Raw genomic sequence first — 55143 nt, 5'->3', positions numbered from 1 at the left:
GGGACGCGCGCCGACCTGCGCGAGGAGCTCGGCGACCTGCTCTGGCAGGTGCTGTTCCATGCCGAGATCGCCGCGGGCGATGCCGACGATCCCTTCGACATCGACGACGTGGCCCGGGGACTCACCGAGAAGATGGTGCGGCGGCATCCGCACGTGTTCGCGGATGCCGTGGCCACCACACCCGAAGAGGTGCTGGTGCACTGGAACGCGGCCAAGGCCGCCGAGAAGAGCACGCGCACCAGCGTGCTCGACGGGGTCAGCGACCACATGCCCGCTCTCGCGCTCGCGCAGAAGGTGATGGGGAAGGCCGCGCAGGTCGGTGTCTGCGCGCCGACGCATCACCTGGCCGACCCCGCGACCGAAGCGGAGCTCGGCGACGCGCTGCTGACCCTCGTGCATCTGGCGCGCTCGCGCGGCTGGGACGCCGAGCGCGCCCTGCGCGAACGCGTGCGCGACCTGCGGACCGAGGTGCGTGAGGCGGAGGCGGAGGCGGGCCCGCGATGACGGGCTCCGCGCGAGCGTACACGGTCCGGTGCGGCCGGAGCGGGTGATCTCGACCGCCGGCGGGCGACGCGCCGGACGACGGACCGCCCGCGCCGCTCTGGAAGAATGGGGCCGTGGCATCCGTGAACCCGCCGCGCGGCATGCGCGACTTCCTCCCCGCTGACAAGGCCCGTCGCGAGCGCGTGCTCGCCGTCATCCGCGAGCGTTACCGCGCCCACGGCTTCGACGAGATCGAGACCCCCGTCATGGAGGACTACGACCGCCTGCACGCCGGGATCGGCGGCGACAACGAGAAGCTGTCGTTCAGCATCCTCAAGCGGGGGATGGATGCCGAGGGCATCCGCAGCGCCGCCGACGACCCTGCCGCGCTGGCCGACCTGGGCCTGCGCTACGACCTCACCGTGCCCCTCGCCCGGTTCTACGCCACGCACCGCGCACAGCTTCCGACGGTGTTCCGCTCGATCCAGATCGCCCCGGTCTGGCGCGCCGAGCGCCCGCAGAAGGGGCGTTACCGCCAGTTCATGCAGTGCGACATCGACATCATCGGCGACGCCTCGGCGCGTGCCGAGGCCGAACTGATGACCGCGAGCCTCGATGTCCTCGACGCGCTGGGTCTCGAGGGCGGGTCGATCCGCGTCAACGACCGGCGCGCCCTCGACGCGATGCTCGACGTCTTCGGCTTCGCGCCCGATGAGCGCCCGGGTGTGCTCATCACGATCGACAAGCTCGACAAGGTCGGCCCCTCGGGGGTGGTGGAAGAGCTCCGCGGACGCGGGGTGAACGCCTCGGCCGTCGACGCCTTCGCCGCCTACCTGGAGCGGCCCGCGGCCGAGCCGTCGTTCGACGAGCCCGGCATCCGCGCGGCGCTGCCCGACGGCATCCCGGACGAGGTCGTCGCGCACCTCGTCGATCTCGGCGACACGGTGGCCGCCGCGCGCGGGGGAGCCGTTCCCCTGGTCTTCGACCCGTTCCTCGTGCGGGGCATGGGCTACTACACGGGCACGATCTTCGAGCTCGCCCACCCGAGCGTCGACTACTCGCTCGGCGGCGGCGGCCGGTACGACGGCATGATCGGGCGCTTCCTCGGCCAGCAGGTTCCGGCCGTGGGCTTCTCGATCGGGTTCGAGCGCATCGTCGACCTGCTGCCGGCCACCGACGCCGACGGCGAGCGCGCGATCGTCCTCGTCCACGATCGCGACGTGCCGTTTGCGCGACTGCTCGCGCTGAAGACGGCGCTCATCGCCGACGGCGCGCGCGTGCGCGTGGAGCAACGCGCGAAGAACATGAAAGCGCTGCTCGAGCGTTCCGCGGCGGACGGCTACGCCTCGTTCGCGAGCGTGAACGCCGACACGACCCCCGAGACCCTCGAGGTCAAACCGCTCGCCTGACGCCGACGGGAGGGGATGCCGGCCACCGCTGCCGTGCCCCGACCCACGGCGCGCGGGTCGGGGTCACGCCACCGCGCTGATGAGGGCTTCGGCAGGGTTCTCCGCGGCGAGGCGTTCCAGGCGAACCGCGGTCTCGGCATCGCGCGGAGAGAACCACACCACGCGCGAGCCCAGACCGTCGTCGATCCAGAGACTGGACATCTCGAGATGGAGTTCGCCCACGCGGGCGTGGACGAGGTGCTTGTTCGCGTTGCGTTCTCCTCCGACGTCGCCGAGCCGCCACAGTTCGGCGAAGCGCGGGGACTCCTCCTCGAGTTCGGCGACGAAACGCTGCCAGGAGGGTTCCTCGTGGTGGCGGCCGTACGCGGCGCGCAGGCGCGCGGCGATCCTCCGCTGGGCGTGGTCGAGGTCGACGTGCGAACGCTGCCACTCGGAATCGGTGAACAGCAGAACGGCGCAATTGCGTCGCTCGGCGGGCATCTCGTCGAGGTCGTCGAAGAGATACCGGTACGCGCGGTTGTAGGCGCGGATGTCGAAACGCGCGGTCTGGACCGCGGCCGGGTAGGGGAGGAGCTTCTCGAGCAGGTCGAGATGGGTGGCTCCGACGCACAGCCGCGCCTCGCGGTCGGGCACCGGCAGGTCGGCGAGGGCGAACAGGTGGTCTCGTTCGTCATCGCTCAGCCGGAGTGCTCGCGCGATCGCGGCGACGACCTGGGCGGAGGCCGCGATCGGACGCCCCTGCTCGAGCCAGGTGTACCAGGTCAGCCCCACCCCGGCGAGCTGTGCGACCTCTTCGCGGCGCAGGCCAGCGACGCGGCGTCGTATCCCCTCGGGAAGCCCCACGTCGGAGGGGCGGAGGCGCGCTCGTCTGCTGCGGAGGAACCCCGCGAATTCGGCGCGCACATCGTCGGATCGAGTCATGGCATCCCTCCGTCTCCGGCGATCATAGGACGCGCTTCCATCATCGCGACGTCGGAGGGGAGTGGTGCCACTACCAGGATGAGCGCACTCCTGGTACCAGGATGCGACGGCCCGCATGCTGGCACCATGACGACTTCCGCACACCCCGGCACCGGGACCGCTCCGGTGCCCATCCGCCCCGGCGCTTCCGCCGAGGTGCCCACGTGGCGCTACCTCGGATTCCTCCTGGGGCCCGGGGTGGGGACCTTCGCCTTCAACGCGGTGACCGTGATCCTGCCGACTCTCCGTGAGCGGTTCGGGGCGGGGGACGTCGCCCTCGAGCTCGTGATCGCGGGGTACGGCATCCCGTTCGCCGTGCTTCTCATCCTGGGCGGCCGACTGGGCGATCGCTTCGGGCGGCACCGTCTCTACGTCGTCGGGATGGGGCTCTTCCTCATCTCGGCGATCGCCTGCGCCCTCGCACCGTCGATCGAGACGCTCATCGCCGCCCGGATCGTGCAGGGAGTCGGAGCGGCGCTCTGCACACCCCAGGTGCTCGCGACGATCCAGGCGACATCGCAGGGCGCGGCGCGCACCCGCGCGATCGCCGCGTTCGGGGCGAGCGGCGGCATCGGCGCCGCCGTCGGCCAGGTCGCGGGAGGGGCACTGGCCGCCTTGTCTTTCGGGCCGGTCGAGGGATGGCGCGCGGTCTTCGTGGTCGTCGCGCTCGTCGCCGTCGCCGCGATCTCGCTCGCCCCTCTGGCACCGCGCTCCCGCGCGCACGAGGTCGTCGCGATCGACCTGGTGGGCACGGCGGCACTCGGCCTCGGCATCCTGGCTGTCTCGGTGGCGCTGACCTTCGGTCCGGTCTGGAACTGGTCGTGGCCCGTGGCGGTCGCGCTGGTCGTCGCGGCGGTGTCTCTGGGGGCGATGTGGATGCACCAGAACGCGATCGAACGCTCGGGCCGGGTTCCCCTGCTGCCGCCCAGCGTGCTGCGACTGCGGCCCCTGCAGCTGGGCCTGGCCGCCGCGGCGCTCTTCTTCGCCGGGTACTCGGCCCTGCTCTACGTCTTCCCGCGCGCGGTCGAGGCGGGAGGGCTGTCGTCACTCGAGGCCGGGATGGCTCTCTTGCCGTTCGCCGTCGTGTTCGCCGCGATGTCGCTGGCCGTCGCTCGCATCCAGGCCAAGATCGGGGACTCGACCCTCGTGCTCGGCGTCTCGATGCAGATCGTCGCGCTCGTCGCAATGGCGGTGACGCTCGTCTTCGGGTGGGGGCACGACATCGGCCTGTGGCTGCAGCCCGCTCTCGTCGTGCTCGGGGCGGGGCAGGCGCTCATCTTCTCGCCGCTCACCCAGCTCGTGGTGCGCGAGGTGCCCGTCGAGGCTGCCGGCCTGTCGGGCGGGATGTTCAGCACCGCGCAGCAGCTCGCCCTCTCGTTCGGTGTGATCGTCATCGGAGGAATCGTGACGCTCACCGGCGTCGCCGGCCGCACTGAGCTGCTCGCGGGGCTCGCCCTCGACATCGTGCTGGCGGTGGCCGTGCTCGCTCTCGCCGTGGCCCTGCGCGCGCGGAGCCGGTCGGCGGCGCGGTGAGTCGCGGCATCCCGTCTCGATGGTGTTCACGGGATGCCGGGAGCCCGACGTCTCCCCATCGTCACGGCGCGTCCACCGCTCGTTCACCGCGGGCGGGTGTCATCGGAGGATGCGAACGCGTCGACCGGTGACCCTGACCGCGGCGTCGGTCGTCGCGCTCGCCGGCGCCGGGGCCGTGGGGCTGCGGACCCTCATCTCCCGTCAGGCGGCGATCGCCCGGCGCCACATCGGCAAGCCCCTCGGCGAGCAGGCGCTCGACGCCGACCGCGTCTGGCGCCGCAAGAAGCACCCGGGCGAGCCGGTCGAGCTGCTCGTGCTCGGCGACTCGATCGCCGCGGGTCTCGGCGCGGGACACCGTCGAGACACGCTCGGCGCGCGGCTGGCGAAGGGCATCGCCCGTGAGGCCGGGCGCCCGGTGCGGTTGCGGACCGCCGCGGTGGTGGGTTCGGAGACCTCGGCCCTGGCCGGTCAGGTCGCCGCGCTCCCGGAGGGGTACCGGCCGGATGCCGCGGTCATCGTCGTGGGCGGGAACGACGTGACGCACCGCATACCGGCGTCGCGCTCGGCGGAGCAGCTGGAGCAGGTCGTGCGCGAGTTGCGCGGGCGCGGGATACCTGTCGTCGTCGGCACGTGTCCCGACCTCGGGACCCTCCGGGCGATTCCGCAGCCGCTGCGCGCTCTCGCGGCCCGCTCGTCGCGGCAGCTGGCGTCGGCGCAGGCCGCGGCGGTCCACCGTGCCGGAGGGCGGGTTGTGGCCCTCGCGCGGGCGGTCGGCCCGGTGTTCGCGGAGCGACCCGACGAGATGTTCAGCGTGGACCGGTTCCACCCCAGCGCACTCGGGTACCGGCGGACGGCGGATGCGCTGCTCCCGGCGCTGCTCGCGGCTCTCGAACCGGTGCGTCGGCCCGGCGCGCGCGCCGGTGATGTGCCGGACCGCGCGAGCGAGCAGAACTCCTGAATCGCTGATCGGGCGAGCACTTCCCGCGCCGGATTCCTGCGGCTCAGGCGCCACGCGCGCCGAAACCTCAGGAGTTCGGTCCGCCCCCGATCCCCGGCGGACGCATAGCTCGCGGTTCTACCGTTCTTCCACGCCTCCCCTCGATGTCTTCCTCAGCACCTGGCGCGCCGATCCGATCACGCTCGGCGTGCTCTTCGTGGCATCCGCGGTCTACCTCTCGGGCGTTCGACGCGTCCGCCGACGCGCAGAGACCTGGCCCGTACTGCGCACGATCGGCTTCTTCGCGCTCGGGCTGCTGCCCTACGCGGTGATCGAGCTCGGCTTCCTCGGGGTGTACTCATCAGAGCTGCGGTGGGCGTTCTCGACGCGCGTCGCCCTGCTCATCTTCGCGGTCCCCGCCGGTATCGCGGCCGGGCGCCCGCTCGACCTCGTCCCCTCGGGCATCCGCGAACGCTTCCTCGCGTCGAGGATCACGCGCGTCTTCGGCAACGCGATGGTCGCCACCGTCGTCATCGCCGCGGTCTTCTGCCTCTTCCTCACCCCGATCGCCGGCATCCTGCGCGTGAATCCGGTGGTCGAAGCCTCGCTCGGGATCGTCGTGCCCCTCGTCGGGCTCGCGATGGTGCTGCCGATGATGGCGCTCGGCGCGGTCCACACCGGCACCTTCATCGCGATCGAGTTCCTGCTCGCGTTCGTCGAGCTGCTGATCGACTCGGTGCCCGGTCTGCTGATGCGTCTGAACGACAACGTGCTGGATCTGATCCCGGATGCCACGCAGGCGGTGTCATGGTGGCCCTCGCTGCTGCACGACCAGCACCTCGCGGGCGACATGATCTGGTTCATCGCCGAGTTCGCCGACGTGCCGATCCTCGTGATCCTCATGGTCCGGTGGATGCGCAGCGACCGGGTCGAGGCCAAGGGCTTCGACGAGCTCTCGGACGAGGAGTACGACGAGATGACGCGCGCCCACCTGCGCGGAGAGCGTTGACCCGCCGCTCGCACGCCGACAGGCTGGGGGAGTGCGCACCCACGAAGACGTCGACGCGTTCCTGACCGAGACCCTCATCGGGGCCGACCCTGCGGGAGAGGCCGCGCTCGCCGCCCAACACCACGCCGGGCTCCCCGCGATCGAGGTGGCTCCGGTCAACGCGAAATTCCTGCACCTGCTCACGCGGATCGCCGGCGCGCGGCGAGTGCTCGAGGTCGGCACTCTCGGTGGGTACTCGACGATCTGGTTCGCCCGGGCCGTCGGCGAGACGGGACGGGTCGTCACCATCGAGGCGGAGCCGGCGAACGCCGAGATCGCCCGCGCCAACCTCGCGCGTGCGGGAGTCGCGGATCGCGTCGAGGTGCGCGTCGGCCGCGGAGCGGACGTGCTGCCGACCCTCGTCGACGAGGAGCCGTTCGACCTCGTCTTCATCGACGCCGACAAGGAATCGAACGAGACCTACCTCGACTGGGCCGCGCGCCTCGGCCGACCCGGCACGGTCGTGGTGGTCGACAACGTCGTGCGCGGGGGAGAGGTCGCCGACGCCGACACGCCCGACGGCAAGGTGCAGGGCGCTCGCCGCGGCATCCTGATGCTCGGCTCCGACCCCCGTTTCGACGCCACCGCCCTGCAGACCCTCGACCGGAAGGGGTGGGACGGGGTGGCGGTGGCGATCGTGGTGGATCCGACCGCGTCCTGACTCGGCCGCACGCCCGACGGACGGGGTCACTAGACTCGACCACGGACCGACGACGCTCCGCCCCCTCTCCACCCAAGAACCAACGAGGAGTCCTTCGTGGCACTTATCGAGGCTGTCAACGCGCGCGAGATCCTGGATTCGCGCGGTAACCCGACCGTCGAGGTGGAGGTGCTCCTCGACGACGGAATCGTCCAGCGGGCTGCCGTCCCTTCCGGCGCGTCCACCGGCGCGTTCGAGGCCTACGAGCTGCGCGACGGCGACAAGAGCCGCTACAGCGGCAAGGGCGTGCTGAAGGCCGTCGCCGCGGTCGTCGACGAGCTCGGCCCCGCCATCGAGGGCGTCGAGGCCAGCGAGCAGCGCATCATCGACGAGATCCTCATCGAGACCGACGGCACCGAGAACAAGTCGCGCACCGGCGCCAACGCCATCCTCGGCGTCTCGCTCGCCGTGGCCAAGGCCGCCGCGGACAGCGCCGACCTTCCCCTCTTCCGCTACCTCGGCGGACCCAACGCGCACCTGCTGCCCGTTCCGCTGTTCAACGTCATCAACGGTGGCGAGCACGCCGACAACGGCATCGACTTCCAGGAGTTCTTCCTGGCCCCCATCGGCGCCGAGACTTACGGCGAGTCGCTGCGCTGGGGCACCGAGGTCTACCACGTCCTCAAGGGCGAGCTGAAGTCGGCCGGCTACAACACCGGCCTGGGCGACGAGGGCGGCTTCGCCCCCGACCTGCCCAGCAACCGCGAGGGCCTCGACTTCCTCATCCGCGCGATCGAGAAGGCCGGGTTCACCCCCGGCACGGACATCGCCGTCGGCCTCGACGTCGCCGCCACCGAGTTCTACAAGGACGGCGTCTACACCGTCGAGGGCAAGGAGTGGAGCGTCGACACGCTCGTCGACTACTTCGCCGACCTCGTCGCGAACTTCCCGATCGTCACGATCGAGGACGCCCTCGCCGAGGACGACTGGGACGGCTGGAAGAAGCTGACGGATGCCATCGGCTCCAAGGTCCAGCTCGTCGGTGACGACCTGTTCGTCACCAACCCGAAGCGCCTGCAGCAGGGCATCGACCTCGGCGTCGCCAACTCGCTGCTGGTCAAGGTCAACCAGATCGGCACGCTGTCCGAGACGCTCGACGCGATCTCGCTGGCCACCCGCTCGGGCTACACCTCGATGCTGTCGCACCGCTCAGGCGAGACCGAGGACACCACCATCGCCGACCTCGCCGTCGCGGTCAACGCCGGCCAGATCAAGACCGGCGCCCCGGCACGTAGCGAGCGCGTCGCGAAGTACAACCAGCTGCTCCGCATCGAAGAAGACCTCGGCACCGCCGCGGTCTTTGCGGGCCGATCGGCGTTCCCCCGTTTCAAGGGCTGATCGACCGACCATCGAGGAGGGGGAGCCGCACGGTTCCCCCTCCTTCGTCGTTTTCGCTGGACGGATGCCGAGCACCCGGCGCGTCCCCAGGGGCCCCGGGCCGGCGACGTAGACTCACTCGTGGCCCGAATCCCGGGCGGGATGACGACGGAAGGGATGCCGTGGAGCGACCGACACTGCCGCCCCGCCGTCCCGCGGCATCCGAGGCTCCGACGTCGCGTTCCAAGGCGTCGAAGAGCTCGGCGAAGGCGCCCGCGCGTCCCGTGCGACAGCCCGTGCGCCCCTCGGCCGAGGAACGCCGCGTCGACGTGCGCGAGTGGCTCGGGCGGGTGCGCATCTCGGGCTTCGTCGTGATCATGCTGGGCCTGGTCGTGCTCGGGACCTTCGTGCTCGTCCCGACGGTAGGGACGTACATGGATCAGCGTCAGCAGATCCAAGCGTTGCGGAGCGCTGTGCAGCTGAGCCAGTCCGAGGTCGCCGACCTGCAGACCCAGCGCGATCGATGGTCGGACCCCGCGTACATCCGGACGCAGGCGCGCGAGCGGCTCGGGTACACCTTCCCCGGCGAGGTCGTCTACCTCATCGACAACGACCTCCCCGCCTCGGCGACACCGCAGGAGCAGGACGACGTCAGCGGAGACGTGGGGCAGACCCGTACCGACTGGATGGCGCAGCTCGTCCGCTCGGTCACCTCGTCGGGCGCCGCGCAGGTCGCCGTCCCCGACATCACGATCGGCGTCCCGGACCCGACTCCCGCGCCCGACGCCCCGGCCGGCTGAGCGGCCCGACGGAGTGTCGGAGACCCCGGGTACCCTGGAGTCGATGACTACCGCAACGCTTCCCCCCGCCTCCGACGCCGACCTGGCCGTTCTGCAGTCGCAGCTCGGCCGTGTACCGCGCGGCGTCGTGGGGATCGCCGCGCGCTGCGTGTGCGGCAATCCGACCGTGGTGGCGACCTCGCCGCGTCTCGACGACGGCAGCCCGTTCCCCACGTTCTACTACCTCACCCACCCCGCCGCGACGGCGGCGATGTCGGTGCTCGAGGCGGGGCACGTCATGAAGGAGTTCTCCGACGAGCTCGCCGAAGACGAAGAGCTGCAGCAGCAGTACCGCGCGGCCCACGAGGCGTACCTCCGCGACCGCGCAGCGTACGGCGAGCCCGAAGAGATCGCTGGCATCTCGGCCGGAGGCATGCCCACGCGCGTGAAGTGTTTGCACGCCCTGGCGGGGCACGCGCTCGCGGCCGGCCCCGGCGTCAATCCGATCGGCGACCGCGCCCTCGCGCGCGGCACCTGGTCGCCCGAGCGGTGCCAGTGCGAAAGCCCCGGGACCGGCGGATGAAGCGCGTCGTCGCCGTCGTGGCATCCGTTCTTCTCGTGACGGTGCTGAGCGGCGCGACGACCATGCCCGCGGCGGCCGTGCCGGTCCCGGCGTCGGTCAGTCCGCAGGCGCCCGCCAATCCTGTGCCCGAGGATCCGACCGACTCGGTCCGCGCGGGCGAGTACTGGCTCGACCAGTACGGCGTCCGAGAGGCATGGAAGACGACGCGCGGCGCGGGGCAGAAGATCGCCGTCATCGACACCGGGATCGGGCGCGGTCCCGCCGAGTTCAACGGAGCCGTCGCGGGTGGCACCGACGTCTCGGGCGTGGGGGCCGCCGACGGACGCACCCCCGTCGGTGCCGTCGACGCGAACCACGGCAGCTGGGTGGCCTCTCTCGCCGCGGCACGCGGCACCGGTAACGGTCGCGGCATGATCGGCGTGGCGCCCGAAGCCGAGCTGCTGTCCATCTCGGTCGGCTTCGGGGCTGCGAGCACCAAGCCCTTCACCGACCAGATCGCGGACGCCATCCGCTGGGCGGTCGACAACGGTGCGACGGTCATCAACATGTCGTTGACGACCAACACCCTCGACTGGGACACCAGCTGGGACACCGCTTTCGAGTACGCCTTCGACCACGACGTCGTGATCGTGGTCGCCGCGGGCAACAGGGGGAGCGGCACCGACCGCGTGGGCGCCCCCGCCACCATTCCGGGGGTGCTCGCCGTGGGAGGCGTCGACCCGACCGGCGCGGCGAGCAACGACGCGTCGACGCAGGGCATCACCATCGGGCTCTCCGCCCCGAGCGAGCGACTCATCGGCGTCTCGGCCGACGGCACCCTGGTGCAGTGGAACGGAACGAGTGGCGCCGCCCCGATCGTCGCCGGCATCGCCGCTCTCGTCCGCGCCGCGCATCCGGGAATGGATGCCGACAACGTCCTCAACCGCCTGATCCAGACGGCGAAGCCGGCCGCGGGCGCTTCCGCGCGACCCGACAAGCTCTACGGGTACGGTCTGGTGGATGCCGCGGCCGCCGTGTCGGCGCGGGTCGAGACCGTGTCGGAGAACCCGCTGGGCAGCCTCGAGGAATGGATCCGGCTGTACCGCCGGGCGGACGCGCAGCCGTCGCCCGAGCCGACCTCGACCCCGGTCGTCATCCCCCCGCTGCCGCCGATCGAAGCCGCGCCGGCGGCGAGCTCGCCCCTGCTGCCGTCTCGCGATAGCGTTCTTTACGGATCGTTGCCGCTCGGTGCTGCCACACTGGCCGCTATAATGATTGCGCTCGGTGTCACTGCTGCTGCCCGGCGAATCCGACAGGCGCGCGTCTCCCGCGAGCCGAGCCGCACCACAAACGAGGAGTCCCTCACATCGTGACCACTACCGTGCCCAGAATCCTCATCGTCGGTGGGGGCTATGCAGGTTTCTACACCGCCTGGAAGCTCGAGAAGCTCCTCGGCCGTAACGAAGCCGACGTCACGCTCGTTGACCCGCTGCCGTACATGACGTATCAGCCCTTCCTCCCCGAGGTCGCTGCGGGCGAGATCGAGCCGCGCCACGTCGTGGTGGGCCTTCGTCGCCACCTCAAGCGCACGACGGTCATCGCGGGCAAGATCACGGGCATCTCGCACGCGACCAAGACCGCGACGATCACGCCGATCGCCGGTGACGAGACCTTCGAGCAGAGCTACGACCACATCGTCGTGACCGCCGGTGCCGTCTCGCGCACCTTCCCGATCCCCGGCATCGCCGACAACGCGATCGGACTCAAGACGATCGAAGAGGCCGTCGCCATCCGCGACCGCCTCACGTCGAACTTCGACAAGGCGTCGGTGCTGCCGGCCGGCCCCGAGCGCGACCGTCTGCTGACCGTCGTGGTCGTCGGCGGCGGATTCGCCGGTATCGAGGTCTTCGCCGAGCTCCGCGCCTACGCGTCGTCGCTACTGAAGCAGTACCCGACCCTGTCGTTCGACGACACGCACTTCCACCTCATCGAGGCCATGGGGCGCATCATGCCCGAGGTCTCGCAGAAGACGAGCGAGTGGGTTCTCGCCGACCTCGCGAAGAAGGGTGCCTTCGTGCACCTCGACACGCAGGTCAAGGGTGCCGTCGACGGCATCGTCGAGCTCTCCACCGGTGAGAACCTCCCGACCGACCTGATCATCTGGACGGCCGGAGTCATGGCCAACCCCACGGTCGTCCGTGGCAGCGACCTCCCTGTCGAAGAGCGCGGTCGCATCCGCACCCGCCCCGACCTGCGCGTCGGAACCGACGACGAAATCGTCGAGGGTGCCTGGGCGGCCGGCGACGTTTCAGCGGTTCCCGACCTCTCGGGTGGCGGTGTCGGCGGTTTCTGCGTCCCCAACGCGCAGCACGCGGTGCGCCAGGGCAAGCTCATGGCCAAGAACCTCGTGGCCGTCCTTCGCGGCGAAGAGCCCAAGGAGTACAACCACAAGAACCTCGGTGCCGTCGCCGGCCTGGGCCTGTACAACGGTGCGTTCCAGTCGGGCAACATCGCTCTGACCGGTCTCATCGCGTGGTTCGCCCACCGTGGGTACCACGGCCTGGCCATGCCCACGTGGGAGCGCAAGTTCCGCGTGGTCGGCGACTGGATGCAGAACTTCTTCCACGGCCGCGAGGTCGTCAACCTCGAGGCCGTCCAGAAGCCGCGCGCCGCGTTCGAGGAGTTCGCAGCGCGTCCGCGTCCGGCAGCTCCCGCCGCCGAGGCCCCCGCGGCTCCGGCCGAGAAGAAGGTCGAGCCCGTCGCGGCCAAGTAAGCCCTCGTTCGAGACCCTCGCGCCCCTGGGTGCGGGGGTCTCGTCGTTTCCGGATGCCGCGGGGCCACTTTCGCCGCCCCGTCACGGGTGAGGCATTCCGCGCCGGGTTGCGGCGTCCGGGGTCCGCGTGTCGGGGTGGCTGTGCCGGGCGCGCGTGATCGGGGCGGTGCGGCGTCTCGTCGTGGCCCCGGGGCCACCTACGACGCCCCGAGGCCACTTTCTCCGCCCCATAACGGGTGCGGCACCCCGCGCGACCGGCGCGCGGCCGCCCCGCGATACGGTGGAGGCTCGGGCCCCCGTAGCCCAATGGCAGAGGCAGGCGACTTAAAATCGCTTCAGTGTGGGTTCGAGTCCCACCGGGGGTACCAGTGCTCCGTCTCGTGGACATCCCCTGGGAGTCCCCGGCCACTGCCGGTAACGCTGTGCGGCCCGCGGTTACACTGAAGGGCAATCTCTCGAACGGAGTGTGGGGACTTATGTGGGAGTGGCTCGTACCGGTCATCGTGATCGTCGGCATCCTGATCATCGCCGGCATCTACCTGTGGGCCACCTACAACGCCCTCGTCGCGCTGAACGTGCGTGTCGACGAGGCGTGGAGTGACATCACGGTCCAGCTCAAGCGACGCGCCGACCTGCTGCCCAACCTCATCGAGACGGTGAAGGGGTACGCGGCTCACGAGAAGGCCGTGTTCGAGAACGTCACGCGCGCCCGCGCCGAGACGCTCTCGGCGCAGAGCCCTGCCGAGGCCGGTGTCGCCGAGGGCCACATGCAGCAGGCGCTGAAGTCGCTGTTCGCGGTCGCCGAGGCGTACCCGCAGCTCCAGGCCAGCCAGAACTTCCTGCAGCTTCAGCACTCGATCGTCGACACCGAAGACAAGATCCAGGCGTCGCGCCGGTTCTACAACGGCGGAGTGCGCGAGCTGAACACCAAGATCAAGGTGTTCCCCAACAACCTCTTCGCCCGTCAGCTCGGCTTCTACGAGCGGGAGTTCTTCGAGGTCATCGACGGCGCCGCGATCGCCGAACCGCCCCGCGTGCAGTTCTGACGAATCGCGCCCCCTCCGCTTCGGCAGAAGGGGCGCGTTTCAGTTCGCGCGACCATCGGGGTGGTCATGCCGCTCGGCGCGCAGGGCCCCGGCCAGGTCATCGGTGGCATCACCCCACCGCGACACGGTGACGCGGTCCAGGCCTTGCCAGCGCGCTGCCGTGAGCAGCTCGGCGGCGACACGGTCGGCGGCATCCGGCGCAGCACCCTGCTCCCACCACGCGGACTGCACGCGCAGGGCGCCCGACGCGCGATCGGCCTTGAGGTCCACCCGGCCGACCACGTCGTCTCCGACGAGGACGGGCAGCGAGTAGTACCCGAACCGGCGCTGGGGGGCCGGTGTGTAGATCTCGATGCGGTAGTCGAAGTCGAACAGGCGCTCGGCGCGATCGCGGAACCACACGACCGGGTCGAACGGGGTGAGGATCGCCGCGGCATCCACTCTGCGGGGGCGCGCGGCGTCGCGGTGCAGCCACGCTTTGGCGGGGCGGCCGGCGATCGCCCAGCCCTCGACCTCGACGGGGATCAGCTCTCCGTCCTCGACGAGATCGTGGATCGCCGCCATCACCGCGGGACGATCGCGGACGCGCCAGTAATCGGCCAGGTCGGCGGCCGTCGCGACGCCGTAGGCCACAGCGGCGCGGCGCACCAGCTCGGCGATCGCCTCGGGACGGGGGACGGCGGTCTGCAGGGCCTCGGAGGGCAGGACGTCGGATGCCAGGGCGTAGCGCCGCTCGAAGCCGCGCCGCCCCGCGATGGCCACCTCTCCGAACAGCCACAGGCGTTCCAGGCCGTTCTTGACGTCGTCCCAGCCCCACCACGGCCCCCGCGACCCGCTGCGCGCATCGTGGTCGATCTCGGCCGGGCGCAGGGGGCCGCGGTCGGCGAGCTCGTCGCGGAGCCACTGCAGGAGGGGCTGATTGGCCTCGGCCCAGGCATCGTGCCCGTACTTCGCCCGCAGATCGTCGCGGCGGAACTGCAGGAGCGGCCAGTCGTCGACCGACACCAGCGAGGCGACGTGCGCCCACGACTCCACCCACGACGGACGCCGAGCGAAGGCCAGCTTGTCGAGCAGGGCCGTGTCGTAGGCGCCGAGGCGCGCGAACAGCGGCATGTAGTGCGAGCGCGAGAAGACGTTGACGGAGTCGATCTGGAGGATGCGCATGCGGTGCAGAGCGCTGGTGATCTGCCGGGTGCCGACGGTGCCGGGCCGGGGGCGGGCGAAGCCCTGGGCGGCCAAGGCGATGCGGCGGGCGTCGGCGCGACGGAGCGTCGTGGTCATGTCTGTCACCGTATCGGCCACCTCCGACATGCTCGGCGGTGCATGTCGGAGGGCGGCGGTAGGCTGACGGGATGAGCGGCACTGATCCCGAACCTCGCGGATCGTTCCTCGACGCCCTCAAGCGGCGCACGGTTTCAAGCGACCTGCAACCGCCGGTGCCCCCGGCGCTGCGGCAGGCCACGGCCTACGCCTGGCGCCTGCTCGTGATCGCGGCCGCCCTGGCCGTCGTGGTGTTCGTGGTCATCCAGCTGAAGCTGCTGGTCGTGCCGCTGCTCATCGCGATCCTCGTCACCGCGCTGGTGTGGCCGGCCTTCTCGTTCCTGCAGCGCCACCGGTGGCCGAAGTGGCTGGCCATCGTCGTCACGGTCCTCGGTACCATCGCCGTCATCTCGGGGTTGGTCTGGCTGGCCGTCTGGCAGATCACGCGAGAGTTCGGTTCGGTGCGTCAGCGCACCGTCGGAGCCGTCTCGCAGTTCCGCCAGTACCTCATCGACGGTCCGCTCCACCTGAGCGCCCAGCAGATCGATGACGGGCTCCGACAGGCGGGCACCTTCCTGCAGCAGCAGGCGGAGGTGCTCTGGACCGGCGCTCTGGCGATCGGCACCACGATCGGTCACGTCGGAACCGGCGTGCTCCTGACGCTGTTCATCCTCCTCTGCCTGCTCGCCGACGGTGCCGGCATCTGGCGCTGGACGACCCGGTTGTTCCCGCGCGTCGCGCGTCCCGCCGTCGACGGAGCCGGTCGCGCGGGGTGGCGCACCGTGAAGAGCTACGCGCGCACGCAGTTGCTCGTCGCCACGATCGACGCGATCGGTATCGGCCTGGGCGCCTTCCTGCTGGGCGTGCCGCTGTCGATCCCCATCGCCGTCCTGGTGTTCCTCGGCGCGTTCATCCCCTTCGTCGGCGCCGTCGCCACGGGAGCCCTCGCCGTCTTCATCGCGCTGGTCTACAACGGTCCGCTCATCGCCCTGTTCATGCTCATCGTCGTGTTGGCCGTGCAGCAGATCGAGAGCCACATCCTGCAGCCGATCCTCATGGGCTCCGCCGTGAAGGTGCACCCCCTCGCGGTCGTGCTCGTGGTGGCGGGCGGCGCGATGGTCGGCGGCATCGCCGGAGCGCTCTTCGCGGTGCCGCTCGCCGCATTCGTGAACGTCGTCGCCGTCTATCTGAGCACCAAGGCGTGGAAGCGCGACGGTGAGGTTTTGGCATCCCCGGATCTGATCTGGCGGACCGTCCCGCGCGAGCGCGGAAGGAGATCATGAACGACACTCCCACCCTGGCCGAGTTCGAAGATGCCGCGCAGAACTTGCGCGGCATCATCACGCGAACCCCGCTCGATGAGTCGCTGCACCTGACCGAGCTCCTTGGCGTGCCGGTGAGCCTCAAGCTCGAGAACCTCCAGCGCACCGGTTCGTTCAAGATCCGCGGCGCGACCTACCGCCTCTCGCGTCTCACGGCCGAGGAGCGCGCGCGCGGCGTCGTCGCGGCATCCGCGGGCAATCACGCTCAGGGCGTGGCCCTGGCCGCGCAGCAGCTCGGCATCGCGGCGACGATCTTCATGCCGTTGGGCGTGCCCGTGCCCAAGCTCCTCGCCACGCGAGGGTACGGCGCCGAGGTGATCCTCGAGGGTGCGACCGTCGAGACGCCGCTCCGCCTGGCCGCTGAGTTCGCCGAGCGCACGGGGGCCGTGCTGATCCACCCCTTCGACCACCGCGACATCGTCGTGGGTCAAGGGACGCTGGGCCTCGAGCTCGTCGAGGACATGCCCGACCTCGAGACGGTGATCGTCGGGATCGGCGGGGGAGGGCTCGCCGCGGGCGTCGCCGCCGCGGTGAAGGCCCGGGCGGCCGCCGAGGGGCGCGAGGTCCGCATCATCGGCGTGCAGGCGCACAACTCCGCCGCCTACCCCTCGTCGCTCGCCGCGGGATACCCCATGCAGGTCGAGACGACGCCGACGATCGCCGACGGCATCGCCGTCGCCCGTCCCGGTGACCTGCCCTTCGAACTGATCCGCCAATACGTCGACGAGGTCGTCACCGTGACCGAGGACGACATCGCTCGAGCGCTCCTCGTCCTCCTCGAGCGCGCCAAGCAGGTCGTCGAACCGGCGGGGGCCGTGGGTGTCGCAGCGATCCTGGCGGGCAAGGTGAAAGCGACCGGCCCGACCGTCACGATCCTCTCGGGGGGCAACATCGACCCCCTCCTGCTGCAACGGGTCGTGGCGCACGGGCTCTCGGCATCCGGTCGCTACATGTCCCTTCGCATTCCGCTGCCCGACCGCCCGGGCCAGCTCGCTCGGGTGTCCGAGCTGCTCGCCGGCGTGGGCGCCAACGTGATCGAGGTGCTGCATACGCGTCACGGTCAGGGACTGCAGATCAGCGAGGTGATCCTCCAGCTGAGCGTCGAGACGCGCGGTGAGGAGCACCGGGCTCTGGTCATCCAGACGCTCGAGGACGCCGGGTTCGTCGCGACCGTCGTCCCCAACTGACCCGAGAGCAGAAACGCCGCGAGCCGCCCCACCCGATGACGGGGGAGCGGCTCGCGGGCGACAGGCGGGTTACTGGCCCGAGTACGTCTCGACCTTGACGACCTCGACCGAGATCTCTTTGCCGTTGGGCGCGGTGTACGAGCCCTTGTCGCCCTCTTTGAGGCCCATGATGGCCGCGCCGAGGGGCGAGGCCTCGCTGTAGACGTCGAGCTCGGAGTTGGCCGCGATCTCGCGGTTGCCGAGGAGGAACTTCTCCTCGCCGCCCGCGACGATCGCGGTCACGACGGTGCCCGACTCGACGACGCCGTGGCTCTCGGGGGCTTCGCCGACCTTGGCGTCCTTGAGCAGCTGCTGCAGGGTACGGATGCGGGCCTCCTGCTTGCCCTGCTCGTCCTTGGCGGCGTGGTAGCCGCCGTTCTCTTTGAGGTCTCCCTCTTCGCGGGCGGCCTCGATGCGCTTGGCGATCTCTTCCCGGCCCGTCGTCGAGAGGTGCTCGAGTTCGTTATGAAGGCGGTCGTAGGCGTCTTGCGTGAGGAACGTCACCTGAGCGTCGTTGGACACGGGTACTCCTTCGTCGAGGCGCTGACGGCACGCGTGCGGCCGCCGGCGGGGGATATGTCGAACGCCCCGGCATCGAGCCGGGGCGCGTCGTGATTCCGCGAGTTTACGGCACCCAGCAGGCGTTGACAAAACCCGTGGTCGCCAGCGAGAGCGTCGGAATCGTCTCGGAGAAGGCGCGGGATGCGTCGTCGGACGCCGGGTACTGCACGACCCTCCAGCCCACGGTGCCGTGGTCTTCGTCGCGTGCCTCGAGGGCGCAGGCGACCGGCTTGCCGACGGGGGCGGTGATCTGGAAAGTCGCCGTGACGGACTTGTCGTCGGTGACGGTGAAGCCGGTGTCGGTGGCCGTGACCGAGGCGGCACTGCTGGCGAACGTGGTGTAGCCGAGATACCCGATGGCTCCGAGCGCGAGCACCGCGACGATCGACCAGCCGACGATGCGCCGTCGGGGCGACCGCGTGCGCCCGTAACGGTCATCGAGCAGGGCTTGCGTCGTCATGGTCTCCCCGGGCTTTAGGCTGGAGTACCAGGCTACGCGCTTCCGCCCGGACCGAAGGACTCCATGCACTCCGTGATCGTCGCTCTCGCGACCACACCCTCCCCGGTCGTCACCCCCGACGAGTCGATCGTGACGCCCGGGCCGCTCGGCTTCGCCGCGATCGCCTTCATCGGCGTCGCGGTCTTCCTCCTCGTGTGGGACATGCTGCGTCGCATCCGCCGTGGTCGGTACCGCGAAGAAGTGAATGCGGAGCTGGATGCCGAGGAGCAGGCGCGCGCCGCCGAGAACGCCAGCGCAGTCGACGACCAGGACATCGACCCGGCCGCTCCCCGCGACTGAGCGGTTGTCGGAGGCCCCGGCATCCGGCATCGCCATCCCCGTGTGACTCGCTGATGATCGTCGCCTCAGACCTTTCCGAGGCGACGCATCCTGGCGACTCGCGCGGGATGCGTGGCGCGATCAGCCGCCGTGGTACGCGGGGGCGAGCGAGATCAGCAGGCACGCCGTCCAGTGGCAGAGGAACGCCAGCACGGTGCACACGTGGAAGATCTCGTGGAACCCGAAGTGCCCCGGCCACGGGTTGGGCTTCTTGAGCGCGTAGACGATCGCGCCGGCCGTGTAGAGCAGTCCGCCGACGACGACCAGCACCATCATCGCGACGTTCGCCGCGAGCAGGTCGCCGAGGTACATCACGGCGGCCCACCCGAGCGCGAGGTACAGCGCGACGTACAGCCAGCGCGGAGCGTTGATCCAGAAGACCCGGAACAGGATGCCGAGGATCGCTCCACCCCACACGATCGACAGCAGCAGCGTGGTCTTGGGGGTCGGCAGGGCCAGGACGGCCAGGGGCGTGTACGTGCCGGCGATCAGCAGGAAGATGTTGGCGTGGTCGATGCGCTTGAGCACGGCCAGCGTCTTCGGCTTCCAGTGGAAGCGGTGGTAGAGCGCGGAGTTGCCGAACAGCAGCATCGACGTCACCATGAACACCGCCGCCGCCCACTTGGCGGGCGTGCCCTGGGCGAGGGCGATCAGGACGATGCCGGCGACGATCGCGACGGGGAACGTGCCCGCGTGGATCCAGCCGCGCCAGGTGGGCTTGAGGTCGGCCTGCGCGCCCAGAGCGCCCGCCTCCAAGAGGGGGAGCTGGGGCAGGTCGGGGCCGTCTGCGGGGGTCGAGCTCGTCACGCTTCGACCCTACGTCGGCCCCCATGCTCCGGGTGGTACATGGGCGATCCGCTCACCGTTCCCCCAGGAAGCGTCACCCGTTTCAGACCCGTGACGTCGCCCGTGACGCGGTAGCGTAGGCGGGTGGCGCGTATGCGGAAGAACGAGGGGCGAGGCCCCCTCTACCGTCTCTACATCTCGCGCCTTCGCCGTCGCATGCCGGCCACCGTGCCGCACCACGTCGCGATGATGATCGACGGCAACCGTCGGTGGGCGCGACAGCTCGGCTACGACAGCGCCGCACACGGTCACCGCGCGGGGGCGGCCAAGATGCACGAGTTTCTCCGCTGGTGCGACGACCTCGGCATCGAGGTGGTGTCGCTGTACCTGCTCTCGAACGACAACCTCGTCAAGCGCGACAGTCAGGAGCTGCAGGACCTGCTCGAGATCATCGCCGAGCTGGCCGCGGAGCTCTCGCACGAGCCAAACTGGCGGGTCAAGCACGTGGGCCGCGCCGAGGGCCTGCCGACGGAGCTCGCCGAGGTGTTGCACGAGGTCACCGAGCGCACGCGGGGGCACAAGGGTCTGCACGTCAATCTCGCCGTAGGGTACGGCGGTCGGAGCGAGATCGTGGATGCCGTGCGCTCGATCATCGCCAAGCACGATCAGTCGGGTGGATCCCTCGAAGAGCTCGCCGCGAGTCTCACCCCGGAGCAGATCGGCGAGCACCTGTACACGGGCGGCCAGGCCGATCCCGACCTCGTCATCCGCACCTCGGGCGAGCAGCGGCTCAGCGACTTCCTGCTCTGGCAGTCCGCGCACTCGGAGTTCTACTTCGTCGAGGCCCTCGGTCCCGACCTGCGCGAGGTGGACTTCCTGCGCGCGATCCGCGACTTCGCGGCGCGCGACCGACGCTTCGGGCAGTAACACTTGCCCCGCGCGGCGGCGCCGGCGCACGGCATCCGGTGAACTACTTCGCGGCCGCGAGCCGCGCGAACGCGCTGTTCACGAACTCGTCATATTCGCGGCGTGTTAACGACCCTCGAGGGTGTCGCGGAGTCGTACGGTGATCACATCGGACACGGAGTCCGGTCGAGTCGACCTTCGGATCGCGACTCGTGACCCACAGGTCGACTCGTGACAACCGGGTGATTCACCCGGGTCGGGAGTGGGTTGTGACTGCACGAGCACCGTACGACCAGCGTCACGTCGTCGAGAGCACCGAGTCCGAAGCGGGAGTCGACCAGGCTCTTCGCACGTACGTCCTGGACACCTCCGTCCTGCTGAGCGATCCGCGAGCGTTCTTCCGCTTCGCCGAGAACTCCGTCGTGATCCCCGTCGTGGTGATCACCGAGCTGGAAGGGAAGCGTCACGACCCCGAGATCGGGTATTTCGCCCGCCAGGCCCTGCGTCACCTCGACGAACTCCGCATCGAGCACGGCCGCCTGGACTTCCCCGTCCCGGTCGGGACCGACGGCACGCTCCGCGTCGAGCTGAACAACACCGACCAGCAGGTGCTGCCCTCGGGGATGCGCACCGGCGGCAACGACAGCCGGATCCTCGCCGTCGCGATGAACCTCGCGCAGGACGGCGCCGAGGTCACCGTGGTGTCGAAGGACCTCCCGATGCGCGTGAAGGCGGCATCCCTCGGTCTGAGCACCGAGGAGTACCTCGCCGAGCAGGCGATGGACTCCGGGTGGACCGGGATCGCCTCGATCGACCTCTCGGGCGATGAGATCTCCGACCTCTACGAGACCGAAGTGGGCGTCAGCGAAACAGTGAAGGGGCTGCCGATCAACACCGGCCTCGTCATCCACTCCGAGCGCGGATCGGCGCTCGGCCGGGTGACCGGCAAGGGGGAGTACCGCCTGGTGCGCGGTGACCGCGACGCGTTCGGGTTGCACGGGCGCTCGGCCGAGCAGCGCATCGCGCTCGACCTGCTCCTCGACCCCGAGGTGGGGATCGTCTCGCTCGGCGGCCGGGCCGGCACCGGGAAGTCGGCGCTGGCGCTGTGCGCGGCGTTGGAGGCCGTGCTCGAACGTCAGCAGCAGAAGAAGATCATCGTCTTCCGCCCCCTCTTCGCCGTCGGCGGCCAGGAGCTCGGCTACCTCCCGGGCGACCAGGCCGAGAAGATGGGCCCCTGGGGGCAGGCGGTCTTCGACACGCTGGGTTCGGTCGTCTCGGGCAACGTGCTCGAAGAGGTGCTCGCTCGGGGTCTGCTCGAGGTGCTCCCGCTCACGCACATCCGCGGCCGGTCGCTGCACGACGCGTTCGTGATCGTCGACGAGGCGCAGTCGCTCGAGCGCAACGTGCTGCTCACCGTGCTGAGCCGCATCGGCCAGAACTCCCGCGTGGTGCTGACGCACGACGTGGGTCAGCGCGACAACCTGCGCGTCGGTCGGCACGACGGCGTCGCCTCGGTGATCGAGACGCTCAAGGGCCACGGTCTGTTCGGTCACGTCACCCTCACGCGGTCCGAGCGTTCGGCCATCGCCGCGCTCGTGACGGAGCTGCTGGAGGCCGGCGAGCTCTCGTAACGGTGAAGAGAGAGGGGCCGGGATGCCGTGGCATCCCGGCCCCTCTCTGTCTGTGCCGGAGTGGCTGAGGCGTTATTCGATCGGGGTGACCGGCGCCGGACGAGGCCGCGACGGAAGATGAGAGGGTTCTCATTCGGGGCTCGCCGGGTTCTCACAATGGCCCGTCAGAGTAGAGCCATCGACGAGGGAGACCTCGTCACCCGCCTCGGCGGTTCCCCCAGGAAAAACACGAGAACGTCACGTGCAGGTCACCGCTCTTCGGGTGAGTCGGAAGACCACCGTGGGCGTCTCCCCAAACCCCCGGTTCCCCCGCCGGGGGTTTTCGGGTTTTCTACGTCATTCCCAGCGATAGCCCGCGCCGCGCACGGTGACGATATGGGATTGGCCGATCTTGGCCCGCAGATATCGCACGTAGACATCGACCACGTTGGACGACGGGTCGAAGTCCATCCCCCACACGCGGCTGAGCAGCTGCTCGCGGCTGAGGACCTGACCCGCGTGGCGGATGAACTCCTCGGCCAGCGAGAACTCGCGCGCGCTCAGGTCGATCTCGCGACTGCCGACCGTCGCCCGCCGCGCGAGGACATCGAGCGAGACGTCTCCGTGCGCGACCGTCATCGGTCCCACGGTCATCGGTTCGCGCATGCGTGACCGTACGCGGGCGAGGAGCTCATCGAACTTGAAGGGTTTGGCGACGTAGTCGTTGGCCCCGGCGTCGAGCCCGTCGACGGTGTCCCTCGTGCTCGTGCGGGCCGTGAGCATGATGACCGGGATCTGCGACCCCTGGCCGCGAATGCTCCGCAGCACCTCGAAGCCGTCGAGCGTGGGCAGCCCGACGTCGAGGAGGACGAGGTCGACGTCGCCCGACAGTGCGGTGTCGAGGGCCTCCGCCCCGTCGGCGACGATGAGGGTCTGATAGCCCGCGGACTCCAGTCCCTTCGCGACGAACGCCGAGATGCGTTCCTCGTCTTCCGCGATGAGGATGCGAGTCATCCGGTGGCCTCTCTCTGCATGACGACGTCACCGGCGCGCACGGGCGTCGGGAGCTCCGCGGGGGACTGGGCCCCGGTCACGGGGATGTGCAGGCCCACGGTCGCGCCACCGCCGGGAGTGTCGCCGACGGTGCAGTGTCCGTCGTGCGCCTTGGCGATGGCATCCACGATCGACAGCCCCAGCCCCGATCCGTCCACTCCGCGCCCGGTCGAGAGCCGGTCGAAGCGGCGGAAGACGCGATGACGTGCGGCGGGCGGGATGCCGGGGCCGTGGTCGCGCACCCAGAGGTGCGCCGTCGTGTCGTCGGCCGTGCTGCCGATCTCGATCGAGGTGCCCTCGGGGGTGTATTTCGCGGCGTTGTCGGCTAGCTGCAGCCATGCCTGGACGAGGCGGTCCGCGTCGCCGTGGATGCGGACGCGAGCCCGCTGGTCGATCGTCCACGTGTGGCCGGGGATGGCGCCGGCGAGTTCGGCGACGCGGTCGGTGAGCGCCCCGACGTCGATGACCGCGGCCTCGAGCGCCCCGCTCTCGACGTCGGCCAGAGTGTCGATGTCGTCGACCAGTCGCGAGAGCCGGTCGAGTTCGGCGATGCCGAGCTCACGCGTCTCGGTGACGTCGTGGGGGTCGGCGGGATTCATCATCTCGAGGTGGCCGCGGACGATCGTGATGGGGGTCTTCAGCTCGTGCCGGACGTCGTCGAGCAACTGCCGCTGCGCGTCGACCGACATCGCCAGGCGATCGAGCATCGAGTTCACCGAGGTGGTGAGGTCGGAGATCTCGTCGTTCCCGTGCGCGCGCAGGCGCGTGCCCAGGTCGTCGATCGTGATGGCGTCGGTGGTGTCGCGCAGACGCCGGAGCGGCGAGAACAGGCGTCCCGTCACGAACCAGCCGGCGACCCCGACGAGCAGCAGCACCACGAGCGCCGAGATCCCGTAGGTGACGGTCGAGAGCGTGACGAGCTCCATGCGCTGATCGATCGAGATGACCTGCACGACGACTCCGCCGCGCGTCTCGACGGCCGCGTACAGGACGGGGCCGTGATCGCTGTCGAGGCGGCCCCGGTCGTTGCCGAGGCTGATCTGATCGGCGAGGGATGCCACGAGCCCCGCGTCGTCGCCGACGGAGAGTCCCGGCGGGGCGGGCGTCGTCGCGAGCACGCGGGTGCCGTCGAGCGCCACCGTGCCATCGGTGCGGCCGGGGATGGTCGCGGCGACGAGGGCGGCGGCATCCTGGCTGCTCGTCGACAGCGTCGAGACGAAACCGTCGAGCTGGCGCTCGGCATTGGCCACGACACGTTCGCTCTGCACGAGGAACGTGACGCCGCCCGCGATGATCATCCCGAGCAGCACGACGCCGAGGATCGCGCCGAGGAAACGCACGCGCGTCGAGACGGGTCTCGGCGTGCGGCTCATCCTCTGATTATGGCGCGCCTCGGCGTCGTGGATGTGCGGGTGCGGTCGATCAGCCCGGGTGGGTCATCGACAGCAGGTCGAGCTTGGCATCGAGCACCTCTTCGGTGATCTCTCCGCGTTCGACGTAGCCGAGGTCGATGACCGCCTCGCGCACCGTGATGCCCTTGGCGACGGAGTGCTTCGCGATCTTGGCCGCAGCCTCGTAACCGATGACCTTGTTGAGCGGCGTGACGATCGAGGGCGACATGCCGGCGAACGCTTCGGCGCGCGCGACGTTGGCCTCGAGGCCGTCGATGGTCTTGTCGGCCAGCACCCGCATCGCGTTGGAGAGCAGGCGGATCGACTCCAGCAGAGCGGTGCCCATCACGGGGATCGCGACGTTGAGCTCGAACGAGCCCGAGGCGCCGGCCCAGGCGACGGTGGCGTCGTTGCCGATCACGCGGGCGCACACCATGAGCGTGGCCTCGGGGACGACCGGGTTGACCTTGCCGGGCATGATCGAGGACCCGGGCTGCAGGTCGGGGATGTGCAGCTCGCCGAGGCCGGTGTTGGGGCCCGATCCCATCCAGCGGATGTCGTTGTTGATCTTGGTGAGCGAGACCGCGATGGTGCGGAGGGCTCCGGATGCCTCGACGAGGCCGTCGCGGTTGGCCTGCGCCTCGAAGTGGTCCTTCGCCTCGGTGATGGGCAGCTGGGTCTCGGCCGCGAGCAGCTCGATGACCTTCTGCGGGAAGCCGAGGGGGGTGTTGATGCCGGTGCCGACGGCCGTGCCGCCGAGGGGCACCTCGCCGACGCGGGGGAGGACGGCCTCGACGCGCTCGATGCCGAGGCGCATCTGGCGCGCGTAGCCGCCGAACTCCTGACCGAGGGTGACGGGCGTGGCGTCCATGAGGTGGGTGCGGCCCGACTTCACGATGCCCTTCCAGGCGTCGGCCTTGGTCTCGAGCGCCGTCGCGAGGTGCTGGAGCGCCGGGATGAGGTCGGTGATGAGGGCCTGGGTCACCGCGATGTGCACCGAGGTGGGGAAGACGTCGTTCGAGGACTGCGAGGCGTTGACGTGGTCGTTGGGGTGAACCGTGTCGCCGAGGATGCGGGTCGCGAGGGTCGCGAGCACCTCGTTCATGTTCATGTTCGACGAGGTGCCGCTGCCGGTCTGGTAGGTGTCGACTGGGAAGTGCGCATCGTGCGCGCCCGTGACGACCTCGTCGGCGGCCTGGGCGATGGCATCCGCGATGCCCCCGTCGAGGGTGCCGAGCTCTTTGTTGGCGAGGGCGGCGGCCTTCTTGATGCGCGCGAGCGCCGCGATCTGCGTCGACTCGAGGCCCGAGCCCGAGATGGGGAAGTTCTCGACGGCGCGCTGCGTCTGCGCGGCGTAGAGGGCGTCCTTGGGGACCCGCACCTCACCCATGGTGTCGTGTTCGATGCGGTACTCGATGTCGGTCACGTCGTCGTTCCTCCAGGTCGTTCGTTCGGTTGTCAGATGCGGGCGTCTTCGACGCGGGGGTCGTCGACGCGCGGGTCGTCGACATCGCCCACGATGACGACGGGGAAGGCCTCGCCCTCGTCGAGGCGGTAGTTCGCGCCGACCACGGCGACGCGGCCCTCGGCCACGGCCTCGCTGATCAGCTCGGAGGCGCGCAGCAGCTCGCCCACGGTGTGGCGCAGATGTTCGCGGCCCACGAGCTCGGGGTCGACGACGTCGGGCAGCTGGCCGTCCACGGCCGAGGCGCGCTGAACGCGGCGGACGGCGGGCACGATCGGGGCGATCTGGCGCCAGATGTACGCGGGGAGGGTCGGGGCGTCGACGCCCGTGCTCTCGATCGCTGCGCCGACCGCTCCGCAGGCGTCGTGCGCGAGCACCACGATGAGGGGGACCTCCAGCACGCCCACGGCGTACTCGAGGCTGCCGATGACCGAGTCCGAGATGACCTGGCCGGCGTTGCGGACGACGAACAGATCGCCGAGGCCCTCGTCGAAGATGATCTCGGCGGCGAGGCGCGAGTCCGAGCATCCGAAGAGCGCCGCGGTCGGGTGCTGCGAGCTCGCGAGCTCGGTGCGACGTTCCACGTCTTGACGCGGGTGCGCGGGTGCGCCGGAGACGAAACGCTCGTTGCCCTCCACCATCTGCTGCCAGACCTGACGGGGGCTCATGCGCTCGCTCACGGGACCTCTCTCAACTGCTCGATCTGCGATGTGACGGAGGCGGCCGCGAGGGCCGCGGTCTCGGGGGCGGCATCGCCGTAGACGAGCACGTAGTCGGGCCCGGCCGGGGTGGCGAGGGCGTAATCGACGTTGCCCGTACCCGAGGGGTTCGAGGGGCGGTAGACGTTCCACGTGATGCCGTCGATCTCGGTCGTCTCGGTGCTGCGCGTGCCGTCGAGAACCTGACCGACCCAGGCCTCGTCGGCGTCGAGACCCTGAGCGACGCGGAGGAACCCGCTTTCGCCCGATCGCACGTAGACCATGGTCCACGCCTCGGTGCCGCCGACGCCCTCGGTGCTGGCCTGGTTGACCCGCCATCCCTCGCCGAGAGACGGCGAGAGCACCGGCCGACCGAGATCGCGCTGCATGTCGGCCGCGAGGGCGGGCACGTCGATCTCGGGGCGGGGGGCGGGCTCGCCGCGGGGGACGGCCGCCACGACGACCAGGACGACCGCGACCGTCACGAGCAGGGCCGCGATGAGGTTGCGAAACGTCTTGCTCGAGCGGTACCGACGCGAGGACTCGGCTTTGCGGTCGGCGGTTTCTTGCGGGGTCTCGGGTCGGCCGAGATGCGCGACGACGCGAGCCATCAGTCGTCTCCCTCGCCGCGGGCGGCGTCGAGGCGGCGCTTGGCCCCGAGCAGCCACTCCTCGCAGCGGGCGTAGAGCTTCTCGCCGCGCTCCCAGAGCGCGAGGGACTCTTCGAGGGTCGGGGCGCCCTGCTCGAGTTCGGCGACCACGCGCACGAGTTCGTCGCGGGCCTGTTCGAACGACAGAGTGGCGACGTCGACGGCGGGGCCGGGGGTCGTCGCGGTCATGGCATCCATTCTAGGCGCGCCCCACCGACACCCCGTCGCCGGGTGCCTCGTCGTCGAGCGGACGATCGACGGATGCCGCGGAGCCGGCCAGGTCGGCCGAGGAAGCGCCGTGTGCGACGGCGTCTGGCACGGCGCCGTCCGAACGGGCGGCCACGGTTCCCTGCTCGACCGTGAGCCGCAGGGCGGTTCCGGCCGGGGCGTGGGCGGCGTCGCGCAGCACCGAGCCGTCGGGGAGCTGGGCGATGGCGTACCCCCGGGCGAGAGTGGCGAGCGGCGAGAGGGCGCGGAGCCCTGCCCCGAGCTCGCTGGTGCGCCGACGCTCTCCTTCGATGCGGCGATCGACGATGTCGCGCCCCCGGTTCGAGAGCATCCACAGCTCCTGCGCGCGGGAGGTGAGCAGGGAGTGCGGGTTGCGCAGAGCGGGACGCGAGCGGATCTGTTCGAGCTGCGCGATGTCGTGGAGGACGCGCTGGGTGAGACGTCCGGTCAGTCGGGCGCGCAACTGCGAGACGAGGGCCCGCTGCTCGCTGACGTCGGGGACCACGCGCTTGGCGGCGTCGGTGGGCGTCGAGGCGCGCACGTCGGCGACCTCGTCGAGGAGCGGTCGGTCGTTCTCGTGCCCGATCGCGCTGACGATCGGAGTGGATGCCGCGGCCACCGCACGCAGCAGGCGCTCGTCGCTGAAGCCGAGGAGCGTCTGCGGATCCCCGCCGCCGCGTGCGATCACGATCACGTCGACCTCGGGGTCGGCATCGAGGATCCTCAGGGCCGCGAGCGTTTCGGGAACGCACCGGTCGCCCTGGACGGCGGCGTGCTGTGTGCGAAAACGGACGCGGGGCCAACGCAGTTCGGCGTTGCGGTGCACGTCCTTCTCGGCATCCGAGTTCTCGCCCGTGATGAGACCGATGCAGTGGGGGAGGAAGGGCAGCTTCTTCTTGCGGACGGGGTCGAACAACCCCTCCGAACGCAGCTGCACGCGCAGGCGCTCGAGGCGCTCGAGCTGTTCGCCCAAGCCCACGTGTCGCATCGCCGAGATCGCGAACGAGAAGTCTCCGGTGCGCGGGAAGTAGTCGGCCTTCACGCACGCGACGACGTGGTCGCCGACCTTGAGGTCTTTGGGCAACCGGTTGAGCGTGCTCGACCAGATGCGGAAGGCCACCGTCGACTCGGTGCCGAGGTCCTTCAGTCGCCCGAAGACGTTGCCGCCGCGGCGGTTGAACGAGGTGATCTCACCCTCGACCCAGACCGATCCCCAGCGCTCGATGAAACCCCGGATCGTGTCGTTGAGCCGCGACACCGAGGTGGGCGCATCGGTGGAGGAGTCGCGGGGGTGCACGCTGTCGGCGGGCGGGGCGTGACCTGCGACGGTCTCGGGCTGGAAAGAGGTCATGTCACTCGCTGGGATGCACGCCGTCGGCGGGGGCCGCGAGAGCCGGACGTCTCTCGGGAGGGAAGGTCCCATGCTATCCGGCCGGGTCGCGCCGGGGAGGTTCGGCCGTCGTCCAGGGGCGCCCCCGTAGAATCGAGGGGTGAGCTCACCTGCCGTGCACCTGCCCGTTCCCCGCATCCCGGGTCGACGCGGGCGGCTTCAGGACGTCCCCGTCCAGGGCAAGAAGAAGGTGTTGCTCGCGGCACCCCGCGGCTACTGCGCCGGTGTCGACCGTGCGGTCATCGCCGTCGAGAAGGCCCTGGAGCGCTACGGCGCCCCCGTGTACGTGCGCAAGCAGATCGTGCACAACATCCACGTCGTGACCGAGCTCGAGAAGAAGGGTGCGATCTTCGTCGAAGAGGTCGACGAGGTCCCCGCCGGCTCCCACGTCGTCTTCAGCGCGCACGGTGTCTCGCCGGCCGTCGTGTCCGCGGCATCCGATCGGGGTCTGCAGGCCATCGACGCCACGTGCCCCCTCGTGACGAAGGTGCACCGCGAGGCCGTGCGCTTCGCCCGTGACGACTTCGAGATCCTGCTGATCGGCCACGAGGGCCACGAAGAGGTCGAGGGCACCGCCGGAGAAGCCCCCGAACACGTCACCGTCGTGAACTCTCCCGACCACGCCGACACCATCGAGGTGCGCGACCCGTCGAAGGTCGTGTGGCTCTCGCAGACCACGCTCTCGGTCGACGAGACGATGGAGACCGTGCGGCGTCTGCGCGAGCGCTTCCCCGAGCTGCAGGATCCGCCCTCCGACGACATCTGCTACGCCACCCAGAACCGCCAGGTCGCGATCAAGAAGGTCGCCGTCGGCGCCGACCTCGTGATCGTCGTGGGTTCGGCGAACAGCTCCAACAGCGTGCGCCTGGTCGAGGTCGCCCTCGAGCACGGCGCGAAGGCCGCCTACCGCGTCGACTACGTCGACGAGGTGAAGCAGGAGTGGCTCGAGGGGGTCGAGACCGTCGGCGTCACCAGCGGCGCCTCGGTGCCCGAGGTGCTCGTGACCGAGGTCCTCGAAGAGCTCGCCGGCGCCGGCTACCGCGACGTCGAAGAGGTGCGCACCGCCGAGGAAGACCTGATCTTCTCGCTCCCCAAGGAGCTACGACAGGATGCCAGCGGCAAGCGCGACGAGCGCGCGCTGGGCGGCCGGGGCCGCGCGTGAGCGACGTCGACCCGCGCACCCCGTCCGCGGCGGACGAGGCTCGTCCCCGCCCGCAGTACGGCGAGTACGCCACCCCCGAGGAGCAGCGGGCGCGCATCCGCCGTCCGGAGGTGACCGAGGCCCTCGAGGCGGGCGTGGCCCCGCAGCCGGAGCATGCCCCCGAACCCCGCGCCGCGGCGAAGCCCGGGCCCATGCCCGCCCCCACCACCCGCGGCGGCCAGGTCGACCGGATCGTGACGTTCGGTCTGTTGATCTACGGGCTGTTCTCCGTCGTCACCACGATCATCCAGCTGCTCAATTTCCCCGAGTACGCGAACAACTTCGCGCGGGTCTTCCAGGTCGACGCGAGGTTCACCAACCTGACCGCCGGGTACCTCTGGGGTGCGGCGGCCGCGGCCGTCACCGGGATCGGGTGGCTTCTGACCGCCATGTTCACCTGGCGGTCCATGAGGCGCGGGCGTATTTCGTTCTGGATCCCGATCGTCGGCGCGCTGGTCTCGACGGTCATCGCGGCCGTCCTGTCGCTCATCGGCATGGCGAGTGACCCGCAGTTCCTGACGGCCGTCATGGGCACCGTCTCGAACTGAACCGAACCCCACGGCATCCCGTGTTCCTAGAAGAAGAGGGAGAGGGGATGCCGCTGTGCGAGACGACCACGCGCAACTGACCGCGCTGTACGACGCGCACGCGACCCCCGTCTGGCGTTACGTCGTGAGCCTCACCGGCGATCACGCGGGCGCCGACGACGTCGTGCAGGAGACGCTGCTGCGCGCGTGGCGTACGCCACGCGTCATGAGCGACGACCCGGCCTCCCTGCGCTCGTGGATGTACACCGTGGCCCGCAACATCGTCATCGACGAGGCGCGGAGCGCGCGGCGCCGGCACGAGCAGCCCGTCGACGAACTCCCCGAGACCGTCCGCGACGACACCGACGCGATGTTCGACGCGCTTCTGGTCGAGGAGGCGCTCGCCACCCTCACACCCGATCACCGCGCCGTCATCGTCAGCGCCTACTACGGCGGACGCAGCGTCGCACAGACGGCAGACGAGCTCGGCATCCCGACGGGCACCGTCAAATCGCGACTGCATTACGCGGTGCGGGCATTGCGGCTCGCGCTGCAGGAAAGGGGGGTGACCCGATGAACGACGATCACGAACGTCTGTCGATGTCGGACGGCGCCTACGTGCTCGGAGCGCTGTGCGCCTCCGACCGCGCCGAATTCGAAGCGCACCTGGCGGTGTGCGCCATCTGTCGCGCCTCCGTCGCAGAATTGGCTCCGACCGCGGGACTCCTCTCGCGACTGTCGCCCGAACGCGCCCGAGCGCTCAGCGCGACGACGGGCCCCATTCCGCTCGCCTCGCCCGATCCGTCATTGCGCGGACGCGTGGTCGAGGTCGCGCGGCGTCGCCGGAAGCGGCGCATCACCGCGTGGACGCTCGCGGCATCCATCGCCCTGGTGGCGGTCGCGGTGCCGAGCGTGTTCGCCGTGAACAGTGCGATGCAGCAGTCGGCGGGTACCGTCTACGCCCTCGACGACGTCGCCGGTGCACCCCTCGAGGCCTCGGTGAAGCTCACTTCCGCGCCGTGGGGGACCCGCATCGACCTCGTGTGCCAGTACACCGGTCAGGTGCTCGACGCCCCGCCCGGGGGCTGGCCCTACGCTCTCGCCATCACCGACGACTCGGGGACGACGAGCGTGCTCTCGACCTGGCGCGCCGACCCGGGCTCGACCACCGAACTGAGCGCGGGGACCGACCTCTCGGCCTCGAACATCGGCGCGGTCGAGATCCGCTCTCTGGACGGCGACACGGTCGTGATGCGGCGCGAGTTCGACTGAGGGCCGCGTCCGCGCGCCGCCGCCACACGCTCTAGCATCGACGCATGCCTCGACTCGTCGCCGTCTGCGTCGTTCACAGCCTGCGCCCGGATTCCGGGTCGATCGGGGTGACGGCGATCGACAAGCGTCCGCTCGAGGGGAAGGTCCGCGTCGGCAAGCTCGGCCTCCGCTCCGACGTGCAAGCGAGCCGCAAACACCACGGCGGGCCGGAAAAGGCCGTCTACGCGTACGCCCAGGACGACGCCGACTTCTGGGAGGGCGAGCTCGATCGGGAGCTGCGCCCGGGATGGTTCGGCGAGAACCTCCGCGTCGAGGGACTCGACGTCAACGGAGCGCGGATCGGCGAGGTCTGGCGCATCGGCGACACCGTCGAGCTCGAGGTCACGATGCCCCGAACGCCCTGTGCGACGTTCGCCCGGTGGGTCGGTGGGTCGGCAGCGCGTGGCTGGGTCAAGCGCTTCTCGGACGAGGGGCGCCTCGGCGCCTACCTGCGTGTCCGTCGCGCCGGAGAGATCCGAGCGGGGGATGCCATCGAGGTGCTCTCGTCGCCCCACGGAGCGCCCACGGTGCTCGAGGTGTACCGCAGCTGAGGCGCGTCCGGCCCCGGTCGGCGCACCCGCGCTCGGCTGTGCGATCGCGCGGGGCGTCCTGCCTCGCCGGTGGCGCGAGACGGCAATTCGCTGACTCGTCCGTTGCAGGCTGACACCCGGTTGTCAGCGAGATGCCGTCTCGGCGTGCAGGAGGGGCGCGTGCGGGGGATGCCGGGACAGCGGCGGGGGCCGGGGCACGGCAACCGGAAACGACGAACGCCCCGGCGGGAGAGCCGGGGCGTTCGCGGGATGACGAGGTGTCAGCTCTTCGAGTGGCCGAACGAGCCGAGCTGCTTCGTGGCCTCGACCACGCGGACGGCCATCGCCGACTCGGCGACCTTGCCCCAGGCGCGGGGGTCGTACTGCTTCTTGTTGCCGACCTCGCCGTCGAGCTTGAGCACGCCCTCGTAGTTCGAGAACATGTAGCCCGCGATCGAGCGCGTGAAGGCGTACTGGGTGTCGGTGTCGATGTTCATCTTCACGACGCCGTTGGCGACGGCGAGGGCGATCTCGTCGTCGGTCGAGCCGCTGCCGCCGTGGAAGACGAGGTCGAGGGGCTTGGGGCCGGTGCCGAACTTCGCGGCGATGCCCTCCTGGATCTCGCCGAGCAGCTCGGGGCGGAGCTTGACGCCACCGGGCTTGTACACGCCGTGCACGTTGCCGAAGGTCAGGGCCGAGATGTAGCGGCCGTTCTCGCCGAGGCCGAGGCGCTCGACGGCCTTGGTCACGTCGGCGACCGTCGTGTACAGGGCCTCGTTCGAGCCCTCGTGCTGGACGCCGTCCTCTTCGCCGCCGACCACGCCGACCTCGATCTCGAGGATGGCGTTGATGTTCTTCATGCGGGGGAGGAGCTCCGCCGCGATGTCGATGTTCTCGTCGAGGGGAACGGCCGAGCCGTCCCACATGTGCGACTGGAAGATCGGGTTGCGACCGGCCTTGACCTCTTCTTCGGAGGCCTCGAGCAGCGGAAGGACGAAGCCGGGCAGGGCGTCCTTGGGGCAGTGGTCGGTGTGCAGGGCGACCGTGATCGGGTAGTTCTTCGCGACCTCGGTCACGTACTTGGCGAAGGCGAGGGCGCCGGTGGCGCGGGCCTTGACCGTGTGACCGGCGAAGTAGTCGGCACCACCGGTGGTGACCTGGAGGATGCCGTCGGAGCCGGCCTCGGTCAGGCCCTGGAGCACCGAGTTGATGGTCTGCGAGCTCGAGACGTTGATCGCGGGATACGCGAAGCCGCCGGCCTTCGCGCGGTCCAGCATGTCGGCGTACTGCTCAGGGGAAGCGACGGGCATGGAGGTGCTCCTTGGTGTTGTCGGGACACCGTCACTCTAGCGAAGCCGCCGGATCGTGACGGTGCGGGCGCGGCAGGAACCGGGCGGTTCTGCTGATCCGTTAAGAACGGCGATTCCTTCGTTGCACGTCCGGTCAAAACCCGCGATTGTCACCGGATCGCTGGATACAGTGGCCCCATGGTGAGCCTGACTGCCGACATGAGCCCTTTGCACCCCGACCGGAACCTGGCGCTCGAGCTGGTGAGGGCGACCGAAGCGGCATCTATCCGCGCCGTCCCCTTCATCGGCCGCGGCGACAAGGAAGCCGCCGACGGCGCAGCCGTCGACGCGATGCGTGCGTTCTTCAGCACCGTCAACTTCGACGGCACGATCGTCATCGGCGAGGGCGAGAAGGACAACGCCCCCATGCTCTACAACGGAGAGCGCGTCGGAAGCGGCCGCGGGCCCCAGTGCGACGTCGCGGTCGACCCGATCGACGGCACCTCGCTCACGGCCGCGGGCCGCCAGAACGCCCTGTCGGTCATCGCCGTGTCCGACCAGGGCACGATGCTCGACGCGTCCAGCGTCTTCTACATGGACAAGCTCGTCACCGGGCCCGCCGGTGTCGGTGTCGTCGACATCCGCCTCCCCATCGCCGAGAACATCCGCTTGCTGGCCAAGGCCCTCGGCAAGCCCGTCGACGAGATCGTCGTGTCGGTGCTGAATCGTCCGCGTCACGAGAAGCTCATCGCCAAGATCCGCGAGGCGGGGGCGGGCACGCGCCTCATGAGCGACGGCGACGTCGCCGGCGGCATCAACGCCGCCCGCCACAACGCCCGCACCGACATGTGCGTCGGCATCGGCGGCAGCCCCGAGGGCATCGTCACCGCGTGCGCGATCAAGGCGCTGGGTGGTCACATCCAGGGCGTGCTCGCCCCGCGGACCGACGACGAGAAGGAGAAGGGTCGGGATGCCGGCCTCGACGTCGACGGCCAGGTCTATGAAGCCGATGGTCTGGTGAAGGGCAAGAACACGATCTTCGTCGCCACGGGCGTGACCGACGGCCAGCTCGTGCAGGGAGTCCGCCGCGATGGCGACTTCATCTACACCGAGAGCGTCGTGCTGCGCGGCGCCTCGGGAACGCTCCGCCGCATCTCGTCCGAGCACCTGACGTCGAAGTGGCTGTGACGCCGCGGCGCTGAATTCGTCGTTTCCTGAGACAGCATCTCGCGGACGGAGCGGTCGCCCGGGGCAGCCGTGGCATCAGCGGGGTGCTGTTTCGGCGTTCGGCGAGAGGCGCACGGTCGTCGCCTCGACGTGCAGATACAGCCGGGCGTGTCGTGACGCAAGCGTGACCGGTAACGGAAGCCCTGTCTGGCAGACTCTCTAGGAGTGTCAACGGCGACGCTGTGTTCTTCCGAGACCCGAAGGGGGATCGTCCATGGCAGCAGCTCCGACGAATCAGACCGCACCTCAGACAGGTGCACAGGCGGTCATCGCCAGCGCGGTCGACCCTGCGCGCCGCCCCGACGTGCTGTTGCGCGTCCGGCGCGACGAGGGTCACGAGGTCAGCGCGTGGTGGATGGTCGGCGCGTTCGTCGCCGTCTCCGCGGCCGTGGTGAGCCTGCTGAGCTGGGTTCCCGGCGGGGCCTGAACCTTCTCGTCTTTCGGAAGCCGGCCTCCCGGACGGCGGCTCCCGCATTCTCGGCCCTCGTGCCCGGCTCGATGCCGGTAAGGGTTCGAGCATCGCGCGTGTCGGGCCTTGCGCTCACGACTCCGTGTCGGCCAGTCCCGCTCGCTGGCGGATGACACCCAGGTCGGCCCTCGCGGCCGCCTCGGCCGTCTCGACCGGTGACGGGGTGGCTTCGCCGGCGCCATCGAGGTTCTCGATCATCTCCGGCGCGGTCCATCGGCGGGGAGTCGCCTCGATCGCGACGGGAGCGGCGACCGCATCGAGCTTGGTCTCGTCGATGCCGGGGAACTTCCGCGCCGTGACGAGCACACGTGTCTCGAGCGATCCGGCGAACCGGTTGTAACTGTCGACCGTTTTCTCGATCGCGCGGCGCAGGTCGTTCGCGTGCTCGGCGAGTTTGCCGACGCGCTCGTAGAGCTCTGTGCCCAGGGCGAAGAGCGTGCGCGCCTCGTCGGAGACGTCTTGCTGGGTCCACGTGAACGCGACGGTCTTGAGCACCGCCCAGAGGTTGACGGGCGAAGCGAGGGCGACGCGGCGCGTGAACGCGTAGTCGAGCAGCGTCGGGTCTTCGTCGAGGGCCGAGGCCAGCAGTGACTCGCTCGGCAGGAAGCACACGACGAACTCGGGGCTCGTGGTGAGCCCCGCCCAGTACGCCTTCTTTGCGAGGGCGTCGACGTGGGCGCGCACCGCGCGGGCGTGCTTGGTCAGGAATGCGGCGCGGCGGGCTCCGTCGTCGCCGTGCGCCGTGACGGGGATCGCGCTGGCCTGCAGATACGCATCGAGGGGGACCTTGGCATCCACCGCCAAAGACTTGCCGCCGGGGAGGCGCACCACCATGTCGGGGCGACCGGCTCCGGCGTCGCTCGAGATCGCCGTCTGCAGGTCGAAATCGACGTAGCGCGTGAGGCCGGCGGCTTCGACGACCCGGCGGAGCTGCGTCTCGCCCCAGACGCCGCGCGTGGTTCCGGAGCGCATCGCGGAGGCGAGCGACTCGGTCGTCACGCGGAGTGCCTCGTCGGCCTCGCGGGACAGGCGCAGCTGCTCGCCGAGCGCGGTGTACTGCTCGACCCGGTCGCGTTCGAGGCCGTCGACCTTGCGCTGCATCGCATCGAGCGTCTCGCGCACCGGGTCGAGGGCGCGAAGGACGGTCTGCTCGCGACGCTCGCGTTCTTCGCGGGCTGCCTGATCCGCGCGCGACTGCCCCACGAGCTCGCGGTACAGGGCGACCTGGTGGTCGAGCTGCGCCTGCACGCCCGCCCGCGCGGTCTCGGCGGCGGCGACGCGGGCGCCGAGGGTTTGCTGCTCTTCAGCGGCGCGGGCCGCGGTCCGCGAAGAACCCACGAACCACCCGCCGACGACGCCCACGACGAGAGCGAGGATCACGAAGACGAGAGCGATGGCATCCATGGGGTCAGCTTGCACCAGACCTCCGACATCGCCGGAAAGACGGGCCGAGAGGCGTCAGGCGACGGCGCGCTCGACCGGCTCCGCCGCGATCTGCGATACACGGACGCCCAGGTGCGCGGCGAGGGCGTGCACGTCGTCGGCGCCGGCGCGGCGGGCGCAGTCGATCGTGATCTCGGCGCAGGCGACGGCGTCGGCCAGGGCATCGTGGTGGGCGAACGGGGAGCAGCCGGCTTCCTCGGCGACGAGCGGGAGCCGGTAGGAGTCGAGCGTGTAGGTCTTGCGCGACATCTGCACGCTGCACATGTAGCGGTAGGGCGGGCACTCGTCGCCGGTCGCCGCGCACGCCCGGCGCAGCACCGACATGTCGAAACCGGCGTTGTGCGCGACCAGGACGTCGGCTCCCGCGAAGGCGGTGAGGCGCTCGAGTTGCGTCGTCCAATCGGGCGCGTTCACGACATCGGAGGGGTGGATGCCGTGGATCCCGACGTTGATCGGGGCGAAGTGGTCGTGGCCCGGCGGTGGCTTGATGAGCCAGGCGGCCGTGGCGACCACGCGGCCGTTCCGGACGCGGGCCAGACCCACCGCGCACGCGGACGCGCCGCTGGAGTTCGCCGTTTCGAAGTCGATCGCGGTGAAGTCCAGAGCCACGACTCCACCCTCACCCGCGCTCCCGTGGGGGCGAAGAGGCGCGCCGGGGTCGGCGGCATCCGGTCTGCCGATTCGCTCCGGCGGCGGTCGCTGGAACGTTCCGCAGAAAGATGCGTGCCGGCGAGGACCGAGGGGTGGGGTGGGCGTCGTCGCCCGACATCGACCGCAACTCCTGCGGCGCGACCGCGGGCGCTCTCGCGGTGGTCGAGGAGGTGCGGCGGATGCGATGTCGGAGGGGCGGCGTAGGGTCGGGGCATGACCGATCGCGAGAAGTCGACCTCGTTCGGGCAGGCGGCCTCCGCCTACGAATCCGGGCGGCCCGGGTATCCCGCCGAGGCCGTGGCGTGGCTGCTCGAACCCGTGCGCGAGGCCGGCCGCGCGCTGCGCGTCGCTGACGTCGGGGCGGGGACGGGCAAGCTCACTCGCGCGGTCGCCGAGCTCGGCGCCGACGTGGTGGCCGTGGATCCGGATGCCGCCATGCTCGCGACCCTGCGCGAGAACGCGCGGGGCGTGCCCACGTTCGTCGGCACGGCCGAGCATCTGCCCCTGCCCGATTCCGGTCTGGACGCCGTCGTCATGGGCCAGGCCTGGCACTGGGTCGACGTCGAGCCGGCGTCGCGAGAGACCGCTCGCGTGCTGCGCAGCGGGGGAGTACTCGGGCTCATCTGGAACATCCGTGACGACCGCGTCGACTGGGTGCGGCGGCTCACCGCGGCCATGGGCGGGTCGAACGCCGAGGTCCTCCTCGCCACGACCGGTCCGCGCGTCGCCGAGCCCTACGGCGAGCTCGAGCACCGTGAATGGTCGTGGGAGAGGCGCATCACCCTGCCGCAACTGCGCGACCTCGTCGTCTCGCGCAGCGACATCATCACGGCCAGCCCCGAGAAGCGCGCGGGCATCGAGGCCGCGGTCGACGGGGTCGTGGCATCCGTCCCCGAACTCGCCGACGGAGGCTCCGTCGCCCTGCCGTACGTCACCCACGCCTTCCGCGCACGGCGACCGTGACGCGGTGACCGGGCTCCGAGCCGGGTAACCTGGACTCCCGTGGCTCTTACCATCGGAATCGTCGGCCTTCCCAACGTCGGAAAGTCGACCCTCTTCAACGCTCTGACCAAGAACTCGGTGCTCGCGGCGAACTACCCGTTCGCCACCATCGAGCCCAACGTCGGGGTCGTGAACCTTCCCGATGTGCGCCTGCAGAAGCTCGCCGACGTGTTCGGCAGCGAGCGGCTCATGCCCGCTGCGGTGTCGTTCGTCGACATCGCCGGAATCGTCCGCGGCGCGAGCGAGGGCGAGGGCCTCGGCAACCAGTTCCTCGCGAACATCCGGGAAGCGGATGCCATCGCGCAGGTCGTCCGCGGATTCGCCGACGACGACGTCGTCCACGTCGACGGTTCGGTCAACCCAGCGAACGACATGGAGACCATCAACGCCGAGCTCCAGCTCGCCGACCTCCAGACGCTCGAGAAGGCGATCACCCGGTACGAGAAAGAGGTCAAGGGCAAGAAGCTCGACCCCTCGGTGCTCGAGGCCGCCAAGGCCGCGCAGGACGCCCTCCAGCGTGGCGTGCTGCTGTCGGCATCCGGAATCGACCTCTCGCCGATCCGCGAACTGGGGCTGCTGACCGCGAAGCCGTTCATCTTCGTCTTCAACGTCGACGAGGCCGTGCTCACCGACCCGTCGCGCAAGGACGAACTCGCCGCTCTGGTCGCCCCTGCGAAGGCCGTCTTCCTCGACGCCAAGATCGAGTCGGAGCTCATCGACCTCGACCCCGAGGACGCCGCCGAACTGCTCGCGTCGACCGGCCAGGACGAGTCGGGTCTCGACCAGCTCGCCCGCATCGGGTTCGACACGCTGGGCCTGCAGACCTACCTCACCGCCGGCCCCAAGGAAGCGCGCGCCTGGACGATTCCGCAGGGCGCGAAGGCGCCGCAGGCGGCCGGTGTCATCCACACTGACTTCGAGAAGGGCTTCATCAAGGCCGAGGTCATCTCGTTCGACGACCTCGTCGAGCTCGGCTCGGTCGCCGAGGCCCGCGCGAAGGGCAAGGCTCGCCTCGAGGGCAAGGATTACGTCATGCAGGACGGCGACGTGGTGGAGTTCCGCTTCAACAACTGAGCGCACGGCGCGCGGCCCCGGCCGCGCGGTGGGGGCGTGAGCGTCTCCCGGACGGACGGTGACTCCGTATACAGTGGGGCTCGCTTCGGGGGGGAGATGTTTGATGACCGTTCAGGTCGGGGAATTCGTGTCGCGAGAGCGCGGCGATCTGTCTGCGCAGTCCGCTGAGACGGACGGTAACGCGAACCGCTCTCGGAGGGGCGCGCGATGAGTTCCGACACGTCTGTCGTCGCGCGCTACGACGAAGAAAAGCGTGCGGCGGTCGAACGGACTCTGCGAAAGGCCGTGCGCGCGCAGGGCATCGCGGCGATCGCTCTGGCGGTCGTGTGGGGATTTGTCACGCTGCTGCCGATTGCGGTCGTGGCCGCGGACGGACAGGTGACCGCGGCACTCGTGCTCGCGGTGACGCTCGTGGTCCCTCTGGCAATCGGCGCGTTGGGGGTGCGTCAGATCAGGCGGCGGCCGCGTATGCCCGAGATCGCGGTCGCGATCACCCCGACGAGCGTGCAGTTTCCCGCCCTCGAACGACCGTCTGCTTCTGCTCCCCGGGTGCGTGCTGAGCAGTGGGTCCGCGAAGGCGCGACCGCCGAGATCCGCCCGGCATCCGGTCTGTTGCAGGCGCCCCTCGTCGTCTTCACTCGGCAGGACGGCGGCAAGCTCCGGCGCCGCACGGTCTCCGCCGAGAACCTGGATATCGATCCGCGGATCCTCGTCGATGCGCTCGGCGGGACGGCTTCCGCGTAGCGGGTGTTTCGCGGGGCTGCGGAGAGGGTGTGCGAAATCGCGGCGGCCACTGCGGCGAGTGATGGCAGGTGCTGCGAGCGGCGTGCGCTGCTTCTCGGAACGGCTCATATACCCGCCGAACGGGACCCTGCACGCAGCGACTGGGCGCCCGAAGAACGCTCGGTCTGGCGGCGCACTAGCCTTGCGCACATGATCAGGCACAACCGTGCGTCGCTGTGCGTGTACAGCGACAAGTACAGCGTGGCGCAAATCACCGAGATGCTCGGATTGGAGCCGGAACGCTCGGGAGACATCGGTGACCCGACGCCGTCCGGGCGCGCCGGTCGGAACCTCACGCCGCCTTACGCGAGGTATCAGCGCACGTTCTGGTGCCTGCACGAAGACGCGGACGACACGGACGCCGAGGATCAGACCGGCTTCTCCGCTGTGCGGAAGGTGGTCGATCGGGTGCTTCCCGTCGCCCACAAGCTCGCCGACCTTCGAAACGACGGAGAGACGATCATCTGGTGGTCGGGCGACTCCGACAGCACGCAGGGAGGCTTCGTCCTAGAAGCGGACCTTCTCGCGAAGATCAGTGTCCTCGGATGCCATCTCTACGGCACCACGTTCCTCGGCGAGGAAGGGTCGGCCACGTGACCACCCCCGAGCACACGCGCATCGACGATCTCGCCGCCTTCGCCGCGGCCAACGGCTGGACGTCCCAGCCGACCGCCGAGCCTCCCGCGCTCTCGGGTGACATGTGGGAGTACGCCACGGCGGGCAACGTCCAGGACCGCATCGCCGGCGCGGACTGGGAGGCCGGCCGGATCGTCGGCGGGGCGAGAAAGGCCGAAAACGTTCGCCAGAACGGCATCGTCACCATTCGGACGAGCGTGTCGGTCAACGTGCCGGTGAGGAGCATCAACCTCGGCTACCTGGCGATCCGACTGCCCCGGCACCTGCCGCACTTCGTGCTCGATGCGCGGAGCAACGACGGCATCCTGTCATCGCTCCAGCACCGACCGCAGCGGAGGCAGCGACTCTCTCTCGAGGGCGACTTCGACGCGCACTTCCACCTCTTCGCGCCGAAGGGCTACGAGCGCGATGCGCTCTACGTCTTCGCGCCCGATCTCATGGCGCTGCTGATCGACGAGACGGGCGACCTCGACGTCGAGGTGCGTGACGACATGCTGATCGTGTACCGGCCCGGCGGGTTCGACCTCCACGATCCCGCGGTCTGGGAGCGCTTCGCGCGCATCCGGGCCACGGTGGGCGCGAAGGCGTGGACCCAGACCGACGGGTACAGCGACGATCGGGCAGCGCCGGGGCTGTCCGCATCCGTCGGTCCGGAGGGGCGCCGACTGAAGCGCAGTCTGCCGCGATGGGTGTGGATCGGGATCGGAATCGCCGCCGCTGCCCTGCTCGTTCCGGTGGGGGTGCTGATCACGGTGTTCAGCGTGGCGAACCCCCTCTGACGCGGCGTCAGGCCCCCACGGCTGCCCGCGCGCGGCGCGCGAGCTCGGTGCCGTCGATACCCGGCCAGCCGTGCAGGCCCTCGGCGTGCGAGGCGGGAAGCGCGTCGGCGCCCCACACGGCGCCCGCGAGCGAGCCGGCGATGGCCGCGACCGTGTCGGTGTCGTTCCCGCCGCGCACGGCGCGCTCGATCGCGTCGAGCGGCGTCGCCGCGCCCGAGACGGCGGCGAGGGCGCCCTGGAACGCCCGGACGATCCACCCGTTCGCCTGTTCGAAGTCCCGCGGATGCCGGCCCTCGGTCGCGTCGATGAGATCGCCCCACCGACCGCGGCGCTCGGCGGGCACGAGATCGAGCTGCGCGCGCATGTCGAGTTCCCCGGTCAGGATGCCGTGGCGGATCGCCCCGCACCACAGAGCGCACGCGTCGAGGTTGTCGTCCTCCCAGTGGGTGAGGCGAGCGACGGCGCCGGCGGCCGCGGCGAGATCCTCGCGCGGGCGATCGAGATAGCCGAGGGCGACGGGACCCGTGCGCATGAGCGAGCCGTTGCCTCCGCTGCGACCCGACGCGTCGTGCACGGCGCGGGATGCCGCGGTGATGGCATCCATTCCTCCGCCGGCGGGGATGCGGGACAGGACCTGGCGCGTCTGGGCACCGACGTCGAGGGCCTCGCGCGCCCACTCCTTCCAGCGGTGCACGATCGTCTCGAGCGAGGAGGGGTCTTCGAGGCGGTGTCCGGCGGCGAGTTCGTCGAGGATCGGAACGGCCATGCTCGTGTCGTCGGTCCACTCGCGCTCGCCGTGGCCGAAATGCCCGCGTCCGAACGCGGGCACGACCTCGTCGGCGAGGGCAGGGCCGAACTCGTAGGCGGAGCCGAGGGCGTCGCCCGCGGCCGAGACGAGGACGGCGCCGATGGCGCGATCGACCTGTGCGGGGGAGGGGGCGCTCATGACCTCAGCCTAGGAGCGACGTCTCTTCTCAGACGCGTGCAGCGCTGAGGGCGCTCGGTGAAAGCTCGACGAGACCTTCCCCGGGCGTCCACCGCCACCTCGTGCCGAGGCCATCGGCGTACTCCAACCGGGTGATGGAGCGATCGCCGGCGACGGTGAAGGGGTCGAGAACGTCAGCCTCGCGGACTGGTCGGGGAATACCGTCCCAGGAGGATTGCAGGGCGAGCCCTCGGTTCTGGACGAAGAACTGTCCGGGCGGCAGCACCTTCATGCGGATGATGTGGGTGTTCTCGCCCGGGCCAGCCACGTGAACTTCGACGTCGTAGAACACGGCCGACGTCGGGCTCTGGTTCGAGACGACGACCCCGTATCGGCGACCGCTTTCATCTCGGTCGGCCGCCCACCATGAGGCGACGCTGCCCGCCAACTGGCGACGGTCGCGCGCTCGGTCGACCTCGTCTCGTTGGGCTTCGCGCGTAGCCGAGTCGCGCGCGGAGGCGACGGCCTCTTGACGCGTCTCGTCAGCGGTCCTGTTCGCGGCGAGCGCGACGCGGAGCGCGAAGATACTCAAGATGCACCCCAGGACGGCGGCGAGCGCCGCGACCCAATCGGCGAGGGTTCCGGGTTCGAGAGGGAGTGGCGACATGCCCCTCACGTTAGGGCGAGGCGCCGGTCCGGGGCGAGGAGATGCACTGTATTTCACCCGGGGCATCCGCGCGTTTCACCCGCAAAGGGGGATCAGATGTCGCTGTAGTCGTTCGCCGGCAGGATGAGTTGCGTCACCGCGTCGCCGTCGAGCACGAGCATCACGTACTCGCGCCCCACCTCGCCCGGGCGTTGGAGGGACTGCGTCCCCGGTACGTCGCGCGTGTCGAGGCGCAGCGCGGTGGAGTCGAAGCCCTCCGTGGCGCCCGCCGCGACCGCCTCGGCGCGGGTCGAGCCGACACCGATGCCGCCCGTGGTGACGACCGGGTGGCCGGACACCGTGGGCGTGGTCACGCGGACGGTGGCGCCGCGGGGGGATCCGTCATTGGGTACGGTCACGGTGAATCCCGGCCAGGTGAGCGCGGTGAGCTCGAGGGTGCCGCCGTAGGGCCCCTCGACCGCCGACTGCGTGGGGGCCGTGCCGAGCGCCGCCGTCCACGCGTCGACGGAGTTCAGCGAGTACTCGAGGGTCGACCCCGCGGCGATCGAGGCGCTGTCGAGAGAGACGATCAGGACGGCATCGCTCGCCGGGGCTGCCGCGTCGCCCGTGGGTGAGACCGTCGGAGTGGGCTTCTCCGACGGGGTGAAGGCGGGCGTCGGCGAAGCCGCTTCCGTCGGCTCGGGGGAGGGCTGCGGGACGCACGCGCTCAGGCCGAGGGCCAGAACGGCCGTGAACGTCAGAAGGGGGACTGTTCGCCTCATAGACGAACGCTATCGGCCCCGCGGTTGGTCTTCAACGAGCCCCGGACGCGCCGCGGTGGATGACACCGCGAGGGTTCGGCATCCGGTCGACTCGTTCCCGGGGAAGCGGGCGTCCTCGGTGCTCAGCCCAGCTCGCTCGGGTGCGTCAGCCGCCACCACAGGGACGGCTCCTCGATCGCTCCCTTGATCTTCACCTCGGCCGACGTCGTCTGCGGCCCCGCGGTCCACGTGACCGAGCCGACGACCTCGCCGTCGGCGTAGTTCTGCGGGGTCGTGGTGTCGAGGGTGACCGAGACGGGTGTGTCCGACCACGTATGGAGTTTGGTCGTCTTGGCCAGCACGAGCGACGCGCTCGAGCCCCACGGGGTCGAGATGGTGCCGAGGTCGTCGCCGACCGTGCCGAGCGGGATGTCGTGGAAGCCGTCGCTGATGCTCTGGAGGAGGTTGCGGACGTCCGCGTCGGTGCTGTCGTGGGTCTCGCCACCCAGTCGCACGCCCGTGATCTGCAGGGGAGAACCGATTCCCACGTCGAGTGACGAGGTGAACAGCAGGTTGAAGGTGCCGTCGCCGAGGTTGCCGGTCTTCAGACCCGTGATGCCGAGGGTCCCCAGCAGGTCGTTGGTGTTGGTGACCGTGCCGGCGCCGGTGATCTGCGCCGATCGGGTGCCGGCGATCTGGGCGATGACCGGGTTCGCCTCGGCCAGTTTCGCGAGCGCCAGCAGATCGCTCGGGGTGCTGGCGTTGCGGGAGTCGATGCCCGTGGCATCCACGATCCGGGTGTCGTTCAGACCGTTCTTGCTCAGCCACGATCGAGCCGCCGACACGTACGCCCCCTCGGAACCAAACCCCCACCGGGCGATGGCGACGGCGTAGTTGGCGGCCGAGGGCAGCAGCATGGTCGTGAGCGAGTCGTGCAGCGACAGCTTCAGTCCGTCGGGCATCGGCGCGATGACCGCGCCCTGCACGTAGAACTGGTCGTACAGATCGGTGTCGGCCTCGGTGTACGAGATGGTCGGCCCGGGGTCGGTCGGCCCGCTCAGCGGGTGGGCGTCGAGGACGACCAGGGCGGTGACGAGTTTCGAGATGCTCGCGAGGGAGCGCGAGTCGTTCCCTCCCGACGCGGCGAAGGACTGGGCCGCATCAGGGCCGAGGTAGTCGGCGCCTCCGTCGACGCGCAGCAGAGTCTCGCCTCCGGCGGGGAGGGCGAGGGATGCCGCCGCCCCGGCGTTCGCGGCAGGAGCCTGCGAAGTGACGGTCGGGGCAGGTAGAGCGGCGGACGAGGCCCACCACACGTAGCCACCGCCCCCGCCGAGGATGAGGAGGGTGACGACGAGGAAGACGATGAGGACGACGCGCCCGGCGCGACCGCTCGGCTGCGGCTCTCGCGGTGCTTCCTCGAGGAGGTCGCCGAAATCGGCGAGCGTGCTCACGAGATATCTCCAGGGTCCCCCACGTCTCGAACCTATTGGTTTCTCTTCCCCACCACGACCTGAAATTCAAGCCCCCCTTTTCTCCGGAGGTCGGCGGCTTACCGTGTACGCACATCGGGAGATACCCGAAGACCACACGGGAGGAGCCGACTATGGGACTCGACGACAAGATCAAGAACGCTGCGGAGAACATCGCTGGCAAGGCGAAGGAAGCCACGGGCAAGGCGACGGACAACGAGCGCCTCGAGGCCGAAGGTCAGGCTGACCAGACCAAGGCCCACGCCAAGCAGGCCGGCGAGAACGTCAAGGACGCCTTCAAGTAAGTCGCCCTCCCCGAAGTGCCCCGATCCGTGTGGATCGGGGCATTTCGTCTGTTCGGATGAAATCCGGCGGAGGGGATGCCGGGGTGCCGGGGCCGCGGCCGGGATAATGGCGACATGACCGCTGCCGTTCCCACCGAGACCCCCACCGTGGTCTCGGGCACCCCCGTCGTCCTCCGCGCACACGGCTACGAAGCCGCGATCGCGAGCGTCGGCGCCTCCCTCCGCTCCCTGACGCACGAGGGCCGCGACCTCGTCGTTCCCTTCGATGCCGACGAGCTCCGTCCCGGCTACCGGGGGACGACGCTCGCCCCCTGGCCGAATCGCGTGGTCGACGGCATCCACCACTTCGACGGCGTCGAGCACCAGCTGCCGCTGACCGAGCCGAACCGCGGGCACGCGCTGCACGGGCTGCTGTCATGGGTCGACTGGAACATCCTCGAGGCGTCCGATGACGCCGTCACCCTGACCGCGACCGTCACCGCGCAGGCCGGGTACCCCTGGTGGCTCGTCGTCTCGACCACCTACCGCCTTGCGGCGAACGGCCTCACGCAGACCGTCCGCGCCACGAACCTGTCGGACACACCGGCGCCTTGGGGCACGGGACCCCACCCGTACCTCGTCGCGGGCCCCGCGACCCTCGACGAGTGGACGCTCGGCCTGCCCGCCGACACCGTTCTCGAAGTCACCCCCGATCGGCTCGCGCCGGTGGCACTGGCATCCGTCACCTCCGACGCCGAGCGCTTCGACTTCCGCGACGAGCGGGTGCTGGGTGCGGTCGAGATCGACCACGCCTACACGGGACTGATCCGGGATGCCGACGGCCGCGCGACCGTCACGCTCACCGATCCCTCGGGCACCGGCGTCGAGATGAGCTGGGCGGGGGAGTGCGCGTGGGTGCAGATCCACACCGCCGATCTGCCCGACGGTCCCGGCACACCCGGTCATCGCGCCGGCCTCGCCGTCGAACCGATGACCTGCGCACCCGACGCGTTCAACGACGACGCCTACGACTTCGACACGGGCGTCGTCTCGCTCGACCCCGGAGCCTCGCACGACGCCGAGTGGACCATCTCGGCGCGCTGAGACCCTGCCAACGACAGAACCGCCCCGGAGTGATCCGGGGCGGTTCTGTTCATGTGGGCGGTCCGTCGGTCAGAGGACCTGGGCCCCGCACATCCCGCAGTCGCCACCCGCGGAGACCTCGACGAAGCAGTCGGGGCACATCGCGCGCGTGGGGCGGTCGGTGATCGGGGTGGGCTTGAGGCTCGGCGCGCGACGCTCCTTGGGAGTGGACGCGGCACGGGCGCGGCGGGCCTCGATGGTGGGGGCCGGCGGCGGCGGCGGGGCGGCCGGCTTGTGTGCCTCGCAGTAGAACCGCACGAACCCGCCGTGGTGCTTGGGGTGGCGGTGCTTCACGGCCCACAGCTCGGTGCGCTCGTACAGCGGACCCTCAGTGCCGCAGGCGACGCAGCGGGTGGCTTCGCCCGGGACGACCTCGGAGACGAGCACGGGAGCATCGAAGCGGATGGCATCTCGCCAGTCCTGCGACGAAACGATCTTCATGGGGGACCCTTCTCGGGCGGTTCGGGCCGCCCACCCTCAACGGTACGCTCCTCCCCACCCCCGCGGGGACCGGAATCGTGCGCAGAAGGGGTGGACACCGCCCGCGGGCCCCCGGATAGGTTGGAAGGAATTCCCCCGTACCGCGGTTCGCGGTACCCGTCGAAGGAGAAGTATGGAACTCGCCGCCCTCGGAGCCATCGGCGTCATCGCCGCCATCGTCGTGGTGGTCGCGATCGTCGTGATGATCGTGCTCAGCCTGGTGATCCGCGGCTGGTACCGCGTCGCGAAGGCCGACGAAGCGCTGGTCATCGTCGGAAAGCGGCAGAAGAGCGCCGACGGCGAGTCCTCGCGCATCACCGTGATCACGGGCGGCGGCGCGATCGTCAACCCGCTGACGCAGCGCGGCGAGATGATCTCGTTGCGCGCGCGCCAGATCAAGATGGAGCCGACCGCGCAGTCGTCCAACGGTGTCACCGTCAACGTCAGCGGCGTGGCCCTGGTCAAGATCGGATCCGACCCGGAGTCGGTGCGCCGCGCGGCCGAGCGTTTCGCCTCGCAGGACAAGGCGATCGAGCAGTTCACGACCGAGCAGCTCGAGGGTGCGCTGCGTGGTGTCGTCGCGACGCTGACCGTCGAAGAGCTGATGCGCGACCGCCAGCGTCTCTCGGACCAGATCGCCGAGGGCATCAAGGCCGACCTTTCGTCGCAGGGCCTGATCCTCGACTCGTTCCAGATTCAGGGCGTCACCGACACCAACGGGTACATCTCCGCCCTCGGTGCGACCGAGGTCGAGCGCGTCAAGCGCGAGGCGGAGGTCGCCCGCATCAACGCGGTCCGCGAGATCCGCGCGCGCCAGATCGCCACGGACGAGGCCAACCTCATCGAGCAGACCAAGCTCGACAAGAACAGCGCCGCGGCCAAGGCCGAGGTCGGTCGCGCCAACGCCGAGGCCGAGCAGGCCGAGGCACTGACCCGCGCCGAGCGCCGCCAGGCCGTCCTGCAGCAGGAGGCCCAGAACACGCAGGCCCGCCTGGAATCCGAGGTCTCCCGCGTCGCCGACGCCGACCTCTACCAGCGCCAGAAGGATGCCGACGCCGAGGCCTACGCGCAGATCAAGGCCGCCCAGGCCCGCGCCGAGATCGCCGAGCAAGAAGCCGCCGCCGTGCGCGTGCGCGCCGAGGCCGACGCCCAGGCCGTCCGCCTGGCCGGTGAAGCCCGCGCCGAGGCGATCCGCGCCGAGGCCGAGGCGTTGTCGCACAACCAGGAGGCCCTGCTCGCGCAGCGCGCCCTCGAGGCCCTGGTGCCGATGATGGCGGAGTTCGCCAAGGGCTACGACCGCGTCGGCAACATCACCGTCCTCGGCGGCGAGGGCGCCAGCGGTCACCTCGCGACGGAATCGGCGACGGGCCTGCGCTCGTCGTTCGAAGCGGTCAAGGCGGCGACGGGCATCGACCTGACGCAGATCATCCAGGGTCGGGTCGTTGCGGACGCGTTCACGAACCCCCAGCACGCCGGCGAATCCGCCCAGACGCGCTCGTACCCGGCCCCGACCACGCCCTCGGCGTCGTCGGAGTCGTGATCGGAGCGACCGGTGCCTGAGGCACCCGAGGTCGAGGCGCTCGCGCTCTTCCTGCGCGAGCGCCTCACCGGTTGCGCCGTGACCGGCGTCGAGCTCGTCGAGGGGCGGGCGCTGAAGACCCGAGCGCGGCCGCTCGACGAGCTCGTCGGTCGTACCGTGACCGCGGTGACTCGCCACGGCAAGCACATCGACCTCGATCTCGACGGTGTGCACCTGGGTCTGGGCTTCGGGCGGGCCGGGTGGGCGACCTGGAGTGACGGGCCCGCGGACGACGACGCCCCCGCGGGAGCGGCTGTCATCGCGCGGATCGTGTTCGACCACGGCATCCTGGGCATCACTGATGCCGCGGAGTGGCTGTCGGTGCAGCTCCATGTCGTCGATGCGGCCGACGAGGTGCCCTCGGTCGCGAAACTCGGACCGGATGCCGCGGACCCCAGCTATTCGCGAGACAAGCTCGCCGAAGCCCTCGGGCGGCGGCGCAAGCAGCTCAAGGCGCTGTTGCAGGAGCAGGAGACGCTCGCGGGCATCGGCAACGCCTACTCGGACGAGATCCTCTTCGCCGCGCGACTGTCGCCCACCGCCCACGCCGCAGCCCTCAGCGACGATGACATCATCCGGTTGCACCATGCGCTGCACGACACCCTGACCGCTGCCGTCATCGCACGTCGCGGAGTCCCGATCGCCGAGCAGAAGGCCGCGAAGGTCGCGTCGATGCGCGTGCACGGGCGTACGGGAGAGCCCTGCCCCGATTGCGGCGGGGTGATCGAGGACATCCCCGGCACGAAGGGCGGCGGGCAGTGGTGCCCGTCCTGCCAGACGCTGCCCGCGGACGCCTGAGCGGCGCGCCCCGGCGCGCAGCCCGTGTGAGGGGTCGATACGTGTCGCCCCGCGCGTCGCTCGGCGACACGTTCTGACCCCTCGGGCGGCGGGGACGACGAAGGGGCCCCGCACCGAAGTGCGGGGCCCCTTCGTCGCGGAATGCTCAGGCGGTCTGGCCGGAGTGCTTTCCTTCGGCGACCTCTTCGACGAGCTTCGCGTTGAACGCGGGCAGGTCATCGGGGTTACGGCTCGAGACCAAGCCCTGGTCGACGTGCACCTCTTCGTCGACCCACGTGGCACCGGCGTTGCGCAGGTCGGTCTGCAGCGTGGGGTAGCTCGTGAGCGTGCGGCCCTTGAGCACGTCGGCCTCGGTGAGGATCCATCCGCCGTGGCAGATGACGGCGACCGGCTTGTGCTGGTCGAAGAAGCCACGGGTGAACGACACGGCGTCCTTCACGATGCGGATGTCGTCGGCGTTCTGCACGCCGCCGGGGAGCACGAGGGCGTCGAAGTCGCCCGCCGAGGCGCCGGAGACGGAGAGGTCGACCTTCTGCTCGTGGCCCTTCTCGCCGCTGATGCTGTCGTCGTTCGGCGAGACGAGGACCGCCTCGGCTCCGGCGGAGGTCACGGCCTCCCACGGGCTGGTCAGCTCGCTGTCTTCGAATCCGTCGGTGGCGAGGAACGCGATGCGCTTTCCGGTGAGGTCGGTCATGGGAAGCCCTTCTTTCTCGATCGGGGGTGCTTCCACGCTAAGAACCGGGCGAGACGGAGAGACGGGGGTTGCGGATGCCGGACCCCGGCGTTACCTGAATCGCGCGGCCCCCGCGCTCGCGCGCAGGCGTAGCATGGAGCGCATGTCCGCTGACACCACCTCTGACACCACCGCCGCGTCGAAGCCGCTGATCGCGCTGCTCAACGCTCCCGGTGTCGAGACCGACACCACAGAGAAGCCTTCCGCGTCGCAGTGCTGCGGCGGCGGTTCCTGCTCGCTCTGATTCCGTGCTGGTGCGTGTCGCGCTGGCCCTCGCCGCCGTGCGCGCTCTGACGGTGCGCCGGCGCGTGTCGTAATGATCTCGCGCCGTGGCTTATCGCTCTGACTTCAGCCAGCGCTCGTCACGCTGACCGCACGCATCGCGTGTCGCATCGACGCCGCGCTGGCGCGTGCCTCAGTGCGGCGCCGCGTAGGACGGCTGCAGACCCTCCGCCCGTCCCGGGTCGGGGAGCTGGCGTGTCTCGCAAGACCGGGCGGGCGCGGGCGCGCCCACCCGGTGCCGAGGTCAGTGTGCGGCGACAGGCGCGTCGGCGTCTTCGGCCTCCGTCGGTTTGCGGACGAAGCACGCGAGGACGACCGCTGCGGTGGCGATGACCGCGCCGACGATGAACGAGGCGTGGACGCCCGACGCGACGGCTCCGGCCTGATCGACACCACCGGCGAGAGCGGCGCTAGAGAACACGGTCATGATGGCCACGAAACCGGCCGTACCCGCCGCGCCGGCCACCTGCTGGGCGGTGCCCACCACGGCACTGCCGTGCGAGTACAACCGGCGGGGGAGCGAGCCGAGCGCAGAGGTCATCAGCGGTGTGAAGACGAGGCCCAGCCCGAGGTTGAGAGCGAGGTACACCGTCACGATCCACCAGATGGGCGTGTCCTGACCGAAAGTGAGCGCCATCGTCCACAGCACCGCGGCCGCGATCAGCATGCCGGGGATGACGAGCGGGGTCGGCCCGAAGCGGTCGAAGAGGCGGCCGACGATCGGGGCCATCACGCCCATGAGCACGCCACCCGGAAGCAGCATGAGACCCACCGTGAGGCTGCTGAGACCGAGCGCCTGCTGCAGGAAAATCGGCAGCAGGATGAGCGAGCCGAAGAGCGCGGCCATCACGATCGCGACCAGCGGCACAGCGAGACGGAACGACGAACTCTGGAACACGCGCAGGTCGAGAAGAGCGGAGTCGGAGCGCTGCAGGCGGAGCTGACGGATCACGAAGACGGTGACGAAGACCGCGCCGACGGCGAGGGGGATCCACACCGGAACGGACGAGTGCCCGGATGCCGACTCGCCGATGGCACTGAGGCCGTAGACGAGACCCCCGAAGCCGATCGCCGACAAGACCACGGAGAGCACGTCGAATCGTGCGTCGGGACGGGTCTGGGTGACGTTGCGGACCCAGCGGGCACCGAGCGCGATGGCCACGAGGGCGATCGGGAGGATGAGCCAGAAGATCGCGTGCCAGGTGAGAGCCGACAGGATGAGGCCGGACACGGTCGGGCCGACCGCGGGAGCGACGGCGATGACGATCGTGACGACGCCCATGACCCGACCGCGCTTGTTCGCGGGGACCAGGTTCAGGACGGTGGTGAACAGCAACGGCATCATGACGCCCGTGCCCATCGCCTGGACGATGCGGCCCGCGAGCAGGACGCCGAAGGCCGGAGCGAGTGCGGCGACGAGGGTACCGAGAGCGAAGATGCCCATCGCGCTGAAGAAGACGACGCGGATGGGGAAGCGCTCGAGGAGGAAGCCGGTCAGGGGGATGACGACGGCCATCGTCAACAGGAACGCCGAGGTGAGCCACTGTCCGGTGGCGGCGCTCACGCCGAAGTCGGCCATGATCGCGGGCAGAGCGACGGACATCGTGGTCTCGTTGAGGATGACGACGAACGCGGCGACGACGAGCAGAGCGATGACGGGGCCGGGGCGGGGCGCGGGCGCCGCGGGTGCGGCGGCGTGGGGTCGGGAGACGGGAACGGTGCCGGTGGCGGCCATGACGAGGTCCTTTACGTGCGGGGGGCTTCGTGGCGCCACGGAGGGCGACTGCGAGGGTCACAACGGAGGTGCGGCCCGGGTTATTCCGACGGCGGGTCCACGGATCGGAGGAGACCCGCTCGCGACCCTATCGGGTGCCCCCGACATCGCCGGAGCCGGAGCCGGTGTCGGTGGTCGGACGTAGGCTGACGATCATGAGCATGGGGATGGGCGGGAGTATGTTCCGCGGCGTGGATGCCGAGGTGCAGCGCCGTCGCAACGCGCAGGCCCCGCGCGTGGCCCACCTCGGTCGCCGCGTCGTCGACCTGTTCCGGCCCTACCGCGCTCGCATCGTCTTCACCGCGCTCCTCGTCGTGGTGGGCGCGGCCGTCGCCGTCGTCCCGCCGCTGCTGGTGCAGCGGATCTTCGACGACGCGTTGTTCCCCGTCGACGGGTCGAGCCCCGACCTCTCACTGCTCGCCTTCCTGGTCAGCATCATGATCGGACTCTTCCTGGTCTCGGCGGCCCTCAACGTGGGCCAGACCTGGCTCACCGCCACGGTCGGCAACCGGGTCACCGGAGATCTGCGCACGCGCCTGTTCGATCACCTCCAAGACATGGAGCTCGGCTTCTTCACCCGCACCAAGACGGGCGTCATCCAGTCTCGTCTGCAGAACGACGTCGGCGGTGTCTCGGGCGTGCTGACGAACACGGTCACGAGCATCCTCGGAAACGCCGTGACGGTCATCGCGTCGCTGGTGGCGATGATCCTCATCGACTGGCGACTTACCCTGATCGCGGTCGTGCTCATGCCCTTCCTCCTCGTCGTGCAACGCCGCGTGGGCCAGGTGCGGGCGCGCATCGCGGGCGAGACGCAGGAGTCGCTGTCGGAGCTGTCGGCGATCACGCAAGAGACCCTGAGCGTCTCCGGCACCCTCCTGTCGAAGTCGTTCAACCGCCAGCGCACGGAATCCGCCCGCTTCGACGCCGAGAACGACAATCAGGTCCGTCTACAGGTGCGCCGGGCCATGAGCGGCCAGGGCTTCTTCGCCGTGGTTCAAGTGATCATGTCGAGTGTTCCCGCGGTCATCTACCTCGTCGCGGGGTACCTCATCGGAGGCGGCGCGGGAGCGATCACGGCAGGAACGATCGTGGCGTTCACCACCGTGCAGGCTCGGTTGCTCATGCCGTTGATGGGGCTCATGCGCGTCGCGCTCGACGTGCAGACCTCGTCGGCGCTGTTCGCCCGCATCTTCGAGTACCTCGATCTGCGTCCCGCGATCGTCGACGAGCCCGACGCGCGGCCCGTCTCGGCCGCTCCGGGACCGGTGGGGCGCATCGAGTTCCGCGACGTCGAGTTCCGCTACCCCGACGCCCCCGCGCAGGCGCGGCCCACCCTCGACGGCGTCTCGTTCACGGTGGAGCCCGGCCAGCACGTCGCGTTCGTCGGCCCATCGGGCGCAGGCAAGACCACGATCCTCTACCTGACTCCGCGCATGTACGAGGCGACCGGGGGAGCGGTGATGTTCTCGGGCGCCGACGTGCGCACCCTCGACCGGGCCTCGATCATCGACGAGATCGGCATCGTCTCGCAGGAGACCTACCTGTTTCACGCGACCGTGCGCGAGAACCTGCGCTACGCCCGCCCCGACGCCACAGACGCCGAGATCGAGGCCGCGTGCCGCGCGGCGAACATCCACCACGTCATCGCCTCGTTCGAGGCGGGCTACGACACCATCGTGGGCGAGCGCGGCTACCGTCTGTCGGGCGGAGAGAAGCAACGCATCGCGATCGCGCGCGTGCTGCTGAAGGACCCGCCGGTCCTCCTGCTCGACGAGGCCACGAGCGCCCTCGACACGGTGTCGGAGCGCATCGTGCAAGAGGCCCTCGAGACGGCCTCGCACGGACGCACGACCCTGTCGATCGCGCACCGCCTGTCGACGGTCATCGGCGCCGACCGAATCCACGTGGTGGATGCCGGCCGCATCGTCGAATCGGGAACGCACAGTGAGCTGCTGGCCCAGGGCGGCCTGTACGCGAGCCTCGCGGCCGAACAGCTCGCGGCGTCGTTCGTCCTCGCCGAGGAGCAGCTCGACGAAGCGGGCCTCGCCCGTGCCGCCCTTCCCGCGCGACGCGCCGACGAGGCACCCGCCTGAGGCGCCCGCCATCAGACCGGACGGGCGCGGGTCCGCCGCGTGCACAACGGCGGAGCTTTCCAACCGCGCGCCGTGTAACGGCATCCGCCATCGGCGTGTCGGGCGGGGCTCCGCGGTTTTGCCCCGGGCGGGCGTCAGCCGGGCAGGGTCTCGACGAACGCCTCGAGCGCGATGCGGTACGCGGGGTCGGGGTGCGACTCGGCGATGCGCTCGAGCGGCGGCAGGTCCAGGGTGCGGATCAGCGCCCCGCGTTCCCGCACGGCCGCGTCGGCTCCGGCGGCCCGCAGGACCGCGATTCCCTCACCGAGAGCGTCGAGGTAG

The 55143-nt window shown here is 70.2% G+C and carries 58 protein-coding genes and 1 tRNA gene (2 of these 59 running past the window's edge); 36 read left to right on the top strand and 23 right to left on the bottom strand.

What is annotated here, in order from left to right; all coding sequences use genetic code 11:
- Both AB6V31_RS08645 and hisS read left to right on the top strand, forming a co-directional pair.
- Positions 1 to 504, top strand: partial view of a MazG family protein gene (locus tag AB6V31_RS08645; protein ID WP_369365092.1) — the 3' portion only. It extends 108 nt beyond the left edge of the window; 504 of the gene's 612 nt are visible here — the last part of the coding sequence; its start codon lies off the left edge, out of view; the stop codon is at positions 502 to 504.
- A 140-nt stretch (positions 505 to 644) separates the two neighbouring features.
- Positions 645 to 1892 carry a histidine--tRNA ligase gene (gene hisS / locus AB6V31_RS08640; RefSeq protein WP_218128185.1) on the top strand — a complete coding sequence of 416 codons (1248 nt, stop codon included), beginning with the start codon at positions 645 to 647 and terminating at the stop codon, positions 1890 to 1892.
- 63 nt (positions 1893 to 1955) lie between these two features.
- Here the strand turns inward: hisS and AB6V31_RS08635 are convergent, their stop codons facing one another.
- Complete coding sequence (locus AB6V31_RS08635; RefSeq protein WP_056229963.1) at positions 1956 to 2813, bottom strand: helix-turn-helix transcriptional regulator; 858 nt, start codon at positions 2811 to 2813, stop codon at positions 1956 to 1958.
- A 126-nt stretch (positions 2814 to 2939) separates the two neighbouring features.
- Here AB6V31_RS08635 and AB6V31_RS08630 point away from each other — a divergent pair, with 126 nt between their 5' ends.
- The 11 genes from AB6V31_RS08630 to AB6V31_RS08580 all read left to right on the top strand — a co-directional run bounded on the left by AB6V31_RS08630 (position 2940) and on the right by AB6V31_RS08580 (position 13547).
- Complete coding sequence (locus AB6V31_RS08630; RefSeq protein ID WP_369365067.1) at positions 2940 to 4385, top strand: MFS transporter; 1446 nt, start codon at positions 2940 to 2942, stop codon at positions 4383 to 4385.
- 109 nt (positions 4386 to 4494) lie between these two features.
- Complete coding sequence (locus AB6V31_RS08625; RefSeq protein WP_369365066.1) at positions 4495 to 5343, top strand: SGNH/GDSL hydrolase family protein; 849 nt, start codon at positions 4495 to 4497, stop codon at positions 5341 to 5343.
- Between the two features lie 196 nt (positions 5344 to 5539).
- The gene (locus tag AB6V31_RS08620; RefSeq protein WP_369365064.1) at positions 5540 to 6331 is read left to right on the top strand and encodes a cytochrome c oxidase assembly protein; all 792 of its coding nucleotides are present in this window, start codon (positions 5540 to 5542) and stop codon (positions 6329 to 6331) included.
- 31 nt (positions 6332 to 6362) lie between these two features.
- On the top strand, positions 6363 to 7031 hold the full coding sequence (locus tag AB6V31_RS08615) for an O-methyltransferase (RefSeq protein WP_369365062.1): 669 nt from the start codon (positions 6363 to 6365) through the stop codon (positions 7029 to 7031).
- A gap of 96 nt (positions 7032 to 7127) precedes the next feature.
- Positions 7128 to 8408 (top strand): phosphopyruvate hydratase, encoded by a 1281-nt coding sequence (eno, locus tag AB6V31_RS08610; RefSeq protein WP_144785515.1) that lies wholly within the window; start codon positions 7128 to 7130, stop codon positions 8406 to 8408.
- 161 nt (positions 8409 to 8569) lie between these two features.
- The gene (locus tag AB6V31_RS08605; protein WP_268104264.1) at positions 8570 to 9187 is read left to right on the top strand and encodes a septum formation initiator family protein; all 618 of its coding nucleotides are present in this window, start codon (positions 8570 to 8572) and stop codon (positions 9185 to 9187) included.
- Positions 9188 to 9230: 43 nt separating this feature from the next.
- Entirely contained in the window at positions 9231 to 9749 is a 519-nt protein-coding gene (locus AB6V31_RS08600; protein ID WP_056230150.1) for a DUF501 domain-containing protein, read from the top strand.
- Complete coding sequence (locus AB6V31_RS08595) at positions 9746 to 11101, top strand: S8 family serine peptidase (RefSeq protein WP_369365060.1); 1356 nt, start codon at positions 9746 to 9748, stop codon at positions 11099 to 11101. The genes AB6V31_RS08600 and AB6V31_RS08595 overlap by 4 nt, the downstream gene beginning before the upstream one ends.
- On the top strand, positions 11098 to 12501 hold the full coding sequence (locus AB6V31_RS08590) for an NAD(P)/FAD-dependent oxidoreductase (protein WP_268104261.1): 1404 nt from the start codon (positions 11098 to 11100) through the stop codon (positions 12499 to 12501). The genes AB6V31_RS08595 and AB6V31_RS08590 overlap by 4 nt, the downstream gene beginning before the upstream one ends.
- 292 nt (positions 12502 to 12793) lie before the next feature.
- A tRNA-Leu gene (locus AB6V31_RS08585) sits at positions 12794 to 12869 on the top strand.
- Between the two features lie 108 nt (positions 12870 to 12977).
- Positions 12978 to 13547, top strand: a complete 570-nt coding sequence (locus AB6V31_RS08580; protein ID WP_369365090.1) for a LemA family protein — start codon at positions 12978 to 12980, stop codon at positions 13545 to 13547.
- A 39-nt stretch (positions 13548 to 13586) separates the two neighbouring features.
- Here the strand turns inward: AB6V31_RS08580 and AB6V31_RS08575 are convergent, their stop codons facing one another.
- Complete coding sequence (locus tag AB6V31_RS08575; RefSeq protein ID WP_369365058.1) at positions 13587 to 14828, bottom strand: winged helix-turn-helix domain-containing protein; 1242 nt, start codon at positions 14826 to 14828, stop codon at positions 13587 to 13589.
- Between the two features lie 71 nt (positions 14829 to 14899).
- Here AB6V31_RS08575 and AB6V31_RS08570 point away from each other — a divergent pair, with 71 nt between their 5' ends.
- Complete coding sequence (locus tag AB6V31_RS08570) at positions 14900 to 16090, top strand: AI-2E family transporter (RefSeq protein WP_268104258.1); 1191 nt, start codon at positions 14900 to 14902, stop codon at positions 16088 to 16090.
- Positions 16087 to 17316, top strand: coding sequence for a threonine ammonia-lyase (gene ilvA, locus AB6V31_RS08565; protein WP_056229997.1), 1230 nt, complete (start codon positions 16087 to 16089; stop codon positions 17314 to 17316). The genes AB6V31_RS08570 and ilvA overlap by 4 nt, the downstream gene beginning before the upstream one ends.
- Positions 17317 to 17385: 69 nt before the next feature.
- Here ilvA and greA read toward each other — a convergent pair whose 3' ends face one another.
- Positions 17386 to 17877, bottom strand: a complete 492-nt coding sequence (greA, locus tag AB6V31_RS08560; RefSeq protein ID WP_056230000.1) for a transcription elongation factor GreA — start codon at positions 17875 to 17877, stop codon at positions 17386 to 17388.
- Between the two features lie 103 nt (positions 17878 to 17980).
- Entirely contained in the window at positions 17981 to 18376 is a 396-nt protein-coding gene (locus AB6V31_RS08555; RefSeq protein WP_268104256.1) for a DUF4307 domain-containing protein, read from the bottom strand.
- A 63-nt stretch (positions 18377 to 18439) separates the two neighbouring features.
- Between AB6V31_RS08555 and AB6V31_RS08550 the strand changes: the two genes are divergently transcribed.
- The gene (locus AB6V31_RS08550; protein ID WP_056230009.1) at positions 18440 to 18715 is read left to right on the top strand and encodes a hypothetical protein; all 276 of its coding nucleotides are present in this window, start codon (positions 18440 to 18442) and stop codon (positions 18713 to 18715) included.
- A 120-nt stretch (positions 18716 to 18835) separates the two neighbouring features.
- On the opposite strand, the gene AB6V31_RS08545 is transcribed toward AB6V31_RS08550, so the two are convergent.
- Positions 18836 to 19561 (bottom strand): hemolysin III family protein, encoded by a 726-nt coding sequence (locus AB6V31_RS08545; RefSeq protein ID WP_369365055.1) that lies wholly within the window; start codon positions 19559 to 19561, stop codon positions 18836 to 18838.
- A 132-nt stretch (positions 19562 to 19693) separates the two neighbouring features.
- Between AB6V31_RS08545 and AB6V31_RS08540 the strand changes: the two genes are divergently transcribed.
- Complete coding sequence (locus AB6V31_RS08540) at positions 19694 to 20467, top strand: isoprenyl transferase (RefSeq protein WP_056230016.1); 774 nt, start codon at positions 19694 to 19696, stop codon at positions 20465 to 20467.
- A gap of 248 nt (positions 20468 to 20715) precedes the next feature.
- Entirely contained in the window at positions 20716 to 22077 is a 1362-nt protein-coding gene (locus tag AB6V31_RS08535; protein ID WP_056230019.1) for a PhoH family protein, read from the top strand.
- Positions 22078 to 22413: 336 nt separating this feature from the next.
- Here AB6V31_RS08535 and AB6V31_RS08530 read toward each other — a convergent pair whose 3' ends face one another.
- Genes AB6V31_RS08530 through xseA form a run of 7 tightly spaced genes read right to left on the bottom strand, consistent with a single transcriptional unit; the run spans position 22414 to position 28891 of the window.
- Complete coding sequence (locus tag AB6V31_RS08530) at positions 22414 to 23070, bottom strand: response regulator transcription factor (RefSeq protein ID WP_056230022.1); 657 nt, start codon at positions 23068 to 23070, stop codon at positions 22414 to 22416.
- Positions 23067 to 24482 (bottom strand): ATP-binding protein, encoded by a 1416-nt coding sequence (locus AB6V31_RS08525; RefSeq protein WP_369365052.1) that lies wholly within the window; start codon positions 24480 to 24482, stop codon positions 23067 to 23069. The genes AB6V31_RS08530 and AB6V31_RS08525 overlap by 4 nt, the downstream gene beginning before the upstream one ends.
- Before the next feature lie 49 nt (positions 24483 to 24531).
- A complete protein-coding gene (locus AB6V31_RS08520) occupies positions 24532 to 25926 on the bottom strand; it encodes a class II fumarate hydratase (RefSeq protein ID WP_144785506.1) in 1395 nt (464 codons plus the stop codon).
- Positions 25927 to 25958: 32 nt separating this feature from the next.
- A complete protein-coding gene (locus tag AB6V31_RS08515; protein ID WP_143017995.1) occupies positions 25959 to 26633 on the bottom strand; it encodes a carbonic anhydrase in 675 nt (224 codons plus the stop codon).
- Positions 26634 to 26641: 8 nt separating this feature from the next.
- A complete protein-coding gene (locus AB6V31_RS08510) occupies positions 26642 to 27274 on the bottom strand; it encodes a DUF4245 family protein (RefSeq protein WP_056230037.1) in 633 nt (210 codons plus the stop codon).
- Complete coding sequence (locus AB6V31_RS08505) at positions 27274 to 27501, bottom strand: exodeoxyribonuclease VII small subunit (RefSeq protein ID WP_174799685.1); 228 nt, start codon at positions 27499 to 27501, stop codon at positions 27274 to 27276. The genes AB6V31_RS08510 and AB6V31_RS08505 overlap by 1 nt, the downstream gene beginning before the upstream one ends.
- Before the next feature lie 10 nt (positions 27502 to 27511).
- Positions 27512 to 28891 carry an exodeoxyribonuclease VII large subunit gene (xseA, locus tag AB6V31_RS08500; RefSeq protein ID WP_082450580.1) on the bottom strand — a complete coding sequence of 460 codons (1380 nt, stop codon included), beginning with the start codon at positions 28889 to 28891 and terminating at the stop codon, positions 27512 to 27514.
- Positions 28892 to 29030: 139 nt separating this feature from the next.
- Here xseA and AB6V31_RS08495 point away from each other — a divergent pair, with 139 nt between their 5' ends.
- The 5 genes from AB6V31_RS08495 to AB6V31_RS08475 are packed head-to-tail and all read left to right on the top strand — an operon-like array spanning position 29031 to position 32520.
- Positions 29031 to 30092, top strand: coding sequence for a 4-hydroxy-3-methylbut-2-enyl diphosphate reductase (locus tag AB6V31_RS08495; RefSeq protein ID WP_176786405.1), 1062 nt, complete (start codon positions 29031 to 29033; stop codon positions 30090 to 30092).
- Positions 30089 to 30679, top strand: a complete 591-nt coding sequence (locus AB6V31_RS08490; RefSeq protein WP_369365048.1) for a DUF6264 family protein — start codon at positions 30089 to 30091, stop codon at positions 30677 to 30679. The genes AB6V31_RS08495 and AB6V31_RS08490 overlap by 4 nt, the downstream gene beginning before the upstream one ends.
- Positions 30680 to 30734: 55 nt before the next feature.
- Positions 30735 to 31235 carry a sigma-70 family RNA polymerase sigma factor gene (locus AB6V31_RS08485; protein ID WP_369365046.1) on the top strand — a complete coding sequence of 167 codons (501 nt, stop codon included), beginning with the start codon at positions 30735 to 30737 and terminating at the stop codon, positions 31233 to 31235.
- On the top strand, positions 31232 to 31930 hold the full coding sequence (locus AB6V31_RS08480; RefSeq protein ID WP_056230053.1) for an anti-sigma factor: 699 nt from the start codon (positions 31232 to 31234) through the stop codon (positions 31928 to 31930). Before AB6V31_RS08485 ends, AB6V31_RS08480 begins: the two co-directional genes overlap by 4 nt.
- Positions 31931 to 31974: 44 nt before the next feature.
- Entirely contained in the window at positions 31975 to 32520 is a 546-nt protein-coding gene (locus AB6V31_RS08475) for an MOSC domain-containing protein (protein WP_268104249.1), read from the top strand.
- A 260-nt stretch (positions 32521 to 32780) separates the two neighbouring features.
- Here the strand turns inward: AB6V31_RS08475 and fbaA are convergent, their stop codons facing one another.
- Entirely contained in the window at positions 32781 to 33809 is a 1029-nt protein-coding gene (gene fbaA, locus AB6V31_RS08470; RefSeq protein ID WP_056230060.1) for a class II fructose-bisphosphate aldolase, read from the bottom strand.
- 177 nt (positions 33810 to 33986) lie between these two features.
- Here fbaA and glpX point away from each other — a divergent pair, with 177 nt between their 5' ends.
- Both glpX and AB6V31_RS08460 read left to right on the top strand, forming a co-directional pair.
- Positions 33987 to 34976: a class II fructose-bisphosphatase gene (gene glpX, locus AB6V31_RS08465; protein ID WP_369365045.1), complete on the top strand. Its 990-nt coding sequence runs from the start codon at positions 33987 to 33989 to the stop codon at positions 34974 to 34976.
- A 253-nt stretch (positions 34977 to 35229) separates the two neighbouring features.
- Positions 35230 to 35442 carry a hypothetical protein gene (locus AB6V31_RS08460; protein WP_056230066.1) on the top strand — a complete coding sequence of 71 codons (213 nt, stop codon included), beginning with the start codon at positions 35230 to 35232 and terminating at the stop codon, positions 35440 to 35442.
- Positions 35443 to 35556: 114 nt separating this feature from the next.
- Here AB6V31_RS08460 and AB6V31_RS08455 read toward each other — a convergent pair whose 3' ends face one another.
- On the bottom strand, positions 35557 to 36888 hold the full coding sequence (locus AB6V31_RS08455; protein ID WP_369365043.1) for a DNA recombination protein RmuC: 1332 nt from the start codon (positions 36886 to 36888) through the stop codon (positions 35557 to 35559).
- A gap of 54 nt (positions 36889 to 36942) precedes the next feature.
- Positions 36943 to 37536, bottom strand: a complete 594-nt coding sequence (locus AB6V31_RS08450; protein WP_056230072.1) for a 3'-5' exonuclease — start codon at positions 37534 to 37536, stop codon at positions 36943 to 36945.
- Positions 37537 to 37791: 255 nt separating this feature from the next.
- Here AB6V31_RS08450 and AB6V31_RS08445 point away from each other — a divergent pair, with 255 nt between their 5' ends.
- The 5 genes from AB6V31_RS08445 to AB6V31_RS08425 all read left to right on the top strand — a co-directional run bounded on the left by AB6V31_RS08445 (position 37792) and on the right by AB6V31_RS08425 (position 41852).
- Positions 37792 to 38541, top strand: coding sequence for a class I SAM-dependent methyltransferase (locus AB6V31_RS08445; protein ID WP_369365041.1), 750 nt, complete (start codon positions 37792 to 37794; stop codon positions 38539 to 38541).
- Between the two features lie 39 nt (positions 38542 to 38580).
- On the top strand, positions 38581 to 39654 hold the full coding sequence (ychF, locus tag AB6V31_RS08440; RefSeq protein WP_056230077.1) for a redox-regulated ATPase YchF: 1074 nt from the start codon (positions 38581 to 38583) through the stop codon (positions 39652 to 39654).
- A gap of 207 nt (positions 39655 to 39861) precedes the next feature.
- Entirely contained in the window at positions 39862 to 40398 is a 537-nt protein-coding gene (locus AB6V31_RS08435) for a hypothetical protein (RefSeq protein ID WP_369365039.1), read from the top strand.
- 189 nt (positions 40399 to 40587) lie between these two features.
- Positions 40588 to 41034 (top strand): DUF4279 domain-containing protein, encoded by a 447-nt coding sequence (locus tag AB6V31_RS08430; RefSeq protein ID WP_369365037.1) that lies wholly within the window; start codon positions 40588 to 40590, stop codon positions 41032 to 41034.
- Entirely contained in the window at positions 41031 to 41852 is an 822-nt protein-coding gene (locus AB6V31_RS08425) for a hypothetical protein (protein ID WP_369365036.1), read from the top strand. The genes AB6V31_RS08430 and AB6V31_RS08425 overlap by 4 nt, the downstream gene beginning before the upstream one ends.
- Positions 41853 to 41859: 7 nt before the next feature.
- Here AB6V31_RS08425 and AB6V31_RS08420 read toward each other — a convergent pair whose 3' ends face one another.
- From AB6V31_RS08420 to AB6V31_RS08405, 4 genes are all read right to left on the bottom strand, one after another.
- Entirely contained in the window at positions 41860 to 42798 is a 939-nt protein-coding gene (locus tag AB6V31_RS08420) for an ADP-ribosylglycohydrolase family protein (protein ID WP_056230090.1), read from the bottom strand.
- 28 nt (positions 42799 to 42826) lie between these two features.
- Complete coding sequence (locus tag AB6V31_RS08415) at positions 42827 to 43444, bottom strand: hypothetical protein (RefSeq protein WP_056230093.1); 618 nt, start codon at positions 43442 to 43444, stop codon at positions 42827 to 42829.
- A 92-nt stretch (positions 43445 to 43536) separates the two neighbouring features.
- Positions 43537 to 44205 carry a hypothetical protein gene (locus AB6V31_RS08410; RefSeq protein ID WP_369365033.1) on the bottom strand — a complete coding sequence of 223 codons (669 nt, stop codon included), beginning with the start codon at positions 44203 to 44205 and terminating at the stop codon, positions 43537 to 43539.
- 122 nt (positions 44206 to 44327) lie between these two features.
- Positions 44328 to 45635 (bottom strand): D-alanyl-D-alanine carboxypeptidase family protein, encoded by a 1308-nt coding sequence (locus tag AB6V31_RS08405; RefSeq protein ID WP_369365031.1) that lies wholly within the window; start codon positions 45633 to 45635, stop codon positions 44328 to 44330.
- A gap of 152 nt (positions 45636 to 45787) precedes the next feature.
- Here AB6V31_RS08405 and AB6V31_RS08400 point away from each other — a divergent pair, with 152 nt between their 5' ends.
- On the top strand, positions 45788 to 45958 hold the full coding sequence (locus AB6V31_RS08400; protein WP_074697048.1) for a CsbD family protein: 171 nt from the start codon (positions 45788 to 45790) through the stop codon (positions 45956 to 45958).
- Between the two features lie 114 nt (positions 45959 to 46072).
- Positions 46073 to 47041 (top strand): aldose 1-epimerase family protein, encoded by a 969-nt coding sequence (locus AB6V31_RS08395; RefSeq protein ID WP_369365029.1) that lies wholly within the window; start codon positions 46073 to 46075, stop codon positions 47039 to 47041.
- A 69-nt stretch (positions 47042 to 47110) separates the two neighbouring features.
- Here the strand turns inward: AB6V31_RS08395 and AB6V31_RS08390 are convergent, their stop codons facing one another.
- The gene (locus AB6V31_RS08390; RefSeq protein WP_056230101.1) at positions 47111 to 47521 is read right to left on the bottom strand and encodes a hypothetical protein; all 411 of its coding nucleotides are present in this window, start codon (positions 47519 to 47521) and stop codon (positions 47111 to 47113) included.
- Between the two features lie 172 nt (positions 47522 to 47693).
- Between AB6V31_RS08390 and AB6V31_RS08385 the strand changes: the two genes are divergently transcribed.
- Both AB6V31_RS08385 and AB6V31_RS08380 read left to right on the top strand, forming a co-directional pair.
- Complete coding sequence (locus tag AB6V31_RS08385; protein WP_056230105.1) at positions 47694 to 49100, top strand: flotillin family protein; 1407 nt, start codon at positions 47694 to 47696, stop codon at positions 49098 to 49100.
- Between the two features lie 12 nt (positions 49101 to 49112).
- On the top strand, positions 49113 to 49937 hold the full coding sequence (locus AB6V31_RS08380) for a DNA-formamidopyrimidine glycosylase family protein (protein WP_056230108.1): 825 nt from the start codon (positions 49113 to 49115) through the stop codon (positions 49935 to 49937).
- A gap of 145 nt (positions 49938 to 50082) precedes the next feature.
- Here AB6V31_RS08380 and AB6V31_RS08375 read toward each other — a convergent pair whose 3' ends face one another.
- Positions 50083 to 50631, bottom strand: coding sequence for a type 1 glutamine amidotransferase domain-containing protein (locus AB6V31_RS08375; RefSeq protein WP_056230112.1), 549 nt, complete (start codon positions 50629 to 50631; stop codon positions 50083 to 50085).
- A gap of 142 nt (positions 50632 to 50773) precedes the next feature.
- Between AB6V31_RS08375 and AB6V31_RS08370 the strand changes: the two genes are divergently transcribed.
- The gene (locus tag AB6V31_RS08370) at positions 50774 to 50914 is read left to right on the top strand and encodes a hypothetical protein (protein WP_156371708.1); all 141 of its coding nucleotides are present in this window, start codon (positions 50774 to 50776) and stop codon (positions 50912 to 50914) included.
- Between the two features lie 282 nt (positions 50915 to 51196).
- Here the strand turns inward: AB6V31_RS08370 and AB6V31_RS08365 are convergent, their stop codons facing one another.
- Complete coding sequence (locus AB6V31_RS08365) at positions 51197 to 52687, bottom strand: MDR family MFS transporter (RefSeq protein WP_056230115.1); 1491 nt, start codon at positions 52685 to 52687, stop codon at positions 51197 to 51199.
- 194 nt (positions 52688 to 52881) lie between these two features.
- Here AB6V31_RS08365 and AB6V31_RS08360 point away from each other — a divergent pair, with 194 nt between their 5' ends.
- On the top strand, positions 52882 to 54822 hold the full coding sequence (locus AB6V31_RS08360; protein ID WP_369365025.1) for an ABC transporter ATP-binding protein: 1941 nt from the start codon (positions 52882 to 52884) through the stop codon (positions 54820 to 54822).
- Positions 54823 to 54956: 134 nt separating this feature from the next.
- On the opposite strand, the gene AB6V31_RS08355 is transcribed toward AB6V31_RS08360, so the two are convergent.
- Positions 54957 to 55143, bottom strand: the 3' end of a protein-coding gene (locus AB6V31_RS08355) for a glycosyltransferase family 2 protein (RefSeq protein ID WP_369365024.1). The gene runs 710 nt beyond the window's last position; the window shows 187 of its 897 coding nt (coding positions 711-897); the start codon falls outside the window, past its right edge; the stop codon is at positions 54957 to 54959.

This window comes from Microbacterium sp. 16-032 (assembly GCF_041079455.1).
Taxonomy (GTDB): Bacteria; Actinomycetota; Actinomycetes; order Actinomycetales; family Microbacteriaceae; genus Microbacterium; species Microbacterium testaceum_A.
The sequence above is the reverse complement of the archived record's forward strand: the minus strand, read 5'-3'. Positions and strand labels throughout refer to the sequence as shown.

Excerpts from the sequence above, each read along its gene's own strand:
- AB6V31_RS08580 (WP_369365090.1), top strand. The coding sequence starts at position 12,978 with ATGTGGGAGTGGCTCGTACCGGTCATCGTGATCGTCGGCATCCTGATC.
- AB6V31_RS08540 (WP_056230016.1), top strand. The coding sequence starts at position 19,694 with ATGCGGAAGAACGAGGGGCGAGGCCCCCTCTACCGTCTCTACATCTCG.
- AB6V31_RS08530 (WP_056230022.1), bottom strand. The coding sequence starts at position 23,070 with ATGACTCGCATCCTCATCGCGGAAGACGAGGAACGCATCTCGGCGTTC.
- ilvA (WP_056229997.1), top strand. The coding sequence starts at position 16,087 with ATGAACGACACTCCCACCCTGGCCGAGTTCGAAGATGCCGCGCAGAAC.
- AB6V31_RS08630 (WP_369365067.1), top strand. The coding sequence starts at position 2,940 with ATGACGACTTCCGCACACCCCGGCACCGGGACCGCTCCGGTGCCCATC.
- AB6V31_RS08375 (WP_056230112.1), bottom strand. The coding sequence starts at position 50,631 with ATGACCGACCTCACCGGAAAGCGCATCGCGTTCCTCGCCACCGACGGA.
- AB6V31_RS08420 (WP_056230090.1), bottom strand. The coding sequence starts at position 42,798 with ATGAGCGCCCCCTCCCCCGCACAGGTCGATCGCGCCATCGGCGCCGTC.
- hisS (WP_218128185.1), top strand. The coding sequence starts at position 645 with ATGCGCGACTTCCTCCCCGCTGACAAGGCCCGTCGCGAGCGCGTGCTC.
- AB6V31_RS08600 (WP_056230150.1), top strand. The coding sequence starts at position 9,231 with ATGACTACCGCAACGCTTCCCCCCGCCTCCGACGCCGACCTGGCCGTT.
- AB6V31_RS08370 (WP_156371708.1), top strand. The coding sequence starts at position 50,774 with ATGTCCGCTGACACCACCTCTGACACCACCGCCGCGTCGAAGCCGCTG.
- AB6V31_RS08390 (WP_056230101.1), bottom strand. The coding sequence starts at position 47,521 with ATGAAGATCGTTTCGTCGCAGGACTGGCGAGATGCCATCCGCTTCGAT.
- AB6V31_RS08625 (WP_369365066.1), top strand. The coding sequence starts at position 4,495 with ATGCGAACGCGTCGACCGGTGACCCTGACCGCGGCGTCGGTCGTCGCG.
- AB6V31_RS08550 (WP_056230009.1), top strand. The coding sequence starts at position 18,440 with ATGCACTCCGTGATCGTCGCTCTCGCGACCACACCCTCCCCGGTCGTC.
- AB6V31_RS08515 (WP_143017995.1), bottom strand. The coding sequence starts at position 26,633 with ATGAGCCCCCGTCAGGTCTGGCAGCAGATGGTGGAGGGCAACGAGCGT.
- AB6V31_RS08595 (WP_369365060.1), top strand. The coding sequence starts at position 9,746 with ATGAAGCGCGTCGTCGCCGTCGTGGCATCCGTTCTTCTCGTGACGGTG.
- AB6V31_RS08435 (WP_369365039.1), top strand. The coding sequence starts at position 39,862 with ATGAGTTCCGACACGTCTGTCGTCGCGCGCTACGACGAAGAAAAGCGT.
- AB6V31_RS08365 (WP_056230115.1), bottom strand. The coding sequence starts at position 52,687 with ATGGCCGCCACCGGCACCGTTCCCGTCTCCCGACCCCACGCCGCCGCA.
- AB6V31_RS08360 (WP_369365025.1), top strand. The coding sequence starts at position 52,882 with ATGAGCATGGGGATGGGCGGGAGTATGTTCCGCGGCGTGGATGCCGAG.
- AB6V31_RS08455 (WP_369365043.1), bottom strand. The coding sequence starts at position 36,888 with ATGGATGCCATCGCTCTCGTCTTCGTGATCCTCGCTCTCGTCGTGGGC.
- glpX (WP_369365045.1), top strand. The coding sequence starts at position 33,987 with ATGGTGAGCCTGACTGCCGACATGAGCCCTTTGCACCCCGACCGGAAC.
- xseA (WP_082450580.1), bottom strand. The coding sequence starts at position 28,891 with ATGACCTCTTTCCAGCCCGAGACCGTCGCAGGTCACGCCCCGCCCGCC.
- AB6V31_RS08570 (WP_268104258.1), top strand. The coding sequence starts at position 14,900 with ATGAGCGGCACTGATCCCGAACCTCGCGGATCGTTCCTCGACGCCCTC.
- AB6V31_RS08555 (WP_268104256.1), bottom strand. The coding sequence starts at position 18,376 with ATGACGACGCAAGCCCTGCTCGATGACCGTTACGGGCGCACGCGGTCG.
- AB6V31_RS08510 (WP_056230037.1), bottom strand. The coding sequence starts at position 27,274 with ATGGCTCGCGTCGTCGCGCATCTCGGCCGACCCGAGACCCCGCAAGAA.
- AB6V31_RS08430 (WP_369365037.1), top strand. The coding sequence starts at position 40,588 with ATGATCAGGCACAACCGTGCGTCGCTGTGCGTGTACAGCGACAAGTAC.
- fbaA (WP_056230060.1), bottom strand. The coding sequence starts at position 33,809 with ATGCCCGTCGCTTCCCCTGAGCAGTACGCCGACATGCTGGACCGCGCG.
- AB6V31_RS08635 (WP_056229963.1), bottom strand. The coding sequence starts at position 2,813 with ATGACTCGATCCGACGATGTGCGCGCCGAATTCGCGGGGTTCCTCCGC.
- AB6V31_RS08475 (WP_268104249.1), top strand. The coding sequence starts at position 31,975 with ATGCCTCGACTCGTCGCCGTCTGCGTCGTTCACAGCCTGCGCCCGGAT.
- AB6V31_RS08410 (WP_369365033.1), bottom strand. The coding sequence starts at position 44,205 with ATGAGGCGAACAGTCCCCCTTCTGACGTTCACGGCCGTTCTGGCCCTC.
- AB6V31_RS08525 (WP_369365052.1), bottom strand. The coding sequence starts at position 24,482 with ATGAGCCGCACGCCGAGACCCGTCTCGACGCGCGTGCGTTTCCTCGGC.
- AB6V31_RS08460 (WP_056230066.1), top strand. The coding sequence starts at position 35,230 with ATGGCAGCAGCTCCGACGAATCAGACCGCACCTCAGACAGGTGCACAG.
- AB6V31_RS08400 (WP_074697048.1), top strand. The coding sequence starts at position 45,788 with ATGGGACTCGACGACAAGATCAAGAACGCTGCGGAGAACATCGCTGGC.
- AB6V31_RS08395 (WP_369365029.1), top strand. The coding sequence starts at position 46,073 with ATGACCGCTGCCGTTCCCACCGAGACCCCCACCGTGGTCTCGGGCACC.
- AB6V31_RS08415 (WP_056230093.1), bottom strand. The coding sequence starts at position 43,444 with ATGTCGCCACTCCCTCTCGAACCCGGAACCCTCGCCGATTGGGTCGCG.
- AB6V31_RS08445 (WP_369365041.1), top strand. The coding sequence starts at position 37,792 with ATGACCGATCGCGAGAAGTCGACCTCGTTCGGGCAGGCGGCCTCCGCC.
- AB6V31_RS08505 (WP_174799685.1), bottom strand. The coding sequence starts at position 27,501 with ATGACCGCGACGACCCCCGGCCCCGCCGTCGACGTCGCCACTCTGTCG.
- AB6V31_RS08480 (WP_056230053.1), top strand. The coding sequence starts at position 31,232 with ATGAACGACGATCACGAACGTCTGTCGATGTCGGACGGCGCCTACGTG.
- AB6V31_RS08385 (WP_056230105.1), top strand. The coding sequence starts at position 47,694 with ATGGAACTCGCCGCCCTCGGAGCCATCGGCGTCATCGCCGCCATCGTC.
- AB6V31_RS08575 (WP_369365058.1), bottom strand. The coding sequence starts at position 14,828 with ATGACCACGACGCTCCGTCGCGCCGACGCCCGCCGCATCGCCTTGGCC.